The organism is Cupriavidus sp. Met-2 (assembly GCF_049843575.1).
In the GTDB taxonomy this organism is placed as follows: Bacteria; Pseudomonadota; Gammaproteobacteria; order Burkholderiales; family Burkholderiaceae; genus Cupriavidus; species Cupriavidus metallidurans.
Genome location: NZ_JBBHZL010000003.1, coordinates 229117 through 285613, shown reverse-complemented (window position 1 = coordinate 285613; position 56497 = coordinate 229117). Strand labels below are relative to the sequence as shown.

At 65.5% G+C, this 56497-nt stretch carries 53 protein-coding genes and 1 pseudogene (2 of these 54 running past the window's edge); 32 read left to right on the top strand and 22 right to left on the bottom strand.

Features of this window, described 5'->3' with window-relative positions:
* A protein-coding gene (locus WD006_RS09720) for a hemagglutinin repeat-containing protein (RefSeq protein WP_035832318.1) crosses the window boundary here: on the bottom strand, positions 1 to 281 show its start. Its footprint begins 8737 nt before the window's first position; the window shows 281 of its 9018 coding nt (coding positions 1-281); the start codon lies at positions 279 to 281; its stop codon lies beyond the left edge, outside the window.
* Positions 282 to 702: 421 nt separating this feature from the next.
* On the bottom strand, positions 703 to 1050 hold the full coding sequence (locus tag WD006_RS09715; RefSeq protein ID WP_011519747.1) for a hypothetical protein: 348 nt from the start codon (positions 1048 to 1050) through the stop codon (positions 703 to 705).
* A gap of 95 nt (positions 1051 to 1145) precedes the next feature.
* Here WD006_RS09715 and WD006_RS09710 point away from each other — a divergent pair, with 95 nt between their 5' ends.
* The gene (locus WD006_RS09710; protein ID WP_029307033.1) at positions 1146 to 1739 is read left to right on the top strand and encodes a hypothetical protein; all 594 of its coding nucleotides are present in this window, start codon (positions 1146 to 1148) and stop codon (positions 1737 to 1739) included.
* Here WD006_RS09710 and WD006_RS09705 read toward each other — a convergent pair.
* Positions 1669 to 2418, bottom strand: a complete 750-nt coding sequence (locus WD006_RS09705; protein WP_035832315.1) for a hypothetical protein — start codon at positions 2416 to 2418, stop codon at positions 1669 to 1671. The genes WD006_RS09710 and WD006_RS09705 overlap by 71 nt on opposite strands.
* Positions 2419 to 2704: 286 nt before the next feature.
* Between WD006_RS09705 and WD006_RS09700 the strand changes: the two genes are divergently transcribed.
* Complete coding sequence (locus WD006_RS09700) at positions 2705 to 3616, top strand: bestrophin family protein (RefSeq protein ID WP_029307031.1); 912 nt, start codon at positions 2705 to 2707, stop codon at positions 3614 to 3616.
* Positions 3617 to 3655: 39 nt separating this feature from the next.
* Here the strand turns inward: WD006_RS09700 and WD006_RS09695 are convergent, their stop codons facing one another.
* From WD006_RS09695 to fisR, 3 genes are all read right to left on the bottom strand, one after another.
* Positions 3656 to 4474, bottom strand: a complete 819-nt coding sequence (locus WD006_RS09695) for a c-type cytochrome (RefSeq protein WP_029307030.1) — start codon at positions 4472 to 4474, stop codon at positions 3656 to 3658.
* 48 nt (positions 4475 to 4522) lie between these two features.
* Entirely contained in the window at positions 4523 to 5368 is an 846-nt protein-coding gene (locus WD006_RS09690; RefSeq protein WP_029307029.1) for a sulfite exporter TauE/SafE family protein, read from the bottom strand.
* 223 nt (positions 5369 to 5591) lie between these two features.
* Complete coding sequence (gene fisR, locus WD006_RS09685; protein WP_375198932.1) at positions 5592 to 6917, bottom strand: sigma 54-dependent transcription regulator FisR; 1326 nt, start codon at positions 6915 to 6917, stop codon at positions 5592 to 5594.
* Positions 6918 to 7130: 213 nt separating this feature from the next.
* Between fisR and WD006_RS09680 the strand changes: the two genes are divergently transcribed.
* The 7 genes from WD006_RS09680 to WD006_RS09650 all read left to right on the top strand — a co-directional run bounded on the left by WD006_RS09680 (position 7131) and on the right by WD006_RS09650 (position 14571).
* The gene (locus tag WD006_RS09680) at positions 7131 to 8009 is read left to right on the top strand and encodes an MBL fold metallo-hydrolase (RefSeq protein ID WP_035832310.1); all 879 of its coding nucleotides are present in this window, start codon (positions 7131 to 7133) and stop codon (positions 8007 to 8009) included.
* A gap of 31 nt (positions 8010 to 8040) precedes the next feature.
* The gene (locus WD006_RS09675; RefSeq protein ID WP_029307026.1) at positions 8041 to 9333 is read left to right on the top strand and encodes an NAD(P)/FAD-dependent oxidoreductase; all 1293 of its coding nucleotides are present in this window, start codon (positions 8041 to 8043) and stop codon (positions 9331 to 9333) included.
* Positions 9334 to 9402: 69 nt separating this feature from the next.
* Entirely contained in the window at positions 9403 to 10617 is a 1215-nt protein-coding gene (locus WD006_RS09670) for an MFS transporter (protein ID WP_029307025.1), read from the top strand.
* A 185-nt stretch (positions 10618 to 10802) separates the two neighbouring features.
* A complete protein-coding gene (locus tag WD006_RS09665; protein WP_011519757.1) occupies positions 10803 to 11096 on the top strand; it encodes a hypothetical protein in 294 nt (97 codons plus the stop codon).
* 315 nt (positions 11097 to 11411) lie between these two features.
* The gene (locus WD006_RS09660; protein ID WP_029307024.1) at positions 11412 to 12056 is read left to right on the top strand and encodes a HugZ family protein; all 645 of its coding nucleotides are present in this window, start codon (positions 11412 to 11414) and stop codon (positions 12054 to 12056) included.
* Positions 12057 to 12333: 277 nt separating this feature from the next.
* A complete protein-coding gene (locus WD006_RS09655) occupies positions 12334 to 13653 on the top strand; it encodes a DUF3300 domain-containing protein (RefSeq protein WP_104670228.1) in 1320 nt (439 codons plus the stop codon).
* A gap of 12 nt (positions 13654 to 13665) precedes the next feature.
* Positions 13666 to 14571: a DUF2950 domain-containing protein gene (locus WD006_RS09650; protein WP_029307023.1), complete on the top strand. Its 906-nt coding sequence runs from the start codon at positions 13666 to 13668 to the stop codon at positions 14569 to 14571.
* Positions 14572 to 14619: 48 nt separating this feature from the next.
* On the opposite strand, the gene WD006_RS09645 is transcribed toward WD006_RS09650, so the two are convergent.
* The gene (locus WD006_RS09645; RefSeq protein WP_011519761.1) at positions 14620 to 15585 is read right to left on the bottom strand and encodes a Bug family tripartite tricarboxylate transporter substrate binding protein; all 966 of its coding nucleotides are present in this window, start codon (positions 15583 to 15585) and stop codon (positions 14620 to 14622) included.
* 250 nt (positions 15586 to 15835) lie between these two features.
* Here WD006_RS09645 and WD006_RS09640 point away from each other — a divergent pair, with 250 nt between their 5' ends.
* The 3 genes from WD006_RS09640 to WD006_RS09630 are packed head-to-tail and all read left to right on the top strand — an operon-like array spanning position 15836 to position 18992.
* On the top strand, positions 15836 to 16987 hold the full coding sequence (locus tag WD006_RS09640; protein WP_011519762.1) for an acyl-CoA dehydrogenase family protein: 1152 nt from the start codon (positions 15836 to 15838) through the stop codon (positions 16985 to 16987).
* Positions 16984 to 18024, top strand: a complete 1041-nt coding sequence (locus WD006_RS09635) for an acyl-CoA dehydrogenase family protein (RefSeq protein WP_029307022.1) — start codon at positions 16984 to 16986, stop codon at positions 18022 to 18024. Before WD006_RS09640 ends, WD006_RS09635 begins: the two co-directional genes overlap by 4 nt.
* Positions 18021 to 18992, top strand: a complete 972-nt coding sequence (locus tag WD006_RS09630) for a Bug family tripartite tricarboxylate transporter substrate binding protein (RefSeq protein ID WP_029307021.1) — start codon at positions 18021 to 18023, stop codon at positions 18990 to 18992. Before WD006_RS09635 ends, WD006_RS09630 begins: the two co-directional genes overlap by 4 nt.
* Before the next feature lie 54 nt (positions 18993 to 19046).
* Here the strand turns inward: WD006_RS09630 and WD006_RS09625 are convergent, their stop codons facing one another.
* Entirely contained in the window at positions 19047 to 20042 is a 996-nt protein-coding gene (locus WD006_RS09625; protein ID WP_375198933.1) for a LysR family transcriptional regulator, read from the bottom strand.
* A gap of 103 nt (positions 20043 to 20145) precedes the next feature.
* Between WD006_RS09625 and WD006_RS09620 the strand changes: the two genes are divergently transcribed.
* Positions 20146 to 20967, top strand: coding sequence for an enoyl-CoA hydratase/isomerase family protein (locus tag WD006_RS09620; RefSeq protein WP_029307019.1), 822 nt, complete (start codon positions 20146 to 20148; stop codon positions 20965 to 20967).
* Between the two features lie 6 nt (positions 20968 to 20973).
* Positions 20974 to 22185 (top strand): CaiB/BaiF CoA transferase family protein, encoded by a 1212-nt coding sequence (locus tag WD006_RS09615; protein ID WP_011519767.1) that lies wholly within the window; start codon positions 20974 to 20976, stop codon positions 22183 to 22185.
* 106 nt (positions 22186 to 22291) lie between these two features.
* Here WD006_RS09615 and WD006_RS09610 read toward each other — a convergent pair whose 3' ends face one another.
* Positions 22292 to 23413 carry an alkene reductase gene (locus WD006_RS09610; RefSeq protein WP_011519768.1) on the bottom strand — a complete coding sequence of 374 codons (1122 nt, stop codon included), beginning with the start codon at positions 23411 to 23413 and terminating at the stop codon, positions 22292 to 22294.
* A 7-nt stretch (positions 23414 to 23420) separates the two neighbouring features.
* Entirely contained in the window at positions 23421 to 24224 is an 804-nt protein-coding gene (gene dkgB / locus WD006_RS09605; RefSeq protein ID WP_011519769.1) for a 2,5-didehydrogluconate reductase DkgB, read from the bottom strand.
* A 109-nt stretch (positions 24225 to 24333) separates the two neighbouring features.
* Here dkgB and WD006_RS09600 point away from each other — a divergent pair, with 109 nt between their 5' ends.
* The 3 genes from WD006_RS09600 (at position 24334) to WD006_RS09590 (ending at position 26727) form a co-directional block, all read left to right on the top strand.
* Positions 24334 to 25236, top strand: a complete 903-nt coding sequence (locus WD006_RS09600; protein WP_011519770.1) for a LysR family transcriptional regulator — start codon at positions 24334 to 24336, stop codon at positions 25234 to 25236.
* A 133-nt stretch (positions 25237 to 25369) separates the two neighbouring features.
* The gene (locus tag WD006_RS09595) at positions 25370 to 25564 is read left to right on the top strand and encodes a hypothetical protein (RefSeq protein ID WP_011519771.1); all 195 of its coding nucleotides are present in this window, start codon (positions 25370 to 25372) and stop codon (positions 25562 to 25564) included.
* Positions 25561 to 26727: an MFS transporter gene (locus WD006_RS09590; RefSeq protein ID WP_011519772.1), complete on the top strand. Its 1167-nt coding sequence runs from the start codon at positions 25561 to 25563 to the stop codon at positions 26725 to 26727. The genes WD006_RS09595 and WD006_RS09590 overlap by 4 nt, the downstream gene beginning before the upstream one ends.
* A 50-nt stretch (positions 26728 to 26777) precedes the next feature.
* On the opposite strand, the gene WD006_RS09585 is transcribed toward WD006_RS09590, so the two are convergent.
* Positions 26778 to 28925, bottom strand: coding sequence for an acetate--CoA ligase family protein (locus WD006_RS09585; protein ID WP_011519773.1), 2148 nt, complete (start codon positions 28923 to 28925; stop codon positions 26778 to 26780).
* 36 nt (positions 28926 to 28961) lie between these two features.
* The gene (locus WD006_RS09580) at positions 28962 to 30317 is read right to left on the bottom strand and encodes an MmgE/PrpD family protein (RefSeq protein ID WP_029307017.1); all 1356 of its coding nucleotides are present in this window, start codon (positions 30315 to 30317) and stop codon (positions 28962 to 28964) included.
* 174 nt (positions 30318 to 30491) lie between these two features.
* Here WD006_RS09580 and WD006_RS09575 point away from each other — a divergent pair, with 174 nt between their 5' ends.
* Positions 30492 to 31403, top strand: a complete 912-nt coding sequence (locus tag WD006_RS09575; RefSeq protein ID WP_008652125.1) for a LysR family transcriptional regulator — start codon at positions 30492 to 30494, stop codon at positions 31401 to 31403.
* A 111-nt stretch (positions 31404 to 31514) separates the two neighbouring features.
* Positions 31515 to 32483: a Bug family tripartite tricarboxylate transporter substrate binding protein gene (locus tag WD006_RS09570; RefSeq protein ID WP_011519776.1), complete on the top strand. Its 969-nt coding sequence runs from the start codon at positions 31515 to 31517 to the stop codon at positions 32481 to 32483.
* A gap of 115 nt (positions 32484 to 32598) precedes the next feature.
* Here the strand turns inward: WD006_RS09570 and katG are convergent, their stop codons facing one another.
* Positions 32599 to 34779: a catalase/peroxidase HPI gene (gene katG / locus WD006_RS09565; RefSeq protein WP_011519777.1), complete on the bottom strand. Its 2181-nt coding sequence runs from the start codon at positions 34777 to 34779 to the stop codon at positions 32599 to 32601.
* Positions 34780 to 35052: 273 nt separating this feature from the next.
* Here katG and WD006_RS09560 point away from each other — a divergent pair, with 273 nt between their 5' ends.
* From WD006_RS09560 to WD006_RS09530, 7 genes are all read left to right on the top strand, one after another.
* A complete protein-coding gene (locus tag WD006_RS09560) occupies positions 35053 to 35490 on the top strand; it encodes an aminoacyl-tRNA deacylase (RefSeq protein ID WP_029307015.1) in 438 nt (145 codons plus the stop codon).
* Positions 35491 to 35964: 474 nt separating this feature from the next.
* Positions 35965 to 37845 (top strand): TonB-dependent receptor plug domain-containing protein, encoded by a 1881-nt coding sequence (locus WD006_RS09555; RefSeq protein ID WP_224444533.1) that lies wholly within the window; start codon positions 35965 to 35967, stop codon positions 37843 to 37845.
* Between the two features lie 36 nt (positions 37846 to 37881).
* Positions 37882 to 39228, top strand: coding sequence for an HmuY family protein (locus tag WD006_RS09550; RefSeq protein ID WP_029307013.1), 1347 nt, complete (start codon positions 37882 to 37884; stop codon positions 39226 to 39228).
* Positions 39229 to 39245: 17 nt separating this feature from the next.
* Complete coding sequence (locus WD006_RS09545) at positions 39246 to 40286, top strand: hemin-degrading factor (protein WP_104669948.1); 1041 nt, start codon at positions 39246 to 39248, stop codon at positions 40284 to 40286.
* An 18-nt stretch (positions 40287 to 40304) separates the two neighbouring features.
* On the top strand, positions 40305 to 41156 hold the full coding sequence (locus WD006_RS09540) for a heme/hemin ABC transporter substrate-binding protein (RefSeq protein WP_029307011.1): 852 nt from the start codon (positions 40305 to 40307) through the stop codon (positions 41154 to 41156).
* A gap of 29 nt (positions 41157 to 41185) precedes the next feature.
* Entirely contained in the window at positions 41186 to 42154 is a 969-nt protein-coding gene (locus WD006_RS09535; RefSeq protein ID WP_227874022.1) for a FecCD family ABC transporter permease, read from the top strand.
* 19 nt (positions 42155 to 42173) lie between these two features.
* On the top strand, positions 42174 to 42959 hold the full coding sequence (locus tag WD006_RS09530) for a heme ABC transporter ATP-binding protein (RefSeq protein WP_029307009.1): 786 nt from the start codon (positions 42174 to 42176) through the stop codon (positions 42957 to 42959).
* Between the two features lie 58 nt (positions 42960 to 43017).
* Here WD006_RS09530 and WD006_RS09525 read toward each other — a convergent pair whose 3' ends face one another.
* The 4 genes and pseudogenes from WD006_RS09525 to WD006_RS09510 form a co-directional block, all read right to left on the bottom strand.
* Positions 43018 to 43827, bottom strand: coding sequence for an SDR family NAD(P)-dependent oxidoreductase (locus tag WD006_RS09525; protein WP_029307008.1), 810 nt, complete (start codon positions 43825 to 43827; stop codon positions 43018 to 43020).
* Positions 43824 to 44609: a citryl-CoA lyase gene (locus WD006_RS09520; protein ID WP_029307007.1), complete on the bottom strand. Its 786-nt coding sequence runs from the start codon at positions 44607 to 44609 to the stop codon at positions 43824 to 43826. The genes WD006_RS09525 and WD006_RS09520 overlap by 4 nt, the downstream gene beginning before the upstream one ends.
* Positions 44606 to 46129 carry a class I adenylate-forming enzyme family protein gene (locus WD006_RS09515; RefSeq protein WP_029307006.1) on the bottom strand — a complete coding sequence of 508 codons (1524 nt, stop codon included), beginning with the start codon at positions 46127 to 46129 and terminating at the stop codon, positions 44606 to 44608. The genes WD006_RS09520 and WD006_RS09515 overlap by 4 nt, the downstream gene beginning before the upstream one ends.
* A gap of 19 nt (positions 46130 to 46148) precedes the next feature.
* Positions 46149 to 47144 (bottom strand): annotated as a pseudogene (locus WD006_RS09510) (Bug family tripartite tricarboxylate transporter substrate binding protein).
* Between the two features lie 124 nt (positions 47145 to 47268).
* Here WD006_RS09510 and WD006_RS09505 point away from each other — a divergent pair.
* The 3 genes from WD006_RS09505 to WD006_RS09495 all read left to right on the top strand — a co-directional run bounded on the left by WD006_RS09505 (position 47269) and on the right by WD006_RS09495 (position 49051).
* The gene (locus tag WD006_RS09505) at positions 47269 to 48075 is read left to right on the top strand and encodes an IclR family transcriptional regulator (RefSeq protein ID WP_029307004.1); all 807 of its coding nucleotides are present in this window, start codon (positions 47269 to 47271) and stop codon (positions 48073 to 48075) included.
* A gap of 200 nt (positions 48076 to 48275) precedes the next feature.
* Positions 48276 to 48476 carry a DUF2905 domain-containing protein gene (locus WD006_RS09500; protein ID WP_008648313.1) on the top strand — a complete coding sequence of 67 codons (201 nt, stop codon included), beginning with the start codon at positions 48276 to 48278 and terminating at the stop codon, positions 48474 to 48476.
* A 5-nt stretch (positions 48477 to 48481) separates the two neighbouring features.
* Positions 48482 to 49051 carry an AAA family ATPase gene (locus tag WD006_RS09495; protein WP_062794225.1) on the top strand — a complete coding sequence of 190 codons (570 nt, stop codon included), beginning with the start codon at positions 48482 to 48484 and terminating at the stop codon, positions 49049 to 49051.
* A gap of 58 nt (positions 49052 to 49109) precedes the next feature.
* Here the strand turns inward: WD006_RS09495 and WD006_RS09490 are convergent, their stop codons facing one another.
* On the bottom strand, positions 49110 to 49664 hold the full coding sequence (locus WD006_RS09490) for a hypothetical protein (protein WP_029307002.1): 555 nt from the start codon (positions 49662 to 49664) through the stop codon (positions 49110 to 49112).
* Between the two features lie 192 nt (positions 49665 to 49856).
* On the opposite strand from WD006_RS09490, the gene WD006_RS09485 reads away from it, so the two are divergent.
* Positions 49857 to 51179 carry an HdeD family acid-resistance protein gene (locus tag WD006_RS09485; RefSeq protein WP_029307001.1) on the top strand — a complete coding sequence of 441 codons (1323 nt, stop codon included), beginning with the start codon at positions 49857 to 49859 and terminating at the stop codon, positions 51177 to 51179.
* Between the two features lie 7 nt (positions 51180 to 51186).
* On the opposite strand, the gene WD006_RS09480 is transcribed toward WD006_RS09485, so the two are convergent.
* The 4 genes from WD006_RS09480 to WD006_RS09465 form a co-directional block, all read right to left on the bottom strand.
* A complete protein-coding gene (locus WD006_RS09480; RefSeq protein ID WP_029307000.1) occupies positions 51187 to 52176 on the bottom strand; it encodes an FAD:protein FMN transferase in 990 nt (329 codons plus the stop codon).
* On the bottom strand, positions 52157 to 54355 hold the full coding sequence (locus tag WD006_RS09475) for a PepSY domain-containing protein (protein WP_029306999.1): 2199 nt from the start codon (positions 54353 to 54355) through the stop codon (positions 52157 to 52159). Before WD006_RS09475 ends, WD006_RS09480 begins: the two co-directional genes overlap by 20 nt.
* Before the next feature lie 48 nt (positions 54356 to 54403).
* A complete protein-coding gene (locus tag WD006_RS09470) occupies positions 54404 to 54871 on the bottom strand; it encodes a DUF2271 domain-containing protein (RefSeq protein WP_029306998.1) in 468 nt (155 codons plus the stop codon).
* A 113-nt stretch (positions 54872 to 54984) separates the two neighbouring features.
* Positions 54985 to 55410 (bottom strand): PepSY domain-containing protein, encoded by a 426-nt coding sequence (locus WD006_RS09465; RefSeq protein ID WP_011519796.1) that lies wholly within the window; start codon positions 55408 to 55410, stop codon positions 54985 to 54987.
* A 149-nt stretch (positions 55411 to 55559) separates the two neighbouring features.
* Here WD006_RS09465 and WD006_RS09460 point away from each other — a divergent pair, with 149 nt between their 5' ends.
* Both WD006_RS09460 and WD006_RS09455 read left to right on the top strand, forming a co-directional pair.
* Positions 55560 to 56219, top strand: a complete 660-nt coding sequence (locus WD006_RS09460; RefSeq protein ID WP_011519797.1) for a response regulator — start codon at positions 55560 to 55562, stop codon at positions 56217 to 56219.
* A 2-nt stretch (positions 56220 to 56221) separates the two neighbouring features.
* Positions 56222 to 56497: the start of a sensor histidine kinase gene (locus WD006_RS09455; protein WP_011519798.1), read on the top strand. It continues 1077 nt past the right edge of the window; the window shows 276 of its 1353 coding nt (coding positions 1-276); the start codon lies at positions 56222 to 56224; its stop codon lies off the right edge, out of view.

Below are 56497 nucleotides of genomic sequence, written 5' to 3'. Positions count from 1 at the left end.
TCGACTTGCGGCAGGCCATTGGCGGTCTGTCCGACCGTCGGACGATGGGCGCCCGCATTCGGATCGGCCACGATCTGCGCCACGGCCTTTACCGGCACCCCGATTGCCATCCACACGCCCAGCGTGATCGCCGGCAATGCAAAATGCACGGTGGCGGCGCGCGCCGCCGGCATTCCACTGCCGGTGTGACGGCCCTTGCCTCGATTGGCCGCACTTTCCTGCACGGCCACCAGCATTCCACGCGCCGCGTTGAACACGAGGCGGTGCAGATTGGTATTCATAACCCGGAGATTCCCAACAAAACGACAAACGGGGACGTTTGATCCCCGGACTAGGCTCCGTGCTTTGCGGAGGCATGTAGCCGACAGGCATGCCAGTCAAGCACGGCCAGACCTGCGCGGTTTGAAGGCCAGCATATGAGCAGCGTCTATCCGCCGAAGGTTAAATTCGACAGATACTTGCTCTTGCGCAATTTGCAGTCAGGGGATGGGTCAACCAGAACGCAGAGCGTGGCTCGTGCGCGACGATTCTTTAATCGTAAAAAATTGAAAGCGCGTAAATCATCGGTGCGCATTGATGCCGTAATGCTTCAGGGAAATAGAAATACTACGAGGAAAGCAGGCGAAAGGAAGGGACTGGCGGAGGGACCTGCAACGCCATGCACGCTCGATGCACGGCGCAAGAATTTTCTTAAATCAATGTTCAACGATTCTTTGTTGCCTTGACCAAGCATTCAGACAATTTATCGAAGTGACGCAGCGCCGCTTGTGTCAGTTCGACCTGCTTGCGACGCGCGTCTTCGGTGTCCGCGAGTTCGATCCAGCCCTTCTCGCGCATCGACTTCAGCCGCGCGTGCAGCGTCGCGGGCGAGCCGAATTCGGCATGGCCGATCATGTCGCGCACGCACAACGACTGGCCAGCCTGGCCGGCGCGTGCCACGAACTCCAGAATGCGCTGCTCCAGCGGGTCCAGCGCCGGGAGCGTGGGCAGACCACGCACGGCGTTGGCAAGTTGCAGGAAGCGCAGGTAAATATCAGCGGGTCTGGTCATACGAACAACCTCGGCCGGGGCGCGGAACACTGACGGAGGGCGGATGCGCTATCATCCGCCGGTCCCCAATTTGGTACCGGCCGGATTCTACGTCAATGCCCCACCTCCGTCTGCAGTTCGCCATGGTCCTGGCGACGATCGTCATGTTTGCGCTGACGCTGGCGGCCAACGACTGGTTGTTCCCGCAACTGGAACTGATTCCCGGCATCAACTGGATCTACCTGCCTGCGGGCGTGCGGCTGGTCGCGACACTGCTGTTCGGCGGGGCCGGCGCGGTGGGCCTGCTGATCGTTTCCTGGCTCGTCTGCTTTCTGTACCTGTTTCCGGATGACTTCAGCCGCGCGTTCATGGGCGGCATCCTGGCGACTGTCGCGCCCTATCTCGTGTACAAGTCGGCGCAGCACTGGTTTGGACTGCGGGCGTCACTGGCCAACCTGACGCCGAAACGCCTGCTGGCCTGCATCGTGGCGTACTCGGTGGCCAGCCCGCTGCTGCATCACATCTGGTTCTATCTGCACGACGGGGCGGACCACGTCGTGCAGAGCTTCTTCGTCATGTTTATCGGTGACCTGTCTGGCACGCTGATCGTGATCTACACGATCAAGGGCTTGCTCGCGCTCATGCCGCGCCGGCCGAGAGCAGACGCCCGATATACCTTCCCAGAGCAATCTGCAGGACATCGGAATTGATACCGTCCGTGCCGCCGAGCAGCGGCACGATCACCAGTTTCGTCCCATCCTTCGTAAATACGCGCAGCCGCTTGGGCAGATCGGCCGGCTGCAGGATCACTTCCTCTCCCACAACGCCAGCGAAACCGAACGCACTTCGATAGTCCTCGGCATGCTGATGGCCAAAGCAAACGATGATCTTCGGCGCCATGTGCCGCGCGAGCCTCGTGACGAACTCGAATCGTCCGCGTTCCCGACATAGCGCCGCATAGCGCGGAAGCGTGCGTGGCACGCCGAACGTGTCGTGCGGCGTGCGCCCGGATGCCGAATCCTCGGTCCGGGCGAATGCCGGGTAGAGACTCAGCCAGAATTCGTTACCCACCGGCCCGTACAGCCGCTCCTGGAAATACTCCTTCCAGTCCGGCACACCAGGACCAGTAGCAGGCGTGTGCACCGCGGCCAGAATCCGCGCGATTTTCTGATGACTCTGCCATTTCGGCATCTCGTCCTGATTGCGCTGACGAAAATCCGCATTCCAGACGACGGGCATCTGCAACGGCTCTGGCGACGCGGCGATTGGCGAGCCCGCCAGGCGCGAGGTTGCCTCGCACAGCCAGACCGGCGATTCAGGATTGCCCTGCATTCCGGCATATGAAGCCAGAAAAGCGTCCAGACCCAGTTTGCGATCGCCGGCGGACACACCCGCCCGATCCGATTGCGCCGCCGGGATTGTGCTTATGAACGCGGGATACCCGCCCCAACTCGAACAGCCTTCCACTGCATGACCCCCAGACTCTCTGCCATACCCGTTTTAATCGTTATAAAAAGTATAACAATCAGATCTGCACGGCGTCTTATGAAGTTGGCACTTCATTCAGAATGTCGGTCGCCTGCAACAGGTGGGCTGTCATCAAGGTGTATTCTCTCGGCCATGCCGGCGCCCGAAGAAAACAGAAGATCCTGACCCAGCCCCCGTACGAACACCCATGATCACACGGCCTCAACTGCACTGGTTCCGGATGCTGTTCGTCCTGCGCGGGTCCGTGCTGCCGGCAATCGCGCCGCAACTGCTCGGCGTTACGCTGTTCTCCGCGCTCATTACCGGGTTTCACGGGCGGATCTGGGACTGGAAGGTATCGCTGAATTTCGTCCCGTTCTCGCTGATCGGGCTGACGCTGGCCATCTTCCTGGGCTTTCGCAACAGCACCAGCTATGCGCGCTACTGGGAAGGACGGACGCTCTGGGGCAGCGTGCTGATCGAGTCGCGGTCGCTTGTGCGGCAGGCGCTGACGCTGACGTCGGACCCCGATGCCGCCCGGCAACTCGCCCACCGGCTCTGCGTCTTCGTGCACACGCTGCGCCACCAGTTGCGCGGCACGGATCCGGCGGCCGATATCGCGCCGTTCGTCGATACCGCCACCAGCCAGCGCATGCGCGACGCCCGGTTCAAACCCGCCATCGCCTTGCTGATTGCCGGCGAATGGCTGGGCGAGCAGCTACGCCTGGGAAAGCTGTCGCCGTCGCTGGCGTTGCCGATGGAAAACGCGCTGAGCCATCTGGGCAGCGCGCTGGGCGGATGCGAGCGCCTTGCCAGCACGCCGATTCCGTTCACCTACTCCGTCATCATCCACCGCTGCATCTATCTCTACTGCGTGCTGCTGCCGTTCGGGCTGCTCGACACGATCGGCCTGATGACGCCAGTGATCGTCTGCTTCATCGCCTATACGTTTTTCGCGCTGGAAGCGCTCAGCGCGGAGATCGAGGAGCCCTTCGGCGAAGAGCCCAACGACCTGGCGCTGGCCACCATGTCCTACATGATCGAATCGACCGTGCTGGAGATGGTGGGCGAGCAGCCGCTTAGCCCCCGGCCGGTCAGCGATGGCTATATCCAGACCTAGGCCGGGGAATCACCTCGCATCAACGCGCCTCGCAGCACATCAGCGCGCGTCCTTCGGCTTGTCTCCCTTGGGCCAGTCGTTCGCTCGCGCGGCGTAGTCCGGGCGCGGCTGCGCCGTGAAGTATGCCGCCACGTCGAGCGCATCCTGCGCCGACAGCGTGCCACCCTGGCCTAGCGGCATGTTGTGCTTGACGAAGGCCGCAGCCGTGTACATCCGCGCCATACCCGCGCCGATATTGAACGAGTCCTTGCCCCAGACCGGCGGGAACACGTAGCCGCCCTGAGGGTTCTTCATGCCCTGGCCGTCGGCGCCGTGGCACGACGCGCACTGCGCCGCGTAGACGGCCTTGCCGTGCTCGCGGTTCGGCACGAGCGCGGTGTCGATCTTCTCGAAGCCACGCCCGGTGACGTTGGTGCCGACCGGCACGCCGGAGGAGAGCCACTTCATATAGGCCATGATCGCGTTCATCTCGACGGAATCGAACGCCAGCGGCTTGCCGTTCATCGAACGCTGGAAGCAGTCGTTGACGCGCTCCTGCAGCGAGATCAGTTTGCCGCTGCGCGAGCGGTATTCGGGGAACGCGCCCGACAGCCCCACCCAAGGCGAGGCATAGGCCGTCGTGCCGCCGTTCAGGTGGCAATTCGTGCAGTTCAGCCCGTTGCCGACGTTCTTTGGCAGTTGCTTGTGGGTATCGGTGAGCAACTGCTTGCCACGGCGGACAGCATCGCCGACCGGCCCGGTTGGAATCGACGCCTCATCGGGAACGACCAGGGGCACGGTCTTCTCCGCATGCGATACGAACGGCGCGCATGCCGCCATGGCGACAAACGCCAGAACACCCAGTTTTGTCCGGTTCACTTTGTTCTCCTCGGTTTATATGTGAACGATTTGTTGGCTTGCCTACCCTCAGACTGCAAGCACGACCTTGACCACCATGCCAATGGCGATCAGTCCGGCGACCACAGCGAAGCCCTGCTGCAGCCGCTGACCACTCAGGCGGCTGGCGAAGAGCCTGCCGACGAGCATCCCGAGCATCGCGCCGGCCGCGAACGGCGCGGCGACATGCCAGTTCATATTGCCGGCCAGCGCCGTGGACACCACGCCCGAAGCGGACACCAGCGTGATCACGGCCAGCGACGTGGCCACGATCGTCTTGACCGGCGCATTGGTCGCACGGCGCAGCGCGGGAACGATCACGAAACCGCCACCTACGCCCAGCAGACCGGAGAGAAAGCCCGCGCCGATACCCGACGCCGCCAGCGCGCGTGTGCAAGATGCCGTCCAGACGAAGCGACCCGTCGCGTCATCGAGTTGGCAGGGTGGTAGTGGTCCCTGCGGCAGCATGGCCGTTGAAGCCACTGAGGCCGCCGAGGCCACTGGTTGCGGCGCGCGGCTCTGCCTGAACATGCGCACGGCCACCCAGCCCAGCACGATCGCGAACAACACGGTCAGCGGGCCGTTCGGCACCCTGTGCGCGAGCCATAGCCCGACGGGCGAGGCCAGCACGCCGCTTGCCGCCATCATGGCGGCTGCCCGATAGCGCACGATACCCGCGCGGAGCCCGATCAACGCGCCGACCGCAGCCGACACGCCAACCGCCAGCAGCGCGATCGGGCCGGCTTCAGCCATGCGTAGATGCAGGCAGAATACCAGCAGTGGCACGGCAAGAATGGCGCCACCAGCGCCGGTCAGCGCCAGGATCAGGCCCACGATGGCGCCCAGAGAGGCGCCCACGGCATAGATCGATTCCATCAGGACAAACGCTGGGGGGGCGAGCGTAAGAATTTTTGTAAGGCGCCAATCATTACAAATTCCGTGCCACCTACGCGCGCGACCGGGAACCCCCATGGAACAAGGGCTCGACGCGGAATCCGCGGCCTGCGAAAGCGGCATCGGCGCTGCCAGCGCGCGGCAGTGCTGCCATGATGGCAGCACGTGGCAGCCGATTGGCAGTGGGGGGAACCCCGAACGACACCTATTCGATGCCCAGGGCCTTGAGCCGGCGATAGAGGGTGCGTTCGCTCATGCCGAGCGATTGGGCAAGCGCGCGGCGCGTGCCCGTGAAGTGGCTTGCGTGGAAACGCAGCGCCTCGTCGTCATCCTGCCGTGGCGCCTGCGTGCGATACGCGGACGGCGGCACGAAGCGGACCGAAGACACACGGGCGTCGCCCATTCCCGGCGGCAGATCCTTCACGCGGATCACACCGTCGTCGGCATAGAGACGGGCGCGCTCCAGCACGTTGCGCAGTTCGCGAATATTGCCCGGCCAGCGGTGAGCGCGCATGCGCGCGAGCGCCTCGGGACTCAGCCGCAGCGGGTCCTTGATCCGATTGCCGCGCGCCAGAATCGACTCGGCCAGCAGCGCGATATCGTCCAGGCGGTCTCGCAGCGATGGCAGGTGAATCGGGAATGCCGCGATCCGGAAGTACAGATCCTGGCGAAACAGCCCCTGCGCCACCATCTGCTCAAGCGGCTTGTGCGTGGCGGCAACCAGCCGGAAGTTCGACTGCAGCGTCTCGACGCCACCCACGCGCCGGTAAGTACCCGACTCGATCAGGCGCAGCAGCTTGACCTGCATCGCCAGCGGCACATCGCCCATTTCGTCGAGGAATAGCGTGCCGCCCTCGGCCGTCTCGACCAGCCCCGGCTTACGCGCCTGCGCCCCGGTGAACGCGCCCTTCTCGTAGCCGAACAGTTCACTCTCGAACAGGGTCTCCGTCAGGCCCGAGCAATCAACCACGACGAACGGCCCGCTGGCGCGGTCGCTGGCCTCGTGCACGGCGCGCGCGAACATCTCCTTGCCAGTGCCCGATTCACCGAGCAGCAGCACCGGTAACGACGACGGCGCCACGCGCTGCACGGCCTCCAGCGCGTGATTGAAGGCCTCCGATCGTCCCACCAGCCCTTCCGCACTCGGCCGCGCCGATGCGCTTCGCACGGTGTTCAGGCGCTCGACGTAAGCCACCACCTGGTGGTTGTCGTCGAGGATCGGGCGCAGTTCCACGTTCACATGCTCGGGGCCACGCGGGGTGTGATGGATGTGAAGGACGCGATCCGGCCCACGGGTCTCGAACGCCTTGCGCATCGGACAGTGTTCGCCGGCCTGATCGCACGGCACGTCATAGCCGTGCGAGACGCGATAGCAGGGTTGGCCCAGATAGGGACGTTCCACCGCGCCAAACTGGCGGCGGTAGGCCGTATTGGCAGCGAGGATGCGGTAGTCGGTATCCAGCACGATCGTCGGCTGGCTTTCCTGTTCCAGGTAGGACAACAGTCCCTGGAGTGTGGTGGGGCGATCCATAGGGGCGGGGGGCGGGGGCGGGTAAAACAAGGGCGCCATTCTGCCAAGTTCTGCCAACACTGCCAAGTTGGCAGTGACCCGAGGTGCCTGACAGTCCACGCTCCGCACGCGCAGGAAGCGAAATCCCTTGGAAATCATCGCCTTGTGGCGCACAGGCAGCATGGCACGGGTTTTGAGTCATTGCCCCGATCAAAAACGGAAACGCCGACACATATGACAACACAGATGGTCATCGAAGCCTTCTTCGACCCCGATACGTGGACCCTGAGCTACCTCGTGCTCGACCGCGAGAGCCAGCAGTGCGCGCTGATCGACAGCGTGCTCGACTACGACCCGAAATCCGGCCGTACCGGAACCGCCAGCGCCGACCGAATGATCGACCGCGTCAAGACGCTCGGCGCCAGCGTGCAGTGGATTCTGGAAACCCACGTCCATGCCGACCATCTGTCCGCCGCGCCCTACCTCAAGGCCAGGCTCGGCGGCCAGATCGCCATCGGCAGCCATATCACCACGGTGCAGAAGGTATTCGGCACGCTGTTCAACAGCGGCCCGGAGTTCGCGCATGACGGCAGTCAGTTCGACCGCCTGCTGCAGGACGGCGACACGCTCTCGATCGGCAGCCTGCAGGTGCGCGCGATGCACACCCCCGGCCACACACCGGCCTGCATGACGTACGTGATCAGCAACGGCAAGGACACCGCAGCATTCGTTGGCGACACGCTGTTCATGCCCGACTACGGCACCGCCCGCTGCGATTTCCCCGGCGGCGATGCGCGCACGCTCTACCGCTCCATCAACAAGGTGCTGAGCCTGCCCGCCGATACGCGCCTGTACATGTGCCACGACTACCAGCCCGGCGGACGCGAGCTGCTGTTCATGTCCACGGTGGCGGAAGAGCGCGCCAGCAACATCCATGTGCGCGATGGCGTGAGCGAGGACGAGTTCGTCGCGATGCGCCAGGCCCGCGACGCCACGCTGTCGATGCCCACGCTGATCCTGCCGTCGGTGCAGGTCAACATGCGCGCCGGAGAAATGCCGCCGCCGGAAGCCAACGGCACGCGCTATCTGAAGATCCCGATCAACGCGCTTTGAGTCTTCGCCCCAGATTCGACAAGGAAAAAACATGCAATCGCGCCCCCTGCCCCTCGACCCCAAAACACCGCTCGCGCAGGCCGATGCCAGCCACGCCGTCGTCATCATCGGCGGCGGCGCCGCGGGCATTGCCGTGGCATCCAGCCTGCTGGCACGCAAGCCCGGCCTCGACATCGCCATCATCGACCCGGCCGACATCCACTATTACCAGCCGGGCTGGACACTGGTGGGCGGCGGCGTGTTCGAACCCGCGCATACCGCGCGCACGATGGCTTCGGTCCTGCCGCGCGGCGTGTCGTGGATCAAGGCCACTGTCACGGGATTCGAACCGGAAGCCAACGCGGTGATGCTGGAAGGCAACCGCGTGGTCAAGTACGAGCATCTGGTGGTTTGCCCCGGCCTGAAGCTGGACTGGGATGCCATCGAAGGCCTGCCGCAGGCGCTCGGCCGCAACGGCGTCACGTCCAACTATCGCTATGACCTGGCGCCATATACCTGGAAGCTCGTGCAGGAACTCGTGCGCAAGCAGGGCGGCAAGGCACTGTTCTCTCAACCCCCGATGCCAATCAAGTGCGCGGGCGCGCCGCAGAAGGCCATGTACCTCTCGGCCGATGCGTGGCGCCGTGCCGGCGTGCTCGATCGCGTGGACATCCAGTTCTGCAACGCGGGCAATGTGCTGTTCGGCGTGGCGGACTACGTGCCCGCGCTGATGGAGTACGTCGAACGCTATGCCATCGACCTGAACTTCGGCGAAACGCTGATTGCCGTCGACGGCCCGGCACGTTGCGCCACATTCCGCCGCGCCAATGCCGATGGCACGACTGCACTGGTGACGCGCGAGTTCGACATGCTGCATGCCGTACCGCCGCAGAAGGCGCCTGACTTCATCCGATCCAGCCCGCTGGCCGACGCCGCCGGCTGGATCGACGTGGACCCCGCCACGCTGCGCCATACGCGCTTCGGCAACATCTTCGGTCTCGGCGACGCCGGCAACACGACCAATGCGAAGACGGCCGCCGCCGCCCGCAAGCAGGCGCCAGTGGTAGCGCACAACGTGCTGGCCGAGCGCGGCGCGGCAAGGGGTGAAGCGCGCTATGACGGCTATGGTTCGTGCCCGCTCACCGTCGAACGCGGCAAGATCGTGCTGGCCGAGTTCACATACGGCGGCAAGGTCGCTCCGACATTCCCGAGCTGGTTCATCGAAGGCAAGCGCCCCTCGCGCATGGCATGGTGGCTCAAGGAGCGCATCCTGCCACCGCTTTACTGGCGCGGGATGCTCAAGGGCCGCGAATGGCTCGCGAACCCCGAACTTCAGGGCCGCTAAGCCAGCCACGGCCATCCTGTAGTAAAAAGGCGGGATCGTGCGCGTCCGCGCACGCCATCGACCGATGCCATGGCAACGCGCGCTCCCGCCAGCACCCTGCGACAGATCCCGTCCGGCATCTGGATGCTTGGATGCGTCAGCCTGTTGATGGATATCTCCTCGGAGATCATCCACAGCCTGCTGCCCGTCTTCATGGTCACCACGCTCGGCGCCAGTGCGCTGGCCGTGGGGCTGATCGAAGGCGCGGCCGAAGCCACCGCCCTGATCGTCAAGGTCTTCTCGGGCGTCCTCAGTGACTATCTCGGCAAGCGGAAGACGCTGGCCGTGCTCGGCTATGGGCTCGGCGCGCTGTCCAAGCCGCTCTTCGCGGTGGCGCCCGGCGTCGGCACGATACTGACGGCACGCCTGTCCGACCGCATCGGCAAGGGCATTCGCGGCGCGCCGCGCGATGCGCTGGTGGCCGATATCGCGCCCGCCCATCTGCGCGGCGCGGCGTTCGGGCTGCGGCAGGCACTCGACACGGTTGGCGCATTCTTGGGCCCGCTGATCGCGATCGGGCTGATGATGCTCTGGGCGAACGACTTCCGCGCCATCTTCTGGGTGGCGGTGGTGCCCGGCGTGCTGTCCGTTGCCTTGCTCGCATTCGGCGTGAAGGAACCGCAAACCCACACCGGAGACAAGCGTGTGAATCCCATCCGGCGCGTCAACCTGGCGCGGCTCGGTCCGGCGTACTGGGGCGTGGTTGCCGTGGGCACGGCCTTCGCGCTGGCCCGATTCAGCGAGGCATTCCTGATCCTGCGCGTCCAGCAGGAAGGGCTACCGCTGTTTATGGCGCCGCTGGTGCTGGTAACGATGAACGCGGTGTTCGCCGTCACGGCCTATCCGTTCGGCAAGCTCGCGGACAACTGCAGCCATGACAAGCTCCTGGTGGCTGGCCTGGCCGTGCTGATCGTCGCGGATACGGTGCTCGCAGTCGGCTCTCACTGGAGCATCGCACTGGTCGGGGTCGCGCTGTGGGGCCTGCATATGGGCATGACCCAGGGATTGCTGGCCACGATGGTCGCCGATGCCGCGCCAGCGGACCTGCGTGGCACTGCATTCGGCGTTTTCAATCTGGCCAGCGGGCTGGCGTTGCTGGCAGCCAGTGTCATGGCCGGCTGGCTGTGGGACCGGCACGGTGCGGCCGCCACCTTCCACGCGGGCGCGGGCTTCTGCGTGCTGACCATCGCACTGCTGATCCACCGGCTTCGCAACCGCCCCGCCTCCGGCGCGGCCACCCGCTGAGGTTCGCTGAGGTTCGCTGAGATTCGCCGAGATTTGCTGAGCGCCTTGCGAAGACAACCTTCCTGTTCGTGTTGCACAACTTACGGATTGTCACGACTCCGACGTCAACGGCGACCGCTTGCGTGCCGTTTTTTCCGGTAAGCACGACGCATTGTCGGGCTAACAATCTCCCAGGAGTTGACATCATGAAGAAGCTGTTCGCTGCTCTCGCATCCGTCGCTTTCGTCGGTACCGTTTTCGCGCAGACCGGCGCACCGGCTGCCGCCTCGGCCACCCCGTCGAAGTCGGAACCGGCGCAGGCTCAGGCCAGCGCCCACAAGGACAAGGCCGACGTTCATACCGGCGCGCACAAGTCCACCGCCAAGGGCACGCATCACAAGGCCAAGGCCACGACAGACATGGCGAAGTCCACTGACACCACCGGCGCGACGGCCGGCGCTGCCAAGACCGCTGCTCCGGACAACTCCAAGAAGCAGTAAGCCCCGGCGTCGCGTTATCGGGGGGTTCACCGCCACGGTCAAGGCGAATGCCGTGGCGGCGACGCTCGAACCACGGGCTCTTGCGGAGAGCGCAAGCGAGAGGAAGGTCTCCGCGCTTGCCTTTCCGCCTTGTCATCCGGTCATCCGATCATCTGTGCGACCATGACGGCATGTCTCCACGACTTGGAAGCCATTTCAAAATGAAGCGAAGCGGTTCTGGCTAGACGCGGGGCCGCAGACAGTGCAAGTCGTACGGCAAGGCCCCGCAACGACGCCAGAATCTTTTTGAGATGACTTCTTAGCCCCGGGATCAGCATGCTCACCGTACACGCCATCCATCTGCTGCACGAAGCCGCCTTCGGTACGCTTGCCACGCAATCGTCCGTCTTGGCCGGCTATCCCTACGCCACCGTGGTGCCCTATGTCACGGACCACGCGCATCAACCGGTCATCTGCATCAGCGCCCTGGCCGAACACACGAAGAACTTGCTCGCGGATACACGGATGAGCCTGTCTGTGCTGCAGCCGGAAGCCACGGATGTGCAGGCCGCCAGCCGACTGACGATCGTCGGAGACGCGGAACGCTTCGAGCCAGACACTGCCCTGCGCGACCGCTACCTGCGCTATGAGCCCGGCGCCGAACGTCTGCTGGCGCTCGATTTCGCGTTCTTCCGGCTGAAGCCGGTCAAGGTACGGCTCATCGTCGGCGTCGGCAGGATGGGTTGGGTGGAACAAGCCGATCTGGACGCTGTGCCCACGCTCCCCGCGCAAGAAGAAGCCAATCTCGTGAGCAGAATGTCCCGCCTGGTTCCCGAGAGCGTGCGCGTGCTCGGCATCGATCCGCTCGGCGTCGACGTCGAGATCAATGGACGCCGCCACCGACATCGTCTTGCCGGCACAACGCCGATCGATGAAGCCATCCAGGCCGCCACTCACGCGATCACGGCGGCGCGGCAATGATGGCTTGACCGGCCGGCACTGCCCACGCAAACGTGCTGACGCGATGACGCGCGATATGCAGCACCACGCACCCGCCCGTCGCTGGCTTGGACTTTTCGCGTGAGGTGCCCTATCACATACCAGTGATGGGGACCGAAGCGACCATCGTGCGGAGCAGCATTCCCCGCGCGGCGCACCCGACCTTACCCTTTGGGGAAATTGCAGGCATCCGGATCTCATCCCATAGTCGTGCAGGTACGCTGACAACTACTGCGGCCAGACCATGATCCACCATTGGATGCAACGCTTGGCGCCCACCATCGGCGCCGCCCTGCTCGCCGGCATGGCCCTCGTGGCAACCGGCGTCATGGCCCAGGAAAAGCCCGCCCCCGCTCCCGCGCCGTTCAAGGCCGAGGAGATCGAGGCACTGGTCGCACCGATCGCGCTCTATCCCGATACCGTGCTGTCGCAGGTGCTGATGGCGTCGACCTATCCGCTGGAGATCGTCTTTGCCGCCCGCTGGGTGAAATCGCACCCCGGCGAGAAAGGCGATGCCGCGGTCAAAGCCGTGCAGAACGAGTCGTGGGACGTCAGCGTGAAGTCGCTGGTGGCATTCCCGCAGATCCTCGAACCTATGTACGACAAGCTCGACTGGACCCAGAAGCTCGGTGACGCATTCCTGGCCCAGGAGAGGGATGTGCTCGCAGCGGTACAGCGGCTGCGCGCGCGTGCCCGCGATGCCGGCAACCTGCAATCGAATGAGCAGCAACGCGTGATCGTCGAGCCGGCGACCACGTCGGGCGCGGTGTCGCAGACCATCGTGCGGATCGAGCCGGCCAACCCGGAGGTGATCTACGTGCCCGCCTACGACCCGGCGGTGGTCTATGGCGGCTGGGCCTATCCCGCCTACCCCTATTACTACTGGCCACCCTACCCGGCGTACTACCCGGGCTACGCGTTTGGCAGCGGCCTGGCATTCGGGTTCGGCCTCGCCGCCGCGGCAGCCATCTTTGGTGACTGCAACTGGGGCGGGGGCGACGTCCACGTCGACCACCACAAGGCCACCAATATCGACCGCAATTTCGATCGCAATGGTCGACAAGGTGGCCAGGGCAGCAGTCGATGGGAGCACAGCGTCGATCATCGCAAGGGCGTTGCCTATCGCGACAACGCTACGCGCGAACGTTTCGGCCGCGAGCAGGCTGGCGCCGCCGACCGGCGCGCCAACTATCGTGGCCGCGATCCGGGCGCCGGCAATCGCGCCGGGGTTTCCGACCGCATGGCCGGCGGCAACCCATCAGCCTCGGACCGCATGAACGGGGGCAACCGCGCGGGCACGTCCGACCGCCCCGCGACGGCGGATCGCGCGGCGGCCGGCAACCGGGCCGGCGCCTCCGACCGCGCACAGGCCGCCGACCGCTACAGCGCGGGATTCGGCGGGCGGGACAACGGCTTCCAGGGCGTCGGCAACGGCGCCGGCACGCAGAACAACACCAATCGCGGCAGTTCCAGCATGCAGTCATCGGGCTTTAATCGCGGCGGTGGCGGATATTCGGGCGGCGCGCGTGGCGGTGGCGGCGGTTTCGGTGGCGGCCGCGGCGGCGGTGGACGTCGATAAGCGGAGGCAACCATGACACTGACGACGCCAATCCGCGCAACACTTCGCCGCACCCTGTGCACGCTGCTGCTGGGTGCAGCCGCGAGCCTGACACCCGCGGCGCACGCCAACGAGGTCTTCGCCACGCCCGAGGCCGCGATGACCGCTTTCGGCAACGCCGTCATCAACGACGACGAGCCGACGCTGCAGAAACTGTTCGGCGGCAAGTTCCGCGACATCATTCCGCCGGTGGGCGCCGAGGTCCGCAGCAAGTTCCTGACAGCCTGGGGCAAGTCCCACGCTGTCGATCAGAAAGAGAATCGCGCCTATATCGACGTGGGAGACGACGGCTGGACCTTCCCCATTCCACTGGTGAAGGGCAGCAAGGGCTGGCAGTTCGACACGCTGGCCGGCGTGGAGGAAATGCGGGTGCGCAGGGTGGGCCGCAACGAGCTGGCCGTCATCCAGACCATGCTGGCGATCACCGACGCACAGGCCGAATACGCGCTGACGCTGCACGATGGCAGCAAGACGCTGGTGTACGCATCGAAGCTGTCGAGCACGCCCGGCAAGCAGGATGGCCTCTACTGGGCCTCCGCGCCCGGCGAGCCACAGAGCCCGCTAGGCGCTGCGTTTCGCGGCGCGGGAACGAGCCATGCCAGCAAGGATGGCTACTACGGATATCACTACAAGCTGCTCGACGCGCAAGGCCCCAACGCCCCGGGCGGGGCCTACAGCTATGTGGTCAACGGCAATCTCTTCGGCGGCTTTGCCGTGCTGGCATGGCCGGCGCGCTATCAGGACACCGGCGTCATGAGCTTCATGGTCAGCCACGACGGCCAAGTCTACGAGCGAGACCTTGGTGCCGACAGCGCGGTCAAGGCCAAGGAGATCCGGACCTTCGATCCGGGTGCGGGATGGAGAAAGGTGGCGCCGTAGCACGGTCGTAGGTCGTAGGGTCGCAGCGTCACCTTCCGCTTCTCCGAATCACTCCTTCGGAATCCCCGCGATTTCCGCGGCCTTCGTCCAGCGCTGGATTTCGTCGAGTTGGTATTTCCGCAGCACCTCCGACCCACCCGCGAAGATCTGGCCGCTGGTGCGGCCCACGAACTCCGCCGCTTCCTTGCTGCTAATGATCTCGACCGTGGCGTCGCTGAGTTTCTTGACGATCGCGGGCGGCGTCTTCGCCGGCGCGAACAGCGCCACCCAGTTCACCATGTAGTAGTCCTTGTAGCCGAGTTCCTGCAGCGTCGGCACATTGGGCTCCAACGGCAGTCGCTTGTCGCCGCCCACGGCGATGATGCGTGTCTTGCCGGCCTGCGACAGCGCGGAAGCGGCAAGGTAATCCGACATCGCGAAGTCCACCTGGCCACCGGCGAGATCTGCGACAGCCGGGGCAGCGCCCTTGTACGGGATGGCCACGGCAGTGATACCGGCCTGCTTCATGAACAGCTCGGTGGCAATCTGGTACGACGCGGAACCCGAGCCGTAGCTGAGCTTGCCGGGCTTCACCTTGGCAGCGGCCACCAGATCGGCAACGGTCTTGTAGGGCGAATCGGCGCGCACCGACAGGATCATCGCCCCGTAGTAAAGCCGCGCCACGGGCGCGAAATCGCGTACCGGGTCATAGGGCAGCGTCTTGAACTGGACCACGTTGGTCGCCATCGGCGAATTGCTTGCCACGAACAACGTGTAGCCATCCGGGTCCGCCTTCGCCACCGTCTGCGCGGCGATGAAGCTGTTGGCACCCGGGCGATTCTCCACCACGAAAGGCTGGCCAAAGCGCGCCTCGAGTTTCTGGGCCAGGAACCGCGCGCTGCTGTCCGAGCCCGTGCCAGGCGGGAACGACACCACGATCTTGACGGGCTTTCTGGGGTAATTGTTCGCGTTGGCGTGCGCCAGCCCGGAGACCCCGAGCGTGGCAATCAGACAGGCGAGAAGCAAACGCCGCATATCTACAGTCTCCTTCTTCGGGGTGATACGTGCCACCCGCTTTCATCATGAAAGAAGAAGCGTAAGGGAAGCGTGCTGCATGTCGCAATGCACATGGAGGCATATTCGTTATGCGCACGTCGGCATGGCACACCGTCACGCTGCACTGCCGCATGCGCGGTGAATTTCCGTTATCTCACGGCTGCGATAGGCGCGTCTGGAAGGCCACTGCTAACCTCGGCTCACTCTCAAAAATCGCAAGGAGACAGAGTTGGAGATAGCCAGCAAGGTCGTGATACGGCCAGCCGATCCCGACGACGCCCTGACGCCGCTGCGTCAGGAAGTCCGCGCATTCCTGGCGGAGACCCTCGGCAACCGGCCACCCCAACTGCGCGCCAAGAGCTGGTCTGGCTACGATCCCGAATTCAGCCGCGCGCTGGGTGCGCGTGGCTGGATCGGCATGACCTGGCCCAAGGCTTACGGCGGCAGTGAACGCTCGATGCTCGAGCGCTACGTGGTGCTCGAGGAACTGCTCGCGGCGGGCGCGCCAGTTGGCGGCCACTGGGTTGCCGAGCGCCAGAGCGGCCCGCTGCTGATGCGTTACGCGGACAAGAGCGTGGCGGCGGACATCGTGCCGCGCATCACGCGCGGAGAAGTGCGCTTCTGCATTGGCATGAGCGAGCCGGACTCCGGTTCCGACCTGGCGTCGATCCGCACACGTGGCGATCGCGTGGATGGCGGATGGGTCATCAACGGCACCAAGCTCTGGACCTCCAACGCGCATCATTCGCAATACATGATCGCGCTGGTGCGCACCGACCGTGGCGCGGACGACAAGCACAAGGGTCTGTCGCAGTTCCTGGTCGACATGACGTCGAGCGGCCTGCAGGTGCGCCCGATCAAGAACCTGGCGGGTCACGAGGGCTTCAACGAGGTCGTGTTCGACAACGTCTTCGTGCCGGACCGGATGCTGATCGGCACCGAGGGCGATGGCTGGGCCCAGGTCACCGCGGAACTCACGTTCGAGCGCAGCGGCCCCGAACGCTATCTGAGCAGCTACGCGCTGCTGGCCGAGATGGTGGATGCGGCAGACGCGACCGACTCGCGCCAGGCGGTGGAAATCGGCTACCTCGTCGCGGAGCTGAGCAATCTGCGCCAGATGTCTCGCGGTATCGCGGCCATGCTCAATCGTGGCGAGAATCCGCAACTGGCCGCTGCCAACGTCAAGGACATGGGCGCGCTGTTCGAACAGCGCATCCCTGAGGTGGCCCACGCGCTGTTCGGCAATGAACTGCGCCGCACCGGCTCCCCGTTCGTCGCGACGCAAGCCTACCTGACCCAGAGTGTGCCCTCGTTCTCCCTGCGGGGCGGCACGCGTGAAATTCTGCGGGGAATCATTGCGCGAGGGCTGGGAATCCGATGAACGAACTCGAACAAATGCTGACCGACAGCGCGGAGCGCCTGTTCGGCAACGAGGTCACCCTCGAACAGTCCGAAGCGATGGAGCGCGGCGAGTTTCCACAGCCACTCTGGAATGCGGTGGACAAGAGCGGTCTGGTGCACGTGCTTGCCAGCGAGGAAGCCGGTGGCGCCAACGCGAGCTGGACGGAAGCCCTGCCGGTGATGCTGGCCGCTGGCCGCACGGTCACGCCGCTGCCGTTCGTCGATGCCGCCACCGCCACGTGGCTGCTGAGCCGTCTTGGCATCGAAGCACCGCAGGGCCTGCTGGCCCTTGCCGATCTGTCAGCGGCCCCGACCGCGAGCCAGGATGGCGACACCTGGCGGCTGAGCGCGGAAGTGGAAGTCCCCTGGGGCCGACACGCGCAACACGTGCTGGTGCGCGCCGCCAACGCCTGGCTGTTGCTGCCGACCGAGCACGCTTCGGTACGCGAGGATGCCAACATCGCTGGCGAACCGCGTGACAGGCTCACGTTCGTCGACGCCGTGGCAACAGCCGCGTCGACGCGGCAGCCGCTGGAGGAATGCGACGACCCGGCCGCACTCGGCGCATTGATGCGCGCCATCCAGATCACCGGCGTGCTCGAACGCGTGCTGAACCAGACCGTGCAGTACGCCACCGAACGCATCCAGTTTGGCAAGCCCATCGGCAAGTTCCAGGCGATCCAGCAACAGCTGGCAGTACTCGCCAACGAAGTGGTCGCCTCGCGCATGGCCGTGGCCAGCGCCTGCGCGGCGTTGTCGGGCAAGGACTGGGCACAACAGGCGATGATCGCCAAGATCATCTGTGGCCTGGCCGCCGGCCGCGCGCCCGCGATCGCGCACCAGGTGCATGGCGCCATCGGCTTCACGCGCGAGCACTCGCTGCACTACGCCACGCGGCGCCTGTGGTCCTGGCGCGCCGAGTACGGCAGCGAGGCGCAATGGGCCGCGAAGCTCGGCAAGGTGGCAATCGAACACGGCGGCGACACGCTGTGGGAAAGACTGACGGAGGCCGCATGAATACACGTCGAGCCCTTCTCGCGATGATTGGCCTGCTGACGCTGTCGGCGTCAGTCCATGCGGAAACGGCCAAGGAATTCCCAACGCGGCCGATTCGCGTGATCGTGCCATTCACGTCTGGCAGTGGCTCCGATACGTCGGCACGCTACTACGGCGAACAGATGGGTCGCACGCTGGGGCAGCCCGTGGTCGTCGAGAACCGGCCCGGCGCTAACGGCCTGATCGGCATCCAGGCGCTCAAGAACGCGCCGGCGGATGGCTACACGGTGCTGCTGGCCAGCAACTCGCCGATGTCGGTCAATCCGATCGTGATGAAGAACCTGCCCTATGACCCGCTGAAGGATCTCAAGCCGGTGTCAGGACTGAGCCGGAACATGAACGTGTTCCTGGTGCCGGAGAAGTCGCCGATCAAGACCGTGGCCGACCTGGTTGCCCACGCGAAAGACCGTGGCAAGCCGCTGGCAGTCGGCACGTATTCGGCGGGTTACCAGTTGGCGGCGGCATGGTTCGCCAACCTCGCCGGCCTCCAGTTCGTCAACGTGCCGTACAAGGGGCAGGCCCAGATCATGACCGACGTCATCGGCGGGCAGCTCGACATGGCCGTGGTCGATCTGGGTGGCGCCATCACGCTACTCAAGGAAGGCAAGATCCGCGCGGTGGCCGTCACCGGCGAGACACGGCATCGCGACTTCCCGAACGTGCCGACGATCAAGGAAAGCGGCTATCCGGACTACGCCCAGTACAGCTGGGTGTCGTTCTACGTCCGCGCGGGAACGCCCGACGACATCACTGACAAGCTGGCCACCGCCGTGCAAACGGCCCTCAAGTCACCGGAGTCCGACGCATTCCTGGCCACCAAGGGCGGCGATCCCATGCCTTACCCGCCGAAGGAAATGCGCCAGTTCCAGGAACGCGAGATGGCCCGGTTCCGCAAGGTTGCCGCGGCAGCCGGCATCAAGCCCGAGTGATTGGCGAGCGGATGCGTAAATGATGCGTGAGCGATGCGTGAACCTGACGACTGCCTAGGCGGCCACGTGACGCGCGGCGGATGCCAGCAGCGACCGCAGCACCGTGACGAACGGGTGCGAGTGGACGTTGTTGTGCCAGCACAGATGAATCGGCACGGCCATGCCTTCGTCCTCCATCGGCGAGAAGCGCATGCCGGGATGCCGGCACAGCGGCCTGGCGAGGTAGTCCGGAATCATCGCGTAGATCTCGGTGTCGTGAATCGCGTCGGCTACGGCCAGGTAGCTGGTCAGTGTGACGACGATCCGCCGATGCAGGCCATGCGATTGGAAGTAGCGGTCGAGCAGCCGCGTGATCAGGCCGAACTGCGAGATGTCGAGACAGTCGAGCGATGCCAGTTCGCGCGCCGAGGTGATCGCGCCGATATGCGGGTTGGATCTGGCCGACAGGCAGCCGAAACGCGTCGTCAGCAGCAGCTCGGAGCGCAACGATTCCATATCCACGGGATAGAACGCCACCATCAGGTCGATCGCCCCGCTGGTCATCGCGGAAATGCCGCCCTGCTGTGGCACGGGCTGCATCCGGACCCGCGCGCGCGGCGCCACCTGGCGCAGGCTGGCCAGGAACGCCGGGGCAATCAACGCCTGCAGGGAATCGTTGATACCGACCACGTACGTGCCGGTCTCCATCGCCGGGTTGTAGTCGCTGCCCTGCTGGTAGACGCCTTCGATGGCACGCAACACGTCATCGAGCACGCGGCGGATGTCCTGGGCGCGGCGCGTCGGCAGCATCTTGTGGGCGCTCTTGATCAGCAGTGGATCGCCGAGATCGTCGCGCAGCCGGTCGAGCATCCGGCTCATCGAGGGCTGGGTGCTGTCCAGCCGCCTGGCGGCCTCGCTGACGCTGTTGCTCTCGAGCATGGCGGCCAGCACCACCAGCAGGTTCAGATCCTTCTTGCGCAGTTCGGCAAGCGCCGGTCGTCTGCTGTCGCGGCCTTCCGGCGTCTCCGTGCCGTCCGAGCTTGGGGTGTCGCTGAAACGAGATTCGTTCATCGCTATTGCGCTTCAAATCCATATTGAATAAGGCATAACGCAGTATGCAGCATTTCAACCCCGCCCGGCGGGGAAACCTTTCCAATGAACCAAGCCCATCGACATGACGCCCCCTAACGCTTCGTCTACCGTTTCCTCTACCGTCTCCTCGACCAACGGCCAGGATTCCCTTCAGGTCACGCGCGACGGACATGTCGTCCAGGTCCTGATTCGCAGGCCGCCCCATAACCACCTCGACCCGGCATTCGTCGGCCTGCTGGCGGACACGCTCGAACAACTCGATGGCGACGACGAATGCCGCGCCATCGTGCTGGCGGCCGAAGGCAAGTCCTTCTGCGCCGGCGCGGACTTCTCCGGCCAGCAAGCATCGTCATCGGTCAGCCGCGACCCGAGCCCGTTCTACAAGCAGGCCATGCGGCTCTTCCGCACGCGCAAGCCGATCGTCGCCGCAGTACACGGCGCGGCCGTGGGCGCCGGCGTAGGGTTGTCGCTCGTGGCGGACTTCCGCGTCACCTGCCCCGAGGCGCGGTTCAGCGTCAACTTCAACCGGCTGGGTTTTCATCCCGGCTTCGGCCTGAGCCTGACCCTGCCCCGCCTGATCGGGGTCCAGCAGGCATCGCTGCTGCTATACACGGGGCGTCGCATTGACGGCGAGACCGCCGTGCGCATCGGACTGGCTGACGAACTCGTGCCGGCCGACCAGGTTCTGGCCCGCGCCCATGCGCTGGCCACCGAGATCGCAATCTCGGCCCCGCTCGCCGTGGAAAGCACGCGCGCCGCGCTGCGCGAGGGGCTGGCAGATGCGATCTACGCCGCCAACCAGAAGGAGCTGGCCATCCAGCTCACCCAATTCCCGACCGAGGATTTTCGCGAAGGCGTGGCAGCCATGGCCGAACGCCGTCCGCCGAACTTCCGTCGTCGCTGATACTCAATGGAGCGAATCTACGTGACCGTTTCAACCAAAGCAGATGTCGGACCACTGTCCGGCGTGCGCGTGCTCGATCTGTCCGCCGTGGTGCTGGGCCCGATGGGCACCCAGGTGCTGGCCGACATGGGTGCGGACGTCATCAAGATCGAATCGCCCGAAGGCGACCTGATGCGCGCCAACGGCGTGGTCGAGGTGCCGGGCATGAGCTCGATCTTCCTGGCGCTGAACCGCAACAAGCGTTCGGTCGTGCTGGACCTGAAGACCGAGGCCGGCCGCGCCGCATTGCGCCGCCTGATTCCAACCGTCGACGTGTTGGTGCATAACATGCGCGTCTCGGCGATCGAGCGGCTGGGTTTCGGCTATGACGCCGTGCGTGCGCTGAATCCCGAGATCGTCTACTGCGCCGCCACCGGCTTCGGCCAGGATGGCCCGGATCGCGAGAAGCCCGCGTTCGACGACATCATCCAGGCCGCCTGCGGATTCGTCGGCGCCGCGTCGATCAACGCCGACGAGCCCGACTATCTGCCGAGCCTGATCGCCGACAAGACCACAGGTCTGGCTGTGGCCAACGCGGTGCTGGGCGCGCTGTTCCATCGCGAGCGGCATGGCCGCGGCCAGTACGTCGAGGTGCCGATGCTGGAAACGATGGCCGCGTTCGTGCTCACCGAGCATATGGGTGGCCTGACCTATCCGGGCTCCAAGGCCAAGGCTGGCTACGCACGCCTGCTCGAAGGCGGCCGCAAGCCCGTGCGCACCAAGGATGGGTGGATGAGCCTGCTGCCATACACGGACAAGCACTGGAAGGCCTTCTTCCACGAGGTGGACCGCGACGATCTGGGCGAACGCTACAACATCGCCAGCCGCGCCGACCGCAATGCGCACATCAAGGCGTTGTACAGCCACCTGCGGGAGCTGGCGCCGCTTCGCACAACGGCACAGTGGATGAAGCTCTGCGAGCAACTCGACATCCCCGCCACACCGATCTACTCGCTCGAAGCGCTGCCCGAGCATCCGCACCTGAAGGCCGTCGGTCTGTTCCAGGAATCGAAGCATCCCGTCGTCGGCACCATCCGGGAAATCCGGCCGACAGCGCGCTTCGCAGGCACGCCGACCTCGATCCGCCGTCCCGCCCCGACGCTGGGGCGTGACACGGCCGAGGTACTGCGTGAAGCCGGGTTCGAGGAAAGCGAAATCAAGGCGCTTGGCGGAAGCTGAGCGGTGGATGCCGCGCGTCGGCGATTTCCCGTCAGGTCGACGCCGGCGGCGTCGCGGCCAGCGCGATCCTTGCCAGCGCCTTCATCTTCCGTCTCCTGACCGACGCTCAGGCCGCCTTGGCAACAAGTGGCGGATAGTCGGTCAGGCCACGCGCGTCGCCGCCGAACAGCGTGTCGCGATCGTGGGCGTTGAGGGTGGCGCCGGTGCGCAGGCGCTCCGGCAGATCGGGGTTGGCCACGAACGGGCGGCCAAACGCGATCAGGTCGGCCCATCCTTCGTGCAATGCAGCCTGGGCGCGCGCCGCCGTGTACTTGCCGGCGTAGATCAGCGTGCCCGGATAGACCTTGCGCAGTTGCTGCTTGAAGGCCGTCGGCATATGCGGGGCATCTTCCCAGTCTGCTTCCGCGATATGGATGTAGCCCACGCCGATCTCGCCGAGCAACCTGGCCGCAGCGGTATAGGTAGTCTCGGGATCGGCATCGACGCAACCATTCAGCGTGGTCAGCGGCGCCAGACGGATGCCGACGCGGTCTTTGCCACCCGTGCCTTCGATCAGCGCCTGTGCCACCTCGCCCAGAAAGCGCAGCCGGTTTTCCAGCGAACCGCCGTATTCGTCGGTGCGATCGTTGGCGCCCGAGTCGATGAACTGGTTGACCAGATAGCCATTGGCCGCGTGCAGTTCCACACCGTCGAAGCCCGCCGCCATGGCATTGCGCGCGGCCTGGCGAAAGTCGTCGACGATGGCGTGGATTTCCTCCACCGACAGCGCGCGTGGCTGCGACGCCTGGGCGAAGCCGGGCTTGCCATCGCTTTGCGCGACGAACACGTTCACGCCCTGCGCCTGGATGGCTGACGACGATACCGGCGCATGGCCATCCAGCAGGCTGATATGGCTCAGGCGGCCAACGTGCCAGAGCTGCGCGAAGATGCGCCCGCCGGCCTGATGGACGGCAGTGGTGACTTTGCGCCAGCCGGCGACCTGCTCCGGCGTGTGAATGCCGGGGGTCCACGCATACCCCCTGCCGAGCGGCGAGATCCACGTGCCTTCGCTGACGATCAGGCCGGCGCTGGCGCGTTGCGCGTAGTACTCGGCCATCAGCGCATTGGGCACGTCACCGGGCTGGCTGGCGCGCGAGCGCGTCATCGGTGGCATCACGATGCGGTTGGGCAGCGAGAGGGGGCCGAGCGAATACGGCTGGAACAGCGGATTGCTGGTGCTGGTCATCATGATCTCCTTAGTCCCAAACCGGAGCCAGGCCCTCAGGGCTGACTTCACGGCCGTTGCGTTCCAGCGAGGCGATCAGCGCCATGTCGTCGGCGTCGAGCTTCAGGTCGCGCGCCAGCAGGTTGCTGGCCAGGTTCTCGCGCTTGGTCGACGACGGAATCACCGCGTAGCCGAGTTGCAGCGCCCATGCCAGCGCCACCTGCGCCACGGTGGCGTGGTGCTTCGCGGCAATCTGCCCCAGCACCGGGTCCTTCAGCACCTTGCCGTAGGCCAGCGTCATGTACGACGTGACGGCGATGCCCTGTTCTTTCAGGAACGCGGTGAGCTTGCGGCTCTGCAGATAGGGGCTCAGTTCAATCTGGTTGGTGGCGATCTCGCCCTTGCCAACGGCCTCGATCGCCTGGCGGGTCAGTTCGATATTGAAGTTGGACACGCCGATCTGGCGCGTCAGCCCGAGCGCCTTGGCTTCGGCAAGCGCGGCCATGTACTCGGACAGCGCCACGCCGTTGCCCGGCGCCGGCCAGTGAATCAGCGTCAGGTCGACGTAGTCGGTGCGCAGCTTGTCCAGGCTTTCACGCAGGCTCGGCACCAGCTTGTCGGCGGCGTAGTTCGCCGTCCAGATCTTGGTGGTCACGAACAGTTCGCCGCGCTCCACACCGCTTTCCGCGATGGCCTGGCCCACATCGGCCTCGTTGCCATAGATCTGCGCGGTGTCGATGGCGCGGTAGCCAACGTCCAGCGCATTGCGCACCGAGTCCACAACGACCTGGCCAGTCAGGCGGAAGGTGCCAACGCCAAACGAAGGAATGCTCATGGTGTAACTCCTGTGAAGGTTCATGCAATCTCGATGGACAAAGTTTGCCGTCCTTACCTTTGCTGATAAAGCCGTGTATAAACGAAATTCATTTGATTTTTGATCAACAATGAAAACCACCATCGACGAACTGCTGGCCTTTGCCGCAGTAGTGGACTCCGGCTCGATCACGGCGGCGGCCGAACAACTGGGGCTGACGATCTCGGCCACCAGCCGGACCTTGAGCCGTCTGGAGGAGAAGCTGAAGACCACGCTGCTGCGACGAACCACGCGGCGGCTGGAGCTGACCGAGGAAGGCGCCGCCTTCCTGGAGCACGCGCGCGCGATCCTGGCGATGGTCGACGAAGCGGAAGAGCAGATGGCTGCACGGCAGATGCGACCCGTCGGGCGCTTGCGGGTGGACGCGGCCACGCCGTTCATGCTGCACGTGATCGTGCCGCTGGTGGCGGGATTCCGCGCCAGCTACCCCGAGGTGGAACTGGAACTGAACTCGAACGAAGGCTTCATCGACCTGATCGAGAAACGAACCGACGTGGCGTTCCGCATCGGCCAGTTGAAGGACTCGACGCTGCATGCACGACCGATCGGTATCAGCCAGATCCGCGTGCTGGCCAGCCCGGAGTATCTGAAACGCCACGGCACGCCCACCAAGCCGGCGCAACTCGCGCAACATGCGCTGCTGGGCTTTACCCAGCCTGAATCACTGAACGACTGGCCGCTGCGCGACGACGCCGGTGGCGTCGTGCACATCAAGCCGACGATTGCATCGTCGAGCGGCGAAACGCTCAGGAGCCTGGCGCTGGCGGGCCAGGGAATCGTCTGCCTGTCGGACTTCATGACGCTCGAGGACCGGCAGAGCGGGCGACTGGTGCAACTGTTTGCGAAGCAAACCCTGGACGTGCGCCAACCGATCAACGCGGTCTACTACCGCAACACCGCGCTGGCGTCACGGATCACCTGCTTTCTCGACCACGTGGTCAGAACACTGGGCAAGCATCCGTTCGAACGGTAGGAGTATCCGTCCCGTGCGGACATCCCCATACTTGACGCAAAATCAAGAGTATTTGACCAATACCGGTCTTAATCTGCAAAGATAAACCGGGCAGACTGCGATCCATCGAAAAACCATCGTGGATCGCAGCCAAATGCCCCAACTGTTCAAGTCCTTCGCCATGGGCGAGCGCGCGCTCTCCAGCCGCATCGCCGTGGCGCCGCTGACACCCGCCCGCGCAGAGCCGTTTGTCGCCAACCAAGATCTGGTAGCCCACCTGGAGCACAACTGGCCGCGCAGCGTTGCACCGCACGCCTTCCACGACGTTCTGAGGGGCCTGCCGCGATGAAATCGAACACCGCACTGCTCGCCCTCGCCATCGGCGCATTCGGCATCGGCACCACCGAGTTCACGCCGATGGGCTTGCTCCCGGTCATTGCCGAGGGCGTCAACGTCAGCATTCCCACCGCGGGGATGCTGATCACCGCCTACGCCATTGGCGTGATGGTCGGCGCGCCCGTGATGACGCTGCTGTTCAGCCGATTCGGCAAGCGCACCGCGCTGATGGCGCTGATGGCGATCTTCACCATCGGCAACCTGCTGTCGGCATTGGCACCGGGATACGGCACGCTGCTCGCGTCCCGCCTGGTGACCAGCCTCAACCACGGCGCATTCTTCGGCCTGGGCTCGGTCGTGGCCGCAAGCGTGGTGCCGAAGGAGAAGCAGGCCAGCGCCGTGGCAACGATGTTCATGGGCCTGACCATCGCCAATATCGGCGGTGTGCCGGCCGCCACGTGGATCGGTCAGCAGGTTGGCTGGCGCCTGGCGTTCGCGGGCACGGCCGCGCTCGGACTGGTTGCGATCGCCGCGCTCTGGCTCGCGCTACCCAAGGGCGAGCGCGGTACGCGGCCGAACGTGCGACGCGAACTGACCGTGCTCACCCACCCGACCGTGCTGCTGGCCATGGCGACGACAGTGCTCGGCGCGGGCGCGATGTTCACGCTCTACACCTATGTGGCGCCGATGCTCGCCAAGCTGACTGGCGCATCCGACAACTTCGTTGCATTGGGTCTGGTACTGATCGGGGTGGGCTTCACGATCGGCAATCACCTTGGCGGCAAGCTTGCCGACCGCTCGCTGGACGGCGCGACGACGACCTTCCTGACCGCACTCGCCGTCATCATGCTGGTGCTGCCGTTCGCGCTGCAAAGCCATGTCGGCGCGGCAGTTGGTCTGCTGGTCTGGGGCGCGGCAGCCTTCGCCGTGGTGCCGCCGCTGCAGATGCGCGTGATGGAAGCCGCTGCGGAAGCGCCCGGACTCGCGTCGTCGATCAACGTCGGCGCCTTCAATCTCGGCAACGCGGTGGGCGCCGCGCTCGGCGGCGGTGTCATCAGCCTCGGACTCGGCTACGCCGTCGTGCCGGTAGCAGGTGGCCTGCTGGCGGCATCGGGCGTGCTACTTGTGTGGCTCGGCCGTGCCAGCAAGCGCGCCGGGCAGCCTGTGAAGGCATAACGCGCCGCTGGCATCAGCATGGACAGCGTTACAGGCTACAGTTGTCCGGGCTATGCGCCTGCCGTGTCCGTGGCAGGCGCGAGCCGCAGCACGCAGTCGACGCCGACCACGCCATTGGCGCGCACGAACAATGGGTTGATTTCAGCCTCGGCAACTGTGACGCCCTGGACAGCGGCCAGACGCGAGAATCGGACGATCGCGTCAGCCAGCGCATCGACGTCGCCCCGGGGCAGCCCACGGAAGCCACGAATCAGGCGCGTCGTGCGGACCTCCTCGATCATCTGCATGGCCTCTGCCGGCGTCACCGGCGCTGGGCGCAGACTGACATCCCGGTGAAGTTCGGCGGTGATACCGCCGGCGCTGAGCATGACCATCGGCCCCACCAGCGGGTCGTCGCGGAAGCCCAGCATCAACTCCAGCAGGCGATCTTCCATGCGCTGGACCAGAATGCCGTCGATGCGCGCGGCGGGCGCGCCACGGCGCGCATTGTCCATCAGGCGTTCCGCGGCGGCAGCCAGTTCCGCGTTATCGCGCACGCCAACTTGCACACCACCGATCTCGGTCTTGTGCAAGATGTCGCGCGAGCAGATCTTGGCCACTACCGGGTACGGCACGGCGTGCTGCAGCGCCCCTTCTGTCACCAGTTCTGCCGTCGCGATCGGCACCCCCAGCGCACCGAACACCGTCGCTGCCTCAAGCTCCGAGAGATCGCCCAGCGTCGGCAAGCCGGCCGGCCACTGCATGGGCTGACAGGATTCGGACGCGTCTTCGCCAACATGCGCGCCTCGGAACAGGCACGCCAGCGCATCGGCACAGCTCTCCGGCGTGCGGAATGCCGGCACACCCGCCGCCTGCAGCAATTGCAGGGACTCCGGTGCTTCCGGAGCCAGGAACGACAGCAGCGGTTTGCTGCCGACGCCTGCAGCCTCGACGATCGGCTTGACGGCAAGCTGTGGATGAAACTGCGCTGACGAGCCCACCACGCACAGCACGGCGTCACACCAGTCACCCAGCCGCATCTGCTCGACCAGATCCCGGTACTGGGCACTTGTAGCCGCCAGCGTCAGGTCGATGATCGGTGTCTGGCGAATCTTCACGCCGCGCTCAGCCATATGCGCGACGAACGATGCGGGTGGCGGCACCGCTTCCACGTCCGCCAGGCCCAGCCGGTCCACCACGGTCGCTGCGCCACCGCCCGTGGTGGTCACCACGGCCACGCGCGGCGCACGGGTCAGCGCCGGCACATGGCTTGCGTAGCGCAACGCCAGCGGTGCGGCTTCGAACAGTGTTTCAAGCAATTCCACGCGCATCGCGCCATGCTTGCGCAGGAAGGCATCGACCGCCGCATCGTTGCCGGCCAGTGCCCCCGTATGCGATTGCGCAAGCGCCTCGCCCTGCTCGGAGCGACCTAGCTTGTAGACCAGCACCGGCTTGCCGGCAGCGCGCGCGCGGCGGAGCGCGGGGCCCAGCACCGCCGCGTCGCGAATCGTTTCGAGGAACAGCAGGATGACTTCGGTAGCGGCATCGTCAACGAGCAGGTCCACCAGTTCACCCACGCCGATGTCGCTTTCGTTGCCGACCGAAACCAGCTTGGCAAACCCGAGGCCACGCGCCGCGCCGCGCGACAACAGCGCGCCCAGCATGGAGCCGCTTTGGGAGATCACGCTGACAGGACCTCGATGGAGCGTATCCATCTCCAGCACGGCGTTGACGGAAAGCACGGCGCCGCTGTGCACGTCGACCACGCCGATACTGTTCGGTCCCAGCAGCCGCACGCCCAGTTCACGTGCCCGCGCCGCCAGCGCCTGCTGGGCGGCCATGCCAGCCTCGCCCACCTCGGCGAAGCCGTCGGAGAAGACCGTCACCACGCGCGCGCCACGCGCGGCGGATTGTTCAAGTGCCTCGGCCACCTGCGCGCCCGGCACCATCACAAACGCGTGGTCGATCGCCGCTGGCAGTGCCGCGACGCTGGGATACGCCTGAAGGCCCATCACCTCGCTACGCCCGGCATTGACCGGGAACACGCGCCCCTGGAAACCATGCTTGCGCATGAAACGCAGCGGTCGGGCCGTATTCTTCTTTTCGTCGGCCGAAGCGCCTACGAGCGCGACGGCATCGGGGGTGAACAGTGCCCGGGCCAGTTGTTCGCGCGCGATTCGTTCGGTGGATCGCTTCGTGTCGTGATCGACGCTAGTCATGGTGTTTTGTGAAGAAGATTGGATGTCGGGAAAAGGTCAGCCCACCTGGAGCTTGTCCAGGGCCAGCGAGCGCAAGGGCCGGTCGTCCAGGCGCCAGAGCGCGTCGAGCAAACGGGCGGCGTGCACGGAGCCGAGCGCGGGGGCGCTCAGTTCCATGAACTTGTCGCCAAGCGTCGCGTCGTCGAGCGGGGCCTCCGGGTCACCAAGGCGATATGGCGCGAAGTGCGCGTGACGGCTGCCATCGGTCACCTCGATTTCCACCCGCGCCGCACGCTGCTTCGGGAAGGCGGCAGTCAGTTCGGGATCGGCCGTCAGCCGGATCTTGCTCATCAACGTGCGGATGGATGCGTCGGCCAATCTGGCCGGTTCAAATGCATCGAGCCGAACCGCGCCATGCAGAATGCCGTGCGCCACCACATAGGGCAGGCTGAAGCGGGCTTCGAACGGCGTCTTCGGGTCGAAGTTACCCGTCACATCCAGTGCCACCTGATAGGTGCGCACGTTGACCGCGGCGATACGCGCTGGCGCCAGCGCGTTGTCACGCATGATGCGCATGGCGGCATCAATGGATGCGAACGTATGGCCGCAACAGCCATGGTTCTTCTGCGTGATGCGTGTGATGTTGAAGTCAGTGCCCAGGCCGTTGGTGACACCGTGCCAGTCCGGGCTACCGCACATCGCCGCCCCGAAGCCTGCATCGCCTTCGAGAATGTCGTGCACGCCCGTCACGCCATGCGCGGCGCCCTGCGCTGCCTGAACGCCAACCTGCGCCGCGTGTCCGGCATGCAACGCCTTGGTCATCGCGTCGGATCGGAATGCCTGCTGCAGGCCAGAGGCGAATGTCGTGGCCGTCGCCATGGCATCGGCGGCGGCACGTGCATTGCCGGGCGCCGTCAGGACGCTGCCAGCGGCCGCGGCGCCGATGCAGCCCACGGTGCCGGTCGTGTGGAAGTAGCGATAGTGCGCCGGCTGGATGGCCGCCCCGATGCGGGTGCTGACCTCGTAGCCGGCAATCACGGCACGCAGGAAGTCGGTGCCGCTCGCGTCCCGATGCTCCGCCAGCGCAAGCGCGGCGGCAATCGTCGGACACCCCGGGTGGTAGATGGCATCGCGGAAGATGTCGTCGAACTCTGCCGCATGCGAGGCGCTGCCGTTGATCCACGCCGCCAACCCCGGAAACGCCGTGGTGGCGTGCCCGACCAGCGTGCTGCGCCCGACACCGGTCTCGGTCTGGTGCGCCGCAACAAGCTGGCGGCCGGGTGCCATCGGCACGCCGGCCATCAGGGCGGCAAACCAGTCGATTACAGCGCGTCGCGCGTGGTGCATGACGTCGTCCGCCAACGTCGCGCGTGCCTGGTCGCCGACGTACTCGGCAAAATCGTCGATCAGCATTCCATGTGTCTCCTGAGCAGGAATGCCTCCCATGGTACGAACGGCAGCCGCCCCAGCTTTGACGAATCGAGAAAGCTCCCGCGCCAGAACGTGTATGCGACGCGCAAGCGGCTGGTGCATACTCCGGCTGGCACAGCCATCGCGCCAGCTTTTCCAAATCGAGCACGCACACCCATGGACATCGCCTCGCTTGCCATCCTGATCGCCGCTATCGAGGAGAAGAGTCTTTCACGCGCGGCCGAGCGCGAGAATCTGGTCACCTCCGCGGCCAGCAAGCGGATTGCCGAACTGGAACGTCGCGCGGGCACGGCGCTGCTGCGCCGCCATGGACGCGGCGTGGAGCCGACACCGGCAGGCGCCATGCTGTATCAGCGTGCCAAGGCCATCGTGCGCAGCGTGCAACTGGCGCAGGACGCGCTGGCGTCCTACTCGATGGACGGCATCGCCAAAATTCGCCTGGCATCGAACCGGTCGACGATCCTGCAGTTCCTGCCGACCGATATCAGCGGCTTTCTCAAGCACGACCCCGACGCCCGCATCGACCTGATCGAGGCGTTCAGCTTCGACATTCCGCGCATGGTGGCCAACGGCGACGCCGACATCGGCATCTATCACGCGCGCAGCCCGAGCCCGGGCGTGTACTCCCTGCCCTACCGCAAGGACCGAGTCGGACTGGTCGTGCCGCGCGGCCACCCGCTGGAGGCGAAAGGGTCGCTACGGCTCGAGGAAGCACTGGACTACGACTTCCTTGGCTACTTCCCACGCCATACGTTCGACGCCTTCCTCACCCTGGTGTCGGGCACGATCTCTCGCCCGCTGACCGTGAAGACACAGGTCTCGAACTTCGAGGCCCGCTGCCGCATGGTGCGTGAAGGCCTGGGCCTTGCCGTGGTGCCGGAGGGCATCGCCAGGAACTACCTGCAGATGATGGGGCTGTCGCTGCTGACACTGCGCGATGCTTGGGCCGAGCGCGAGTTCTACGTCTGCGTGCGCGACAAGGAAAGCCTGCCGTCCGGCGTGGCCCGGCTGCTCGAATACCTGAGCCGCTGCGAGGCGATGGAGCAGCATTTCCTGAAGCCGCGATGAAGTCTGCGTTTCCATATCGTCAAAGCTCGGGTACATCAGCTCTCTAAGATGAAAAACAGCCACCCTGCCTTGAAAGGGGGGCGCTGATTACAAGATTCATCGGAGACAGCAATGAAGAATTTCCTGCGGCACGCCGCCGTCGGGCTGATGCTCGCCTGCGCCGCGACCGGCCACGCCCAGCAGCCGTATCCCTCCAAGCCGATCCGCGTCGTCGTGGCGTTCACCGCCGGCGGCACCACAGACATCCTCGCGCGTGAAGTCGCGCAGCAGATGAGCAAGGCGCTTGGACAGAGCGTGGTGGTGGAGAACCGTCCCGGCGCGGGCGGCAACATCGGCACGGACTTCGTCGGCCGCAGCGACGCGGACGGCTACACGCTGCTGGCCACGTCGGTGGGCCCTGTGGCCATCAACCCGACGCTGTATCGCAAGCTCAAGGTCAATCCGCAAACCGACCTGCAAGCGGTGGCTCCGATCGCCGATGTGCCGAACGTACTGGTGGTGTACCCCGGCCTGCCGGTGAAGTCCGTGCAGGATCTCGTCGCCTATGCGAAGACGCATCCGAATGGCCTCAATTTCGGCTCCACCGGCGTGGGCACCGCAGCGCATCTGTCGGGCGTACTGTTCAACGAGCGTACCGGCGCGAAGACCACACACGTGCCATACAAGGGCGCCGATGCACTGAACGACCTATTGGCCGGACGTGTGCAGTTCATGTTCGCGACGATTCCGTCGGTGATTTCCCATATCCGCGGCGGTCAGCTTCGCGCCATCGCCGTCACGTCACGCAAGCGTTCGTCGGCACTGCCCGATGTGCCCACAATGGCGGAAGCCGGCGTGCCGAACCTTGTCACAGGCGCATGGTTCGGGCTGTTCGCGCCCAAGGGCACGCCGCCGGAGATCGTCGTCAGGTTGAACAAGATCGTGACCGATGCGCTGAGCCAACCCGAGATGCGTGGCAGGTTCGCGCAACAGGGCGCGGAATCGATGAACATGACGGCCGATGCGTTCGGCAAGTTCGTGGCGGCCGAGTACCTGACGTGGAAGCCGGTGGTAATCAGTTCTGGCGCCCGCATCGACTGAGTCGACCATCCGGGCGCGGAACCCTTCCCGCAAGAAAAAGGGCCGGTCTCATCGACCGGCCCTGCTGTTTCCGCAACCTTGCGGCTAACCTGGTGCGCCTACCCCACGGCGACTGTCACTTGAGATCGAAGCGGTCCAGGTTCATCACCTTGCTCCACGCCGCCACGAAGTCCTGCACGAACTTCTCCTGCGCGTCCGCCGCACCATAGACCTCGGCAACCGCCCGCAGCTCGGAGTTCGAGCCGAAGACCAGATCGACGCGCGTGCCGGTCCATCTTGGCGTGCCCGTCGCCCGGTCGCTGCCCTCGAACACCTCTCTTTCCTCCGACACTGGCTTCCACTCCGTGCCCATGTCGAGCAGGTTCACGAAGAAGTCGTTGGTCAGCGTGCCAGGGCGTTTCGTGAAGACGCCGTGCTGCGAGTTGCCGAAGTTGGCGCCCAGCACCCGCAGTCCACCGACAAGCGCCGTCATCTCCGGCACGGTCAGCTTCAGCAGTTGCGCCTTGTCCACCAGCAAGGCCTCGGCCCGGACCGAGAACTTGCCCTGCAGGTAGTTGCGGAAACCATCTGCGATGGGTTCCAGCACCACCATCGCATCCAGGTCCGTTTTCTCCTGCGTAGTGTCCATGCGTCCCGGCGAGAACGGCACCGTCACATCCTGCCCGGCGCTCTTTGCCGCCTGCTCGACGCCCGCGCATCCGGCCAGCACGATCAGGTCAGCCATCGAGACCTTCTTGCCACCGCTCTGCGCCTTGTTGAACTCGCTCTGGATGCTCTCCAGCTTGACCAGCACCTTCGCCAGTTCGGCAGGCTGATTGACGTCCCAGTCCTTCTGCGGGGCCAGGCGGATGCGCGCGCCGTTGGCGCCACCGCGCTTGTCCGAGCCACGGAACGTCGAAGCCGACGCCCACGCCGTCGAAACCAGTTGCGGCACGGTCAGCCCCGAAGCCTGCACCTTGGCCTTGAGCGCGGCGACATCCTTCGCGTCGATCAGCGGATGATCAACCGGCGGGATGGGGTCTTGCCACAGGAGTTCCTCCTTCGGGACTTCCGGGCCAAGGTAGCGCGCGCGCGGCCCCATGTCGCGATGGGTCAGCTTGAACCACGCCCGTGCGAATGCGTCGGCCAGCTCATCGGGATGATCGTAGTACCGGCGCGAAATCTTGCCGTAGATCGAATCGAAGCGCAGCGACAGATCGGTCGTCAGCATCGAGGGCGAACGGCGCTTCGACGGGTCGGCAGGGTCGGGCACGGTGCCGGCGCCGGCATTGCCCTTTGGCTTCCATTGATGTGCGCCCGCGGGGCTCTTCGTCAATTCCCATTCGTACTCGAACAGGTGCTTGAAGAAGTCGTTGCTCCACTTCGTCGGCGTGGTGGTCCAGATGACCTCCAGGCCACTGCCGATGGCATCACCGCCCTTGCCGGTGCCAAAGCTGCTGCGCCAGCCAAGGCCCTGCTCCTCGAGGCCCGCGGCTTCAGGCTCGGGCCCCACGTGCGATGCGGGGCCGGCGCCATGCGTCTTGCCGAAGGCATGACCGCCCGCGATCAGCGCGACGGTTTCTTCGTCGTTCATGGCCATGCGGCGGAACGTCTCGCGGATGTCGATGGCGGCGGCAACCGGGTCCGGGTTGCCATTGGGGCCTTCCGGATTTACATAGATCAGGCCCATCTGCACCGCAGCCAGCGGATTCTCGAGGTTCCGGTTACCGCTGTAACGCTTGTCCGCCAGCCACTCGGCTTCATTGCCCCAGTAGACGGACTCGTCCGGCTCATAGACATCCTCGCGTCCGCCGCCGAATCCGAAGGTCTTGAACCCCATCGACTCCAGGGCAACATTGCCCGTCAGAACGATCAGGTCGGCCCACGAGATCTTGCGGCCGTATTTCTGCTTGATCGGCCAGATGAGCCTGCGTGCCTTGTCCAGACTGACGTTGTCCGGCCAGCTGTTGGTGGGCGCGAAACGCTGCTGGCCAGCGCCGGCACCGCCACGCCCATCGCCGATGCGGTAGGTACCTGCCGCGTGCCAGGCCATCCGGACGAACAACGGGCCGTAGTGCCCGAAATCCGCCGGCCACCAGGACTGCGAATCGGTCATCAGCGCTTCCAGATCCTTCTTGACCGCCGCGAGGTCGAGACTGTTAAACGCCTTCGCATAATCGAAAGCCTCTCCCATCGGATCGGACAACGGAGCGTTCTGGCGCAGGATATGCAGATTCAGGCGCTCGGGCCACCATTCCTGGAGCGCCCGGCCAGCGCCGGCGGGATGTAGAAAAGGGCACTTTGCTTCAGTTGTCATGCGAGTCTCCTTTGATCTCGACCGTACTCAACGTAACACCATGCCTCAGCCACTCGCCCGCATCCGGAGCCCCAGAAGGACCGCCCTCGGATACCGGGCTGTATCGGACATCACAGCTGCCCTACCATCCTAGAACGCGATGCCAGCCTACCGAAGGAATTAAAGCAATCCGGGCGTGCCGGCGGCGTGCGTATGTCCCTGCCTGGCGGTGGGACTTCTATAGTGAGGGGTACCAGAACAACAGTCGCGATAGGCGCGTCGGAGGATGCAATCATGGCCATGGCTAGCACGCTGGCTAGGTGCCTTCACAACCGGCAGAGCCGGTTCGACACCGTGGATCGCCCCTGTAGCGCCGGGGATCGGTTGGCCAAGACGGTCCTGCTGGAAGATCAGCGCGGCTACGTCGCGGCAGTGATTCCCTCGACGCACCACCTGAAGCTGTCGGAGATCCGTGCGCAGACCGGCCGCAAGCTGTCGCTTGCCCGCGATTGCGGCGTGCGCGAGGTGTTCAGGGACTGCAGCCGTGGCGCGATTCCGCCTGTCGCCATGGCCTATGGCACGCAGACCTGGCTGGACGACAGCCTGCTCTCGCATCCGGATGTCTACTTCGAAGCGGGCGACCACCGGGCATTGGTGCACATGAGTACCGATCAGTTCGTCGATCTCATGGCTGACGCGCAACGCGGGCACTTCTCGCACCGGGATATGTAAGGCAGGCACGAAGCAGGGGCGAACTGCCTGCAGTCCCCGTGGCATCGGCATGCATTGCCGGTGCCACGGGGTGAGAACCCGTTGTCGTGCCTGCCCGCGAAACCCCACGCGCCTGAGGACCGGGCGTCGTAAGCCCCCTGAAGCTGGTGTGCCTGCTGGCGCATTCCCAGCCTTCGCGATGCGACCTTCACGCATCCGTACCTCTCCCCCAATCGTCAGATCGCGAGTGCGACAGGCCGCATCAGGCACTTTCTGATGTATTTGTGTCTATCTGACACAACATGTAAGTAAATTTACAATTTAAATACGAATCGTTATCATTCGTACTTCTGTTTGCATTTGACATGGCAGTGAGCCGCCCCCTCCGATATGCGTTTGAAATGCCTCGCCGTCGTCGCCGGCACCCTGCTCTCCTCCACACCCCACCTCCGGGCGCAAACGGTTGGAACGGCGGACCCACTACCTACAGTCGTCGTGACAGGCACCCGTTCCGAGAAAACACTCGATGAAACGCCGATCCGCACGGAGGTCGTCGACCGTCAGGAGATCGAACGCACGCACGCCCGCACGCTGAAGGACGCCCTGGAGAACGTGCCCGGCCTGCAGTTGCGCGAGATCCACGGCAAGTCCGGCTATGAGGTGACCCTGCAAGGGATGACCAGCGACCAGGTGCTTATCCTGGTCGACGGCCTGCCGATCACGGCCAGCACCGGGTCGACCGTTGACGTTTCCCAGTACCTGCTGGCCGAAGTCGACCACGTCGAGGTGGTCAAGGGCGCCAGCTCCGCGCAGTACGGCAGCTCGGCGATGGGCGGGGTGATCAATGTCATCACGCGGCCCATCTCGCGCGGATTCTCAGCTGCCGCGACCGCCGATGCAGGCACCTATGGCAGCCAGAACGCCGACGGCTCGCCCGGTTCCCTGCATGGCAACATCCGGCTCGAAGGCGGCAACGAACAGTTCCGCGCACGCGTCACCGCCGACGCGCTCGACAACAAGGGCTATGCCGTGGAACCCGACGGCTGGACACGGCACGGCGACAAGATTCGCCGCGAGCAGTATGCCGGTCGCCTCGAATGGTTGCCCAGCGCCGCCGGCAGCTTCTGGTTCGACGCCAGCGCCTATCGCGAGACCGACGAACAACGCTACCAGTACTACGCGCCGCCCAACTACGTCCCGCAGCGCAAGACCGAGGACATCGATCGCAACCGCTACACATATGGCGGCCAATGGCGCTTCGGCAATGGCGTGCGCGCCCGCCTGGCCGGGGTGCACGAGACCTACGACAGCACCTCGCGCGAGTACTCGAACGGCTTCCAGACCGCGACGCGCAATGCCGCGCAGCAGACCGACCATGTCTCCGCGCAGTTCGACATGCCAGCCTGGTATCGACAGCTCTGGCAGTTCGGCGGCGACTTCCACCGCGAAACGCTCGACCAGAACGTCAACGGCACGTCCGAACTGGCCGGCAAGGGCAGCGCCGAACGGCAGGCCGGCGAGCTCTACCTGCAGAACGACATCCTCTTCAACGAGACGTGGGAAATGGTCGTCGGCCTGCGCGGCCAGCACGACTCGGACTTCGGCGCGCACTTCGCGCCCAAGGTGGGCGTGCGCGCGAACCTTCTGTCCAACGACACCTGGAAGGGCGTGCTGCGCGCCAACTACGGGCAGGGCTACCGCGTGCCGAACCTGAAGGAACGGCACTACCTGTTCGATCACAGCTCGCTTGGCTACATCGTCCTCGGCAACCCGAACCTCAAGCCGGAGTCGTCGAACAGCTTCCAGCTCGGTGGGCAGCTCACGTGGCGAGACCGCGTCACGCTCGATGCCAACCTGTTCTACAACCACGTGACGGACCTGATCCAGACCGACATGACCAACTTCACGATGGTCAACGGCATCGCGGTCTACACCTACCGCAACGTGGCGCGCGCCCGCACCCAGGGCGCTGAGACGGCGCTGCGCTGGCGCGCGACCAATCAGTTGAACCTGACAGCCGCCTACACCTACACGTCGACCGAGGATCTGAACACAGGCAGCGAACTGACCCGCCGGCCGCGCCATATGGGCCGCGTCGGCGCGGACTGGCGCGTGCTGCCCGCCACCGAGCTATCCGCGCGGGCGCGCTTCCAGAGCAGCGAGCTGACCGACTCGGCCACCGGCGCGCGCTCGCCCGGCTGGGGCACGCTGGATCTGGTGCTGAACCAGAAGCTCGGCCGCAACGTGACCGCTTTCGTCGGCGTGAACAACCTGTTCAACCGCCAACGCGATTTCGCAAATGCCAGTGACTTCGGGCCGGTGGCGGGCCGCTTCATCTATCTGGGCGCACGCTTCAACGTGGACGTCGCCCGCTAATCAGAAACAAACCAGAGACAAACGGGGAAATCAACAATGAAAGCCAGACTCGCATCGCATCACACCACGCTGCGCCTGCTTGGCGCTGCCGTGCTGACAATAGCCCTGGCCGCCTGCGGCGGCGGTGGCGATGACAGCAGCACCTCCACCGGCGGTTCCACGGGTGGATCGACAGGCGGCACCACCGGTGGCACCGGAGGCACGACCACGCCGCCGGCCACCACGTCAGCCTTCACCCAATCCGCGGAATGGACGTTCAAACTGCCGGCCGCCAATGCATCGGTCTGCTACGACTTCAACGCCAAGGCACAGGTCGACTGCACGGGCACCGCATGGGACCTGAAGGTCAAGAGCAGCACGAACGGCATGAGCGCCTCGCTCTGGACCAACAGCGGCACCAGCGGCACTGGCAACGGTGGCGCGTTCGGCGGCCCGTTCGACCATACCTGGACCGCGTTGTCCGCATGGAAGAACGCCACCACTGACCCCGTAAGCGGCGCGCTGCCTGCCACCGTCTTCCTGAAGGACTCCGCCAGCGGCGTGTTCTCCGGCACCAACGACATCGCCTCCGCGGTGTTCGAATACGGCGTGACCGGCGCGGCAACCGACCACTCGCTCTACCCCACCTTCCGCACGTTCCTGATCACGACCAACAGCGCGTCGGCCGATACCACTGGCACGGTAGCGTCGCCGGTGTTCGCGCTGCAGGTCACGGGCTACTACGGCGGCGCCGGTGGCACGACCTCGGGCTATCCGTCGATCCGCTACATCGACCGCAGCGCCCCCGGCAACGTGCGGACAGCCACGATCAATGCGTCGGGCAATGACTGGGTCTACTACGACCTCGCTGCGAACGCGGTCAGCACCGCCAGCGGCACATGGCATATCGCCTTCAACCGCTACAGCGTCAAGCTCAATGGCGGAGAGTCGGGCACCGGCACCGTGGCGGGCTTCCTGGCGAAGACGCCGGCCGGTTTCTATGACACATCGAACAAACCGGTGGCGTCGATGTTCACGAACACCGGCAACGCCGCCAGCACCCTGGCCGATCTGACGGCTGCCGACCTCGCGCTGCCGGCCTCGGCCACCGCGTGGAAGAAGGACGCCACCGCATCGGTGCTGAACCCCGCCTATACCGGCAGCTATCCGAATCCGATGAGCTTCGGCTGGTACACGTACTACCCCACCGCTGCTGCTGCCGCCGCCAACGGCCTGCCTGCCGTCGCCCACCTGATCAGCGCCAACAGCGATGCCGGCGGCCTGATCCGTGGCGGCGAGGGCACCACGTACGCGCGCTTCCACCTGACCAAGATCGCCTACGCGGACCCGAACGTAAACAGCAGCACCCAGACCTGGACGATCAATTTCGACGTCCAGCCCTGATCAGCCCCTCCGAGTACATGAACATGGAACAGCAAAGCATCGACAGCCTGCGCGAACGCCACGGCGCCCTGGTCGAAGAACATCCTAAGCTGCGGATCCGCGAACGCGCGCAGCGCCTCGGCGTGACCGAGGCAGAACTGGTGGCGGCGGGCTGTGGCGTCGCATCACGGCAACTGGGCGGAACCGCGCAGGCGTTGTTCCGCGATCTCGGCACGCTGGGGTCGGTCATGGCGCTCTCCCGCAACGACCACGCCGTGCACGAGCGTCACGGCCAGTATCAGAGCATCGAGGCGAATGGCCCGGTCGGCATCGTGCTGGGGCCGGACATCGACCTGCGCATGTTCTTCGGCGGCTGGAAGCACTTCTACGCCGTAACCGAAAACGGCCGCGACAGCATCCAGTTCTTCGACAAGGCGGGCGAGGCGGTACACAAGATCTACCGGACCGATCAGACCGATGCCACCGCGTGGTCGGCCTACATCGAGCGCCACGCCGCGCAGGAGATCGCGCCGGTGCGGGTCGAGGGCTTTCAACGGATCGACGAGGCGGACGCTCCCGCCGACGACGGAGCCCTGCGCGCGCACTGGCGCGCGCTCAAGGACACGCACGACTTCTTTGCGATGCTTCGCCAGTTCAAGGTATCGCGGCTGGGCGCGCTGCGTGCGGTCGGCCCAGATCTGGCGCAACGGGTGGACAAGCGCGCCGTGGAGACCGTGCTGGAACACTCCGCCGCCACCGGCCTGTCGATCATGTGCTTCGTCGCCAATCGCGGCATCGTGCAGATCCACACGGGCGCTGTGAAGAAGCTGCTGCGGACGGGGCCGTGGTTCAACGTGCTCGATGAGACCTTCAACCTGCACCTGAACACCGAGGCGGTGGCGTCAAGCTGGGTGGTCAACAAACCCACGGTGGACGGCTGGGTGACGTCGCTCGAACTGTACGGTGAGGACGGCGGGATGATCGTCCAGTTCTTCGGCGAGCGCAAACCCGGGCAGCCCGAACTGCCGGAATGGCGCCATCTGCTCGAGTCGCTGTGCCCGCAGGCACTCGCGGCCTGATTGTCCAGGAGGTTTGGCATGAAAATCCTGCAGTCCGCACTCATTACTGCGCTGATGCCGCTGCTTTGCGAGGCCGGCATTGCCCATGCCGCGCCGCCAGCCCGCGTGGTCGGGCTCGGCGGCCCGGCCACCGAGATCGTCTACGCGCTCGATGCCGGCAAGAGCATGGTCGGCGTCGATTCCTCGAGCATCTATCCACCCGCCGCGCTGAAGCTGCCGAAGGTTGGCTACTATCGCGCGTTCTCCGTGGAAGGCGTGGTCAGCCTGAAGCCGGACCTGGTGCTGGCGCTGGACCATGCCGGTCCGCCACAGGCGCTGGAGCAATTGCGCAAGCTGGGCAGCAAGGTAGTGGTCGTGCCGTCGGAGCCGACGCTGGCCGCGCTGGACCAGCGCATCCTCGGCGTGGCGGCGGCGCTCGATGTACCGAAGCAAGGTCAGGCGCTGGTCGACAAACTGCACACCGAACTCCGTGACATCAAGCCATCTGCGGAAGGGCTGCGGGTGCTGATGGTCAGCAGCCACACCGGCCGGATGCAGGCCGTGGGCGAAAACACCGCCGGCGACGCCATGCTGAAGCTCCTGGGCGCGACCAACGCGCTGGCTGGCCAGCGCGGCTTCAAGCCGTTCTCGGCGGAAGCGGCGGCGGCGCTCAGGCCGGACGTGATCGTCACGACATCAATGTCGATCGACGCTGTCGGCAGCGTCGACGCGTTCCTGGCGCAGCCCGGCCTGAGCGCCACGCCAGCGGCCCGCGACAAGCGCATCGTCGTGATGGACGATCTGCTGATGCTCAGCATCGGTCCGCGCCTTCCCGAGGCGCTGCGCCTGCTGCGCAACGGTCTTGCCAGCCGGCAGGTGGCAGCACGATGATGCGTGGCCAATGTGGCCGAAGGCCGGGCATGTTGGCCGCCCTGTGCGTCATGCTCGTGATCACCGCGCTCTGGGCAGCCGCCAGCGGGGCATTGTCGATTCCGCACGGCAAGCTCCTGCCCTTGCTCTGGTCACCTGCCGCCGAAGGAGAGGATGTCATCTGGCGCAATGTGCTGATCGAGGTGCGGCTGCCGCGCATCGTGCTGGCCATCACCGCCGGCGCGGCGCTAGCACTGTCTGGCGCGGTGATGCAGGCGCTCTTCCGCAATCCGCTGGCCGAGCCAGGGTTGATCGGGATCTCGCTGGGCGGTGCCGCGGGTGCCGTGGCCGCGATCGTGCTGGGCGCCGAAGGGCTCGGCAGCGTCGCGCCCGCCGCATTCGCAGGCAGTCTGATTGCCACCGCCTTCGCCTACGTGCTTGGCACACGGCGCCCGGGCACGGCCAACCTGCTGCTCGCCGGCGTGGCCATCAATGCGATCTGCGCGGCCGTCGTTGGGTTCTTCACCTATCAGGCCAGCGACGTGCAACTGCGCAACCTGACGTTCTGGAACATGGGCAGCCTTGCTGGCGCGACGTGGTCGATCCTGGCGTGGCTTGTGCCGCTGATGGCCGTGCTGTGCGCGCTGCTCATGCGTGACTGGCGCGCGATGAACGCGCTGCTGCTCGGCGAACGGGAAGCCCAGCACATCGGATTCGACCTGAAGCGGCTCCGCCGCCGGTTGATCGTGCTTACCGCGCTGCTGGTAGGGCCCATCGTGGCCGTCACGGGAACGATTTCCTTCGTGGGACTGGTCGTGCCGCATCTGATCCGTCTGGCACTGGGCGCCGATCATCGCTGGCTGCTGCCGAACACACTGGCGGGCGGCGCTATCGCCTTGACGCTGGGCGACTGGATGGCACGCACGGTGGTGGTTCCGGCGGAACTGCCGATCGGCATCGTCACGAGCCTGGTGGGTGGGCCATTCCTGCTCTGGATGCTGACACGCAAAAGACCCTGATGAACCTGACGAACCTGACATGCTGATTGCCCGCAATCTTTCATGCAGCCGCGGTCGGCGGCAGATCCTGTCCGGTATCGACCTGACCCTGCCGGCCGGCGAGATGGTCGGCGTGCTCGGTGCCAACGGCGCCGGCAAGAGCACGCTGCTCGGCACAATGGCAGGTGAACTGCCCGGCGACGACGCGGCGGTGTCGCTCTGCAACCGGCCATTGACGGACTGGCCCGTGGACGAGCTCGCCCGTAGCCGTGCGGTGCTGCCGCAATCGCCCGGTCTGGGCTTCGACCTGGGTGTGACCGAGGTGGTGGCGATGGGCGGCTATCCATTTCCAGAGATGGGCAAGCACACGCTCGATACCCTGCTGGACCGCGCCCTGGCGCTGGCCGATGTCGCGCATCTGGCCACGCGTTCGTACCAGAGCCTATCCGGCGGCGAACAGCAGCGCGTGCAGTTCGCTCGCGCGCTGGTGCAGGTGCTGGCCTGCCGCACGGCCGACAGCTACCGCGCGCTACTGCTCGATGAACCGATTTCGAGCCTCGACCCCCGGCATCAGTTGCAACTGCTCGGCACGGCGCGCAACCTGTGCCATACCGACGCCCTGGCGGTGCTGGTCGTGCTCCACGACGTCAATCTGGCCGCCCGCTGGTGCAACAGGCTCGTGCTGCTGGCCGATGGCCGTACCGTGGCCAGCGGCACCCCCGCCGACGTGCTGACCCCGCCGAACCTCGCCACGGTGTACGGCGTTCCAGCCACCGTCATGGAATCGCCAGTACACCGGGGCGTGCCGATGGTGGTGTTTGGCTGATTCGGCTGATTCGGCTGATTCGGCTGATTCGGCTGAGCGGCGCCCATCGGGGACGCACCTATGCGTACTTCCCCGTTATCCCTCCATCGACCACCAGCTCGGTGCCGGTAATGTAGGCCGCTGCATCCGACGCCAGGAACGCACAGGCGTGTGCCACATCCCACGCGGTGCCCATCCGCTGCATCGGCACCTGCCTTGCACGCGCCGCGCGGGCGTCGTCGAGGCTGTCCGCCGAGAACTGCTTCGCCACGGTATGGGCGATGCGCGGCGTGTCGATCAAACCCGGCACCACGCAATTCGCACGGATGCCGCTGCCCGCGTACTGCTGCGCGATCATCCGCGTGAACTGGATCAGCGCGGCCTTGCTGACGCTATACGACAGGTGCGGATAGCCGATATAGCGCAACCCCGCCACCGAGGAAACCGTGACGATGGCACCCCGGCCCCGCTCGACCATCGACGGCAGCACCTGCTGCGACGCCAGCAGCAGGCTTCGCACGTTTACGTTGTGGGCCGCATCGAAATCCCGCACATCGGTATCCAGAAGCCCGCCGGTCTTGCCGATGCCAACGTTGTGATGCAGCACATCGACGGGGCCGAAGTGCTCGCGCGCCTCCGCGAACAGGCGCGCGATCTCCGCCTCTTCCGCCACGTCGCCGACGAAGGTCTCTGCCGCGCCACCCTCGGCGCGAATCAGCGCCGTCGTCTCCGCAGCCGAGGCGGCGTCGCGGTCCACCACGCAGACGCGGGCGCCAAGCCGGGCATAGGTCACGCTGGCGGCGCGCCCGATGCTCCAGCCGGGGCCCGCCGATCCACCGCCCGCCACGAACACGGTGCGGTCCGCCAGACTGAGCGGCAGCGCGTTCATGCGTGGTCTCCGTGCGGCGCGTTGCCGACGTAAGGGATGGCCTCCTCGACCACGTCCCAGATATAGCGTCCCGACGGGCTCTGCTGCTCCTCCACGATATGGGCCACGAGCCCAGCCGCGCGGGAGATCACCGCGAACCCCCGCATCACCGCCGTCGGCACGCCAATCTCGCCGAGCAGCGCGGCCACCGACCCCGTGGCATTGATCGTGATCCGCCGCCCCGCCACTTCGTCAACCGCCGCCGACAGGCGTCTCAGGGCACCGATATGCGCGCCGGCCAGATCCGGCTCCGCATCGCCGAGTTCCAGCAGCTTGTACGCGCGCGGGTCCACCGGCTTGTGCAGGTGATGGCCGAAGCCCGGCACGGCCGCCCGCATTTCCTTGTAGTGGCGCGCGATGGCCAGTGCTTCGGCATCGGGGTCCTGTGCCGCCAGAATGCGGTCCAGCAACGTCGAGCAGTTCTCCATCGTGCCGACGAACGAACTGCCAACCGCCAGCAGGCCAGCCGACACGGCGCCTTGCAGGTTCTCTGGCGCGCTCATGTAGATCAGGCGCGTGGCGATGGCGCTTGGCGTCAGGCCGTGCTCCATCAGCACCACGAGCACCATGTCGGCGATACGCATGTCCACCGGGCGCGGGGTGCGGCCGAGGATCTGCATCAGCATGACTTCGGTGAAGGTCTTCTTGCCCAGAAGGTCGTCCACGAGATTGGCGTCGCGATAGTGCAGGCTGGTCAGCGTGTGGGTGCACAGCCGGGTCACCGGCTTGTCTTGTTGGCTCATGCTTGGTCTCCGGTTTGCAATGCCGTCAGCGCCTGGTCGCGCACGGTGTTCTTGAGTACCTTGCCGACGGTGGAGCGCGGCAGGCTGGTGTGGAAATGAATCTGCTTTGGCGTCTGCACCGGACCCAGCCGCTCGCGCACGAACGCGATCAGCTCGGTGGCCTGCACCGCGCATCCTTCGCGCAATTGCACGGCCGCGTGGACCGCTTCGCCCCATTTGTCGTCGGGCACGCCGAACACCGCGCATTCATGCACGGCCGGGTGCTGGCCCAGCGCGTTCTCCACGTCGATCGGGTAGACGTTGAAGCCGCCGGTGATCACCACTTCGCGCAGGCGGTCCTTCAGATACAGGAAACCCTGCGCGTCCAACATGCCACGATCCCCGGTATGCAACCAGCCGTCGACGATCGTCGCGGCGGTCAGGTCCGGGCGGTTCCAGTAGCCGGTCATGACCAGATCGCCACGCGCCACCACTTCGCCCACCTCGCCACGGGGCAGCAGACGCCCGTCGGGGGACATGATCGCCACCTCGCTGAACCACGTGGCGCGCCCCACCGATGCAATGCGGCGCTCGTCAGCCAGATCGTCGGGGCCGATCACCGTCAGCAGTTGCGGCGCTTCGGTCTGGCCATATGTGGTGGCCACCACCGACCCGAAGAACTCGCGCGCCTGCTGGATCTTCTGCGGCGGCATCGGCGCGCCGCCGTAAATCAGGCGACGCAGCGCCGGGTAGTCGGCGCGCGATGTGTCGGGCAGCGCCATCAGCATGTAGATCAGCGTGGGCGGCATAAAGCAGACCGTGCCGGCGCGGTCACGGAACGTGGCGCGCACCGCTTCTGCCCCGCTGCCTTCCATGATCACGTGACAACCGCCCTGCGCCAGGATCGGCATGACGTAGGTGGACGTGCCATGCGTGATCGGCGCGGCCATCACATAGCGATCCGCCTCGGTGAAGCCCCAGGCGTGGATCTGGTTGACGATATTGGTCATCCAGGCGCGATACGGCTGCATGACGCCCTTGGGCGCGCCCGTGGTACCGCCTGTGAACTTGATGGCCTGCGTGGCGTCCCGGTGCAGATCGAGCACCGGGCGCGTGGCATCGGGATACCGGAGAACAACGGCGCTCAGCACGTCTGCGCCGCCTGACGCATAGTCCGTGTAGAGCCGCGTGCCCGGTGCATCGCCCAGCAGCGCTTCGGAGGCGGCATCGAGTACCACGATGCTCGGCGTCGTGGCGTCGATGATGCGGCGCAACTCGGGCTGGGTGCTCTTCGGGTTCAGCGGCACCCAGATCTTGCCGCTGGCCAGCACCGCCAGCAGCGCCACGATGTGCTCGGCCGAGTTGCCGGCGCAGATGCCCACGCGACTCTGCGGCGCGGGATCGAGCGTCATGAAATGCGTGGCCAGCGCCGCCACCTGGCCGGCCAGTTCGCGATAGCGCAGGCAGCCGCCGGGGGCGTCAATGGCGATGTTGTCGGGCCAGCGGTCGGCGGCCCGCCAGAACAGTTCGATCGGAAGCATGGATGGTCCTTGGGAATCCTCAGTTGACACGCGCACCCGATTGCTTGACCACGTCGTGCCAACGCTTGATCTCGGACGCCGCGAAGGTACGGAGTTGCTCGGGGGTGCCTGGCTCAGGCGTGGCCGCCAGGTCGCGCATGCGCTCGCGTACGTCGGATGCGTTGAGCGCCTTGTTCAGTGCCGTGTTGAGCTTGTCGATCACCGGCTTGGGCGTTCCCGCCGGCGCGGCGATAGAGAACCATGACTGCACATCGAAGCCCGGGAGTCCGGATTCCGCCACCGTGGGCACATCAGGCAGTTGGGGCATGTGCTGGGCGCTGGTGACCGCGATGGCGCGCAACTTGCCGGACTTCACGTGCGGCAGCGCGGACGGCGCGTTGTCGAACATCGACTGCACCTGCCCACCCAGCAGATCGGTGACGGCCGGCGCGCTCCCCTTGTAAGGCACGTGCAGCATGTTGGCGCCACTGCGGCTACGAAACATCTCTCCGGACAGATGGATGGACGATCCGCTGCCCGACGACGCGAACGTCACACCGTCGGACGACTCCTTGGCCAACCGCACATAGTCGGCAACGGTCTTGACCGGCAACTTCGGGTTGACCACCAGCACGTTCGGGATCTTGGCAATCATGCCGACGGGCTCGAAGTCGCGCACGGGGTCGTAGCCGAGCTTGTCGTAGAGCGTGGCATTGATCGTGTTCGCGATCGTGAAGACCTAGAGCGTGTAGCCATCCGGCGTCGCCTTGGCCACAACTTCGGCGCCAACGTTGCTATTGGCGCCGGCGCGGTTTTCCACCACGATCGGCTGACCCAGCGCCTCGCCCATCTTCTGCGCTACCAGGCGGGCCAGCACGTCGGTGGCGCCTCCGGCGGCATAACCCACCACGAGCCGCACGGGGCGCGTGGGAAAGCTGGAATCCGCCGCCTGGGCGGCGGGAACGCCGCACGCAAGCGCGGCACTGATCAGGGCGTGGCTCAACAGGCGCCTGCGCGCCGCGTTCCAGAAAATCATGAGTGCTGTCTCCTAGTTGGGTGGTCGTGCCCGGAACGCGCCCGTCTGCTCGATTTGCCCATCGCACCTTGCGGCGCGCCTGCGGCATACTGCGGACTGCTTTCCGGCCCGCAAATTCTTTCCCATGACTTCTCGCACTGCGAATCGAAACGTCCGGCAGACGGACGTTTCATCTTCGACCTCCGAGGAAGGCACCCGCGCCTTACGACGCGGCCTGACGCTGCTCGACGCCATCCTGGCAGCCGGTAAGGATGGTCTCCGGGTGATCGACATGTGCCGCGCGGCCGGCCTGGAGCGGCCCACGGTCTACCGCTTGCTGGCGACCCTGATCGACTGTGGATATGTGGTCCAGCATGGGAGATTTCGCTATGTGCGCGGTCCGCGTCTGGCGGCAATGCCACAGCGTGGGGAATCGACGGACCTTTCTGGAAAGCTGGGCCCGGTGCTCACGCGGGTGAGCCAGGCGTGCGGCGATGCCGCCTTCGGCGTGGTTCGCGATGGCGCGTTGTCGCGCTGCATCGCGCGCCACGTGGGCACCCATCCCGTGCAGGTGCTGGTCATCCAGGTGGGCACCCGGCAACCGCTGGGCGTTGGCGCAGCGGGGCTGGCGCTGCTGGCAGCACTGCCCGATGCCACCGTCGACGAGGTGATCGCCACCAATGCAGGCGTGCTGGACCAGTACGGCGGCATGACGCCCGACCGGATGCGCATCCTGATCCGCGCCACGCGCGAACGCGGCTACTCGGTGATCGGCAATCACGCCACGCGCGGCGCACTGGCCGTGGGCATGGCCGTTCACGATCGCGATGGCGAGCCCGTGGCTGGCATCAGCGTGGCCACCACGCTCGCGCGAATGCCGCGCGAGCGGCAGCAGTTGCTGGCTCGGGTGATGCGCGAAGCAGTGGCGGCGTTGCTGCCGCGTGGCCTGTAGCCGGGCCGTAGCGACTCACCTGGCGGAACGCCAGGTCGACACTCCGCCGCTTTACGGGCAAGATCATTGGCCTGCCCGTTCCATTTGGGAATCCTCTTCCACACAGCCGGTCGAACCAGGGAAGCGCCGCCCGCCGGCAATCCCGCCAGCCCGCATTCCCTTCCCCACCGCTTTCGGCCCTGCGCCCTACCGCCTCCGTCATGCAACGTCTGCTTCTGATTCTTGGCTGCCTGTTTCTCGTCGCGGCAATCGCGTGGCCCTGGCTATCGCGGCTGCCGCTCGGGCGGCTGCCCGGTGACATCCGGATCGTCCGCGACGGTTTCAGTTTCTACTTCCCCATCACCACCTGCATCCTGATCTCGCTGCTGGTGTCGCTGGTGCTCTGGCTGCTACGGCGATGACGGCGATGAGCCAGTGCGTCGTGATCTCAGGGTGCTCGGGTGGCGGGAAATCGTCGCTGCTGAGCGAACTCGGGGCGCGTGGCTATCCCGTGGTGGAAGAACCAGGGCGGCGCGTCGTCGTGGAAGAAACGGCCCGCCATGGCAACGCACTGCCATGGGTCGACATGCCTGCCTTTCTGCGCCGCGTGATCGCCATGGCGCGTGCCGACGTGCTCGCGCTGGAACAGTCGGCTGGCCAGGTTGGACTCGGTGAACCGGGTGAGCCGGGGAAATGGGTCTTCTTCGATCGGGGGCTGGTCGACGCGTTCGTCGCGCTTCAGCACGTCAGTGGCAAGCCGCAACTCGCGCCGCTCGTGCATCAGGTCCGGCCGTACCATCGGGTCGTATTCCTGACGCCACCCTGGCCGGAGATCTACGTTCAGGACGCCGAGCGCCGCCATGACCTCGACGCCGCCACCGCAGAGTACGCGCGGCTGCTCGAAGCCTATCCAGCGCTTGGATATGACGTTCGCATCATCCCCAGGGCCAGCATTGCCGAGCGCGCCGATTTCGTCCTGAATACCCTCCAGGGGTAGACGCCACCCTCCGCGAGAAGCGGAAGGGGGCGTACCCCAGACGGCTTGCTTCGATGGCTTACTTGCCGGACAGCTTCGGGAACTGCGGGTTCGTCACGACTTGCTTGAGCAGTTCCTGCACGGCCGGGCCGAAGGCATCCGCCACGTTCTTGCACGCGCCCATGGCCGTGAAGCTCGTGTCGAACGGGTACTTGACCGAGACCTTGTAGCCCTTGTCCGCCGGCGATTGCACGGCCATCGTGATCTGCCAGTACGCCGGGGACACCGAGCTGAAGCTCAGTTCCTCGATGCGGCCCTGAATCGGGGCGCCCTTCACATCATAGGCTTGCGCCATCAGGAGTTCTTCCTGGAAGGCGTCCTTGATGTACTGCGACAGCGTCTTGCCCGGCGCCACCTTGACCGGCCCCATCAGACGGCACAGCGGGCTCTCGTCGACGCCCGGCGCCATGCCGACATCGCTGACGCTGACCTTCTTCGACTGCAGGCTCTGCTGGATGGCGATGACGTTCGAGGCGGATGCCTTGTAGGGGATCGAGTTCGTGGTCTCGCATCCGGTCAAAAGAACGCCCGTCGCGCAGATGGCGGCAACGAGGGCAAACTTGCTTTGCTTCATGATTCTCTTCCAGTGGGTTATATGGGCTCTGACGATATCCGTGCCCTCAACGAACTACGGAAGAATTCCGCGAGACCCAAATCCCACCTTGGGGGGGTGGCAGCGCCGGCTACCTTGCCGTCATGCTGGTTCAGGCATTGAAAGAGACGGTAGAATCCGCAAACCATTCATACCGCCACGCCGGAGACGCCAATGGTTCGCCTGCTGATGCTGCTGTTGGGAGTGGATTACCTGCGTACACGCTGGAAAGCGCTGGCCTGGGCCGGCGCCCTCAGCATCGCGGTCGGTGCCGTGCTGTTCATCGATGCGCTCGACGGCAAGCTTGATTTCCCAATCCAGCCATTTGCCTGGCTGCTGCTTCTGGAAGGACTGGCCACGCTGGCCGTCGCCTCGACCGGCATTGGTGGCCAGCGTACGCTGCGCTACGCCAAGGGCATCGCCTTCAGCGTTGCCGCCATCCTCGTACTGGCCGAGCGCCACCATGGCCACATGGTCCTGTCGGTCATCTTCGGCGCGCTGTTTCTGGCCGATGGCCTGCTGCAGGTAGCCTCCGCGCATGTAGTGCGCTTTCGCACGTGGCGGCTGGCAATGGCGGGAGGCGTGATCGAGATCGCCCTGGCCATCTTCTTCATCCAGCCCTACCCGACGCACTATGTCGGCACCGTGCCCTACTGCGTGGCGCTCGGGCTGATCTTCGGCGGCTGGAACATGTTGCTGCTGGCATCGCGCGCGCGCCGGCTTGCCGGCAACCCCGGCCTGCGCAAGGATCCGGAGTCCGCCAGCGCCGAATCGAACAAGCGGCGCCTGACAACGTGGAGCGGACCGCCCGCGTCGGACGAACGCGCGTTGACCGTCCACGTCTGGACGCCCGTGGGTTCCGCGAAGTCCAAGGCACAGCATCAGCCGATCATCGACCGCTACATCGCCGCCGTCGACCGCGATGGCGTTATCTCCACGGGGCACGCCGCGCTGGAATCACCTGAAGGCATCTACATCAGCCTCTACCCGGCCGTCGAGATCGACCGTTCGCCAGACGATTTCACGCGGCTGCTGCGGGCCACGCAGGAGAACAACGTATCCGGACGGTTCCAGCCTGACTATCCGACAGAATCCAAGGCATGGTGCGCGTCGACCGTTCAGGTCCGTATTCGCAATTACGATGCCGAGCGCCTGCAGAACTTCTGGCACGACTATCGGCAGAACACGACCTACAATCTGACATACCGGAACTGCTCGAGCACGGTGGCACGTGCGCTCGATGCCGCACTGGAGGGCGCCGCCACACGTGCCTGGACGCGGCTCGGCGGCTGGTGGCCGCTGTTCCGGCTATTGCTGACACCGGAGTTGTGGGTAGCGGCCCATCTGCGCAAACGCGCCGCCACCATGGCGTGGACGCCGGGCCTGACACTCGACTACGCTCGCGCCATGAGCATGTTGGCCGACCCGCGCCCCTTTGCGTGGGCGACCGTGTGGAGCGGGCTGGCGGCGCGGCGCTCGGGGCGCGAATCGCGCTAGTGCCGTGTCAGCTTGACGACGCCTCGCCCGCAAAGCATCCGGTTCCGATCGTGCGCAGCGCCTCGCCATCGCGCACGATGAAGAGGACGTCGAGGCCGCGCTGCCGCGCGTAGTCCGGCCCAGCCTGCGCGCCGAGCACCATCAGCGCCGTCGCATAGGCATCGGCATCCGCGCAGGTCTTCGCTACCACCGTGACCGATGCCATCCCACCCGCCAGCGGCGCACCGGTACGCGGGTCCATCGTGTGCGAAATGCGCGCGCCGCCGACATCGGCCCAGCGCCGGTAATCGCCGGACGTGGCAATGGCGGCATCTGCCAGTTCGATCACGCCCATCGCCGCGCGGCGCTCATAGTCCGGGGCCTCGAGGGCGATCGCCCACGGCCCGCCATCTGGCTTATTCCCACGCGCGCGCATTTCGCCGTCGATGCCGACCAGCCAGGATTCGATGCCGTGCTCGCTCAGCACACGCCCGAGTTCATCGACGCCAAACCCCTTGGCGATACCACATAGATCGAGCGCGACCGGGCCGAGCTTGCGCACGCGGCACAGCCGCTCATCCACCTCGATCAGTTCTCCTGCTGGCTGGCGGGGACTTGCGCCGGCCGCCTCACCGAGATCTGGATGCGAAACGCATTGCGCCCCGGACGGTCCGAACCCCCACCGGTCGACCAGATCGCCGACGCCGATGTTGAACGCGTTGTGCGTATCACTGCCGATCTTCAGCGCCCGCGCAAGCAGGGTTGCGAGGTTCCTGGAGACCGGCACCCAACCGCCCGGCGCAGCACGGTTCAGTCGGGACAGATCCGAGTCTGCCTTCCAGTTCGACATCTGCGCATCCACGGCGCCAACCGCCAGGGCGAGTCGTTCCGCCAGCACCGCTTCATCCATGCCCGGCGGCGCGTAGTATGCCGCCGTGTAGCGGGTGCCCATGGTCGCGCCGCTGACGCGACAGAGTTCGAGCGCCGTGTCTGACCGATTAGTAGACGTCCTCGACATAGCGTCCCTCCGCTTTGAGTTGCGCGACGGACAAGCCGGTGTCCGTCAGAATCCGCTCCCACGCCTGTGCCACGCCCTCGGCCATCTTGCGGCCGCCGCACACCATGATCTGCGCACCGTGGGCCATCAACCCGCGCAGGCTCTGCGCATCGGCGACCAGTCTTTCCTGCACATAGGTCCGGTTGCCCGAACGTGAGAACGCGGTCGTGAGCGCGTGCAGCCGCTGGTCGGCCACCAGGCCCTTCAGCTCGTCGCGATACAGGTAGCCGTCCTCGGCATTGCGCGCCCCAAAGTACAGGTGCATGGGCCGGCGTGCCGCGTTGTGCCGGATAAAGCCAATCAACGGGCCGATCCCGGTGCCGGCCCCGATCATGATCACGGGTGCATTGCCTGGTTCGGGCCGGAAGCGCGTGTGCGGCCGGATAAATGCGTCGATGGTGTCGCCGGGGCGCAGGTCTGTGAGGTACGTGGAACACACGCCTTCAGGCAGCCGCCGCACGCAGATCTCCACCACACCGTCCGCCGCGCCGCTCGCGAGCGAGTAGTACCGGGGCGACGTAGCGCCGGGCGGCACGATGCCGAGCAGATCCCCGGTCTCGAACGTGGGCAGCCCTGGCCGGAACGGCGTGGCACGCTGCTCCGGGACGAAGCGCAGGACCGAGGTCATCGCCTCAGCGCCGACGCCGTAGTCCTCACGCGAGAGGAGCTTGAGCGGCACGCTGGGTGGCAGCATCGGCGTGTAGCGAATATCAAGCGACAACCCGAGCGTCGTGGCCAGCCAGTCGCACCATTGCCGGAATTCCGGCTCCGACTGCCGGTCCACCGTGCCCGGATCGGCAAGGGCTCGCAGACCCTTGCCCAGCAGCGCATCGTGCACCGCGCTCGCATAGCCGCAGAACGCGGGGAACTGGCGATCACCGAACCCCAGCACCGCAAAGTCGGTATCGGTTGGGACCGTCAGGCGATTGAGCTTCGACAGGAAGTGACTTGCGCTCTCGGGTGCATCGCCATCGCCATACGTGGCGGTCAGGACCAGCAGCCGCTTTTTCCCACGATAGCTGTCCGCCAGCTCATTCATCGGCGCGGTATGCACGCGCAGGCCTGCCTCGGTCAACGCGGCATGCAGCGCAGAAGCAAAGCCCCATGTGGTGTTGCCCTCGGAGCCCACCAGCAACACCGTATCCGCGTCGCGTGCCGGCACATTGCCGGCCAAGGTCGGCATGGTTCCCCGACGACGCAGCCACAGCAGCAGGCCCGTCACTGCCAGCACCGGCACCGACAGCGACGACGCACCAAGCATCAACCCGAGCCACCACATCCCCTGGCCCGTATGCAACATGCGGACAACCGCCTGCACGCGCTGCCAGCCGTCGGTGGGCTGGAAGGCGATCATCTTCCCCGTCGCCGGATCGACATACCCGACGCCGTCGGTCGTATCCAGTTCGATGACGTCGCCTTGGGCATCGGCATGGGCGAATGTCAGTTGGTGCAGGCCTGCGCTGTCGATACCCAGCGCGGGCATCCGCTCCAGCGGCATTGCCGGCGCCACCGCCGCAGGCACGCTGAGCACAGGGTCCTGGCCGCCGCCTTCCGGTATCAGCCCGAATGTCGTCATCGACATAACAAGCCCGGTCACCGCCGACAGCGTCAGCCCTAGCAGCGCCACGCGCGCGGTCTCGTTGTGCACGCGCTGGAGTCCGTTGCCGCGGATCGGGCCGAGCAGGTGCTTCCACCCGCCCATGCGCCGCGCGAGCAACGCCAGCCCGGAAATCGTGACGAGCAGCATGAATGCGGCCGTCACGCCGGCCGCAATCCGGCCTGCGTCGCCGAGAAACAGCTTGCGATGCAGGTTCTTCATCCATCGCCAAACCGGCGAGGTGACATAGTCTCCCGTCGCCTTGCCGCTGGCAGGGTCGATGATCGAGGCGCGCTGCTGACCGTCGACCTCGTGATACGCGATGAACGTCCCCGACGGCCGCCGCGCAAGCGCTTCGACGCCCGGGATCTCCGTCTGTACGCGGCTCGCGAGCGTGGCCACGCTTACCGAAGCCTGGCCCGCGCGAACGGCATCCACACGTTCAAGCGCCGGATTCACCGACAACACCGCGCCCGATAGTGCGAGGATCGTCATCAGCAACGCGGCGACGAGTCCTGGAACCAGATGGAACTTGCGTAGCATCGGTGGACCTCCTTTTTCCTTTATCGCGTGTTGTCGTGGCCGCCCTGCTTACAAGGCGTAGCGGAACGACTTCACGTAACCATTGCCGCTCACCGGCTTGTTCGCGCCGGATATGGTCAGCGGCACGACAACCTCAGACGGGTACGCCTTCATATCCTCCACAGCGGTATCGATATGCACCTGATATCCGGCATCGATCAGCGTGTCCGCCAGATCCAGCGTCACGCGCAACGTCTTCCCGGCGCCAACACTGGCGCCGGAGATGCCATCCACTTTCGCGGTGCCCCCTGCGGCGCGATACCAGTCGCGCAGGTTCTTGTGATACTTGGCCTTGGGCCCGGCCACCCACAACGTGCGCTGATAGCGTCCGGCGTTGTCGGTCAAATAGAGGGCGACGTAGGCACCGTCTCCGCCATAGTTGGACATCTGCGTCTCGAACGAGACCTGACGCGCGGAAGCGAGTGACGGCACGGCGAGCGCGCCCACAAGCATGGCGACGGGAAGTGCGGCTTTCATCTGAATGCTCCTGATCTGTGCAAAGCGGGGTCGTCGTTCCTGGCCAGTCGGCACACACGCTGCGTGAGCGGTGCCGCTGGCGAGGAGTACGCGGTGTGGATCCGCAGTTGGTTTCAGCGGATCTCGACCTGGGGCTTGGTAGCCGGCGTCGACGAACTGTCGGTGACCGCATTCGCGGGCGCTGTATTCACCACTGCATTCGCCGGTGTCCTGCCCGCGCCGCGATCGCCGTGATCCCCTTCCCGCTTCATGCGCACGACGTCGAGCGTGACGGGATCAATCTTGGCCTTGAAGCGCTGGCCGTCCTTATCGCGGCCCTTGATTTCATAGCAACCATCGTCGATCTTGAGCTTGTCGACCTGCCAGCCTTTCTGTTGCGCCATGGCCCGGACCGCATCGCGCGGCTTCCAGTCGTTGATCGGCGCCTCGCAGTCATCGCGGTCGTGCGCCTGCACCGTGTGAATACCCACCGTGGCACCACCGAGCGCGAGCATCGCGAGCACGAGGGTCTTTCCCATACCAATCCGAAGGCGTTTCATTGCGGCATCTCCTTGTTACGTGTGGCTTCCTTGGACTCCACAATGCGCCGCGAACCTGAAGCGAACCTTGCGATGGCAGAGAATTTTCTTCATGTTCGCGACAGGTTCGCGTGGCAATATCATGTGATACATGCTTCAGGGAAGCCGTAATGAGAGTTCTTCTCATCGAGGATGAACCGTGGCTTGGGCAGGCCGTCCGCGACCAGATCGAAAAGGACGGGCATCCGACCGACTTCGTGGCCAATCTCGCCGATGCGCGCCGACATCTTGCGGCCGCAACCTACGACCTGATCCTGCTAGACCTGCTGCTGCCCGATGGCCGCGGCCTTGATTTCCTGCGTGAACTGCGCGCGAGCGGATCGAACGTGCCCATCATCATCCTGACCGCGCTCGATCAGGTGTCGAATCGCATTGCCGGTCTGAACGCCGGCGCGGATGACTACCTGGTCAAGCCGTTCGACCTGTCCGAACTGTCCGCGCGCGTCAGCGCGGTGGCGCGTCGGTACGCGGGTAATCCGAATCCATTGGTGAATCTTGGCGACCTACGCATCGACACGGCCGGGCATAGCGTGATGCGCGGCGAAACCCGCGTCGACCTGACGGCCAGCGAATGGGCGCTGCTTGAGGCACTGATCCAGCATCCGGGCATGATCGTGTCGCGGGCAAGGCTCGAGGAACGGCTTTACTCCTTCAACGAGGAAGTCGGCAGCAACACCATCGAGGTCCATATGAGCCGGCTGCGCAAGAAACTTGGCGCGGATGTCATCGAGACCTTGCGCGGGCTAGGCTATCGACTCAGGCGGGACTGACGATGCTGCGCAGCCTGCAGGGCAGACTCTCGGCGGCGCTGGTGGCGGGGCTGGTCGTGCTGGCGTGCGCGGCGGCGGCGGCATCGATCCACGTGCTGCGCCAGGAAGTCGATCGTATGTCGGACAGCGCGTTGCAGGAAGCCGCGCAGCGCCTGCTGCCACTGGCGCTCACCGAAATCATGCGTCGCGAGGCCGATGACGATGAGGACGACAGCAGCCGCGTCACCGCCGTGCGGCCCCACGACGAACTGCTGACCTACGTGGTCCGCGACGACAAG

What these genes read in the sequence shown, in the direction of transcription:
- WD006_RS09715 (WP_011519747.1), bottom strand. Translation starts at nt 1,050, where the DNA reads ATGACCAGACCCGCTGATATTTACCTGCGCTTCCTGCAACTTGCCAAC.
- WD006_RS09710 (WP_029307033.1), top strand. Translation starts at nt 1,146, where the DNA reads ATGCCCCACCTCCGTCTGCAGTTCGCCATGGTCCTGGCGACGATCGTC.
- WD006_RS09700 (WP_029307031.1), top strand. Translation starts at nt 2,705, where the DNA reads ATGATCACACGGCCTCAACTGCACTGGTTCCGGATGCTGTTCGTCCTG.
- WD006_RS09690 (WP_029307029.1), bottom strand. Translation starts at nt 5,368, where the DNA reads ATGGAATCGATCTATGCCGTGGGCGCCTCTCTGGGCGCCATCGTGGGC.
- fisR (WP_375198932.1), bottom strand. Translation starts at nt 6,917, where the DNA reads ATGGATCGCCCCACCACACTCCAGGGACTGTTGTCCTACCTGGAACAG.
- WD006_RS09680 (WP_035832310.1), top strand. Translation starts at nt 7,131, where the DNA reads ATGACAACACAGATGGTCATCGAAGCCTTCTTCGACCCCGATACGTGG.
- WD006_RS09675 (WP_029307026.1), top strand. Translation starts at nt 8,041, where the DNA reads ATGCAATCGCGCCCCCTGCCCCTCGACCCCAAAACACCGCTCGCGCAG.
- WD006_RS09670 (WP_029307025.1), top strand. Translation starts at nt 9,403, where the DNA reads ATGGCAACGCGCGCTCCCGCCAGCACCCTGCGACAGATCCCGTCCGGC.
- WD006_RS09665 (WP_011519757.1), top strand. Translation starts at nt 10,803, where the DNA reads ATGAAGAAGCTGTTCGCTGCTCTCGCATCCGTCGCTTTCGTCGGTACC.
- WD006_RS09660 (WP_029307024.1), top strand. Translation starts at nt 11,412, where the DNA reads ATGCTCACCGTACACGCCATCCATCTGCTGCACGAAGCCGCCTTCGGT.
- WD006_RS09655 (WP_104670228.1), top strand. Translation starts at nt 12,334, where the DNA reads ATGCAACGCTTGGCGCCCACCATCGGCGCCGCCCTGCTCGCCGGCATG.
- WD006_RS09650 (WP_029307023.1), top strand. Translation starts at nt 13,666, where the DNA reads ATGACACTGACGACGCCAATCCGCGCAACACTTCGCCGCACCCTGTGC.
- WD006_RS09645 (WP_011519761.1), bottom strand. Translation starts at nt 15,585, where the DNA reads ATGCGGCGTTTGCTTCTCGCCTGTCTGATTGCCACGCTCGGGGTCTCC.
- WD006_RS09635 (WP_029307022.1), top strand. Translation starts at nt 16,984, where the DNA reads ATGAACGAACTCGAACAAATGCTGACCGACAGCGCGGAGCGCCTGTTC.
- WD006_RS09630 (WP_029307021.1), top strand. Translation starts at nt 18,021, where the DNA reads ATGAATACACGTCGAGCCCTTCTCGCGATGATTGGCCTGCTGACGCTG.
- WD006_RS09625 (WP_375198933.1), bottom strand. Translation starts at nt 20,042, where the DNA reads ATGAACGAATCTCGTTTCAGCGACACCCCAAGCTCGGACGGCACGGAG.
- WD006_RS09620 (WP_029307019.1), top strand. Translation starts at nt 20,146, where the DNA reads ATGACGCCCCCTAACGCTTCGTCTACCGTTTCCTCTACCGTCTCCTCG.
- WD006_RS09615 (WP_011519767.1), top strand. Translation starts at nt 20,974, where the DNA reads ATGGAGCGAATCTACGTGACCGTTTCAACCAAAGCAGATGTCGGACCA.
- WD006_RS09610 (WP_011519768.1), bottom strand. Translation starts at nt 23,413, where the DNA reads ATGATGACCAGCACCAGCAATCCGCTGTTCCAGCCGTATTCGCTCGGC.
- dkgB (WP_011519769.1), bottom strand. Translation starts at nt 24,224, where the DNA reads ATGAGCATTCCTTCGTTTGGCGTTGGCACCTTCCGCCTGACTGGCCAG.
- WD006_RS09600 (WP_011519770.1), top strand. Translation starts at nt 24,334, where the DNA reads ATGAAAACCACCATCGACGAACTGCTGGCCTTTGCCGCAGTAGTGGAC.
- WD006_RS09595 (WP_011519771.1), top strand. Translation starts at nt 25,370, where the DNA reads ATGCCCCAACTGTTCAAGTCCTTCGCCATGGGCGAGCGCGCGCTCTCC.
- WD006_RS09590 (WP_011519772.1), top strand. Translation starts at nt 25,561, where the DNA reads ATGAAATCGAACACCGCACTGCTCGCCCTCGCCATCGGCGCATTCGGC.
- WD006_RS09585 (WP_011519773.1), bottom strand. Translation starts at nt 28,925, where the DNA reads ATGACTAGCGTCGATCACGACACGAAGCGATCCACCGAACGAATCGCG.
- WD006_RS09580 (WP_029307017.1), bottom strand. Translation starts at nt 30,317, where the DNA reads ATGCTGATCGACGATTTTGCCGAGTACGTCGGCGACCAGGCACGCGCG.
- WD006_RS09575 (WP_008652125.1), top strand. Translation starts at nt 30,492, where the DNA reads ATGGACATCGCCTCGCTTGCCATCCTGATCGCCGCTATCGAGGAGAAG.
- WD006_RS09570 (WP_011519776.1), top strand. Translation starts at nt 31,515, where the DNA reads ATGAAGAATTTCCTGCGGCACGCCGCCGTCGGGCTGATGCTCGCCTGC.
- katG (WP_011519777.1), bottom strand. Translation starts at nt 34,779, where the DNA reads ATGACAACTGAAGCAAAGTGCCCTTTTCTACATCCCGCCGGCGCTGGC.
- WD006_RS09560 (WP_029307015.1), top strand. Translation starts at nt 35,053, where the DNA reads ATGGCCATGGCTAGCACGCTGGCTAGGTGCCTTCACAACCGGCAGAGC.
- WD006_RS09550 (WP_029307013.1), top strand. Translation starts at nt 37,882, where the DNA reads ATGAAAGCCAGACTCGCATCGCATCACACCACGCTGCGCCTGCTTGGC.
- WD006_RS09545 (WP_104669948.1), top strand. Translation starts at nt 39,246, where the DNA reads ATGAACATGGAACAGCAAAGCATCGACAGCCTGCGCGAACGCCACGGC.
- WD006_RS09540 (WP_029307011.1), top strand. Translation starts at nt 40,305, where the DNA reads ATGAAAATCCTGCAGTCCGCACTCATTACTGCGCTGATGCCGCTGCTT.
- WD006_RS09535 (WP_227874022.1), top strand. Translation starts at nt 41,186, where the DNA reads ATGTTGGCCGCCCTGTGCGTCATGCTCGTGATCACCGCGCTCTGGGCA.
- WD006_RS09530 (WP_029307009.1), top strand. Translation starts at nt 42,174, where the DNA reads ATGCTGATTGCCCGCAATCTTTCATGCAGCCGCGGTCGGCGGCAGATC.
- WD006_RS09525 (WP_029307008.1), bottom strand. Translation starts at nt 43,827, where the DNA reads ATGAACGCGCTGCCGCTCAGTCTGGCGGACCGCACCGTGTTCGTGGCG.
- WD006_RS09520 (WP_029307007.1), bottom strand. Translation starts at nt 44,609, where the DNA reads ATGAGCCAACAAGACAAGCCGGTGACCCGGCTGTGCACCCACACGCTG.
- WD006_RS09515 (WP_029307006.1), bottom strand. Translation starts at nt 46,129, where the DNA reads ATGCTTCCGATCGAACTGTTCTGGCGGGCCGCCGACCGCTGGCCCGAC.
- WD006_RS09505 (WP_029307004.1), top strand. Translation starts at nt 47,269, where the DNA reads ATGACTTCTCGCACTGCGAATCGAAACGTCCGGCAGACGGACGTTTCA.
- WD006_RS09500 (WP_008648313.1), top strand. Translation starts at nt 48,276, where the DNA reads ATGCAACGTCTGCTTCTGATTCTTGGCTGCCTGTTTCTCGTCGCGGCA.
- WD006_RS09495 (WP_062794225.1), top strand. Translation starts at nt 48,482, where the DNA reads ATGAGCCAGTGCGTCGTGATCTCAGGGTGCTCGGGTGGCGGGAAATCG.
- WD006_RS09490 (WP_029307002.1), bottom strand. Translation starts at nt 49,664, where the DNA reads ATGAAGCAAAGCAAGTTTGCCCTCGTTGCCGCCATCTGCGCGACGGGC.
- WD006_RS09485 (WP_029307001.1), top strand. Translation starts at nt 49,857, where the DNA reads ATGGTTCGCCTGCTGATGCTGCTGTTGGGAGTGGATTACCTGCGTACA.
- WD006_RS09480 (WP_029307000.1), bottom strand. Translation starts at nt 52,176, where the DNA reads ATGTCGAGGACGTCTACTAATCGGTCAGACACGGCGCTCGAACTCTGT.
- WD006_RS09475 (WP_029306999.1), bottom strand. Translation starts at nt 54,355, where the DNA reads ATGCTACGCAAGTTCCATCTGGTTCCAGGACTCGTCGCCGCGTTGCTG.
- WD006_RS09470 (WP_029306998.1), bottom strand. Translation starts at nt 54,871, where the DNA reads ATGAAAGCCGCACTTCCCGTCGCCATGCTTGTGGGCGCGCTCGCCGTG.
- WD006_RS09465 (WP_011519796.1), bottom strand. Translation starts at nt 55,410, where the DNA reads ATGAAACGCCTTCGGATTGGTATGGGAAAGACCCTCGTGCTCGCGATG.
- WD006_RS09460 (WP_011519797.1), top strand. Translation starts at nt 55,560, where the DNA reads ATGAGAGTTCTTCTCATCGAGGATGAACCGTGGCTTGGGCAGGCCGTC.